This is a genomic window from Bacillus sp. SG20033 (assembly GCF_044570195.1).
GTDB lineage: Bacteria > Bacillota > Bacilli > Bacillales > Bacillaceae > Bacillus > Bacillus subtilis.
This window is the reverse complement of record NZ_CP172606.1, coordinates 4,201,863-4,257,075: the sequence shown is the minus strand read 5'-3', so window position 1 is coordinate 4,257,075 and position 55,213 is coordinate 4,201,863. Positions and strand designations below refer to the sequence as shown.

The window sequence follows — 55,213 nt, the reverse complement described above, 5'->3', positions numbered from 1 at the left end:
TTTGGCGGCTGTTTTGGTCTGTAAATGTTTAGCGGCGTTCTCCGCAATATCCTCGACATGCTCACGGTCGTTCGCAAACGTCTCAGACAGATGCTCAAGCACATCAACAAAACCAGGACGATTGAATTTGCTCGTCTTTGGAAAATATGTACCCGCGTAAAACGGCTTCTGATCAGGCGTGATAAACACATTCAGCGGCCAGCCGCCCTGCCCGGTCATCAGCTGGCAGATTCTCATATAAACAGAATCCACATCCGGCCGCTCTTCCCGGTCGACTTTAATCGCCACAAACCGTTCATTGAGAAGACGCGCGATTTCTTCATCTTCAAAGCTTTCGTGGGCCATCACGTGGCACCAATGACAACAGCTGTATCCAATACTTACCAATATTGGTTTGTTTTCTTTTTTTGCTTTGTTGAAGGCTTCTTCTCCCCACGGGTGCCAGTCAACAGGATTGTGAGCGTGTTGAAGTAAGTAAGGAGACTTCTCAGCGATTAGTCTATTGGGTTTGTTGTTAGTTGGCATGGAATCACCTTCTTTCTATACAAATTTTTATTCAGTATTGTCTATACATTATTTAATATACCAAAAAACAAGAAGAAGAGACCTTTTGAGGTAATCTCTTCTTTTTTTATGGATCTTCGGAATATACAGTGGCTAATGGCTTAATTAAACTATATTATAATCAGAATATTTTTAAAAAATAACTTGAAAAACATTTTAAATCGAATTACCTTATCTAAGAAAGGAGGACTAAAATTTGAAAATAACTATTGAAGAATTACCTGAATCAAGGATTGCTTATTTCAGAAATGTTGGGGAGTACGGTGAAAAGCAAAACAAAGAATTAATGGAGACTTTTAAAAAGTGGGCAAAATTGAATGATGTATTTGATAATTCTACAATTTTAGGCATACCGCAAGATAACCCAGAGATTACTCCTAAAGAGGAATGTCGTTATGATGTTTGTGTTGTTATAAATAAAGATTTGAATGTGAAAAAACCAGCTCATGTTGGAGAATTTTCTGGTGGGAAATATGCTGTTTTCTTGCTTGACCATACAAAAGAGGCAGTCAGAGACTTTTGGGGCAATATTTCTTCTGAGATAGAAAGAAATAATCTATCAATAAGAGAACAACCAATTATAGAAAGATATACTCCACAAATGATTGATAATCATTTGTGTGAAATATTAATTCCTATACAGTAAGGAAGCAGGGACATTTCTTTCCCACCTTCTATTTAAAGCGGACAACATTAGACCTACTATGTATTTCAGATCTAACCGCAATTGAAACACCACAAGTGAATGACACATATATGATGTTTGAAGTTTAAGCAGTGGTCCCACTTGAACGTTATCCTGAGCGTGGGTTTCGACATGTCTGAGGAAGATATTAAGGGTCATAGGTTAGAGAAAAGTTTTCAAACTAAGGTTTCTAAAAATTTGCATTAAATTTATTAAAAGGCAGCCGAAACTGGTTGCTTTTTGTGGGTATTTTAAGAGACATGGCACCAAACGCAGGTATAATTTACTTCTTTTTTTGAGGATTCCTTATTTTGAAACCCTTTTTCGGTCGATAACGTAGACTTTTAATAACATAAGGTTTTGTTATTGATTCTGGAAGGAGAATTAAAATGGATTACATCTATAAGGAAAAGAAAAATGGCAATCGTATAATATCAATCAGAGATAAATGGGAGAATGCTCTTATTGAATTTGAGGAAAAAGGTAATCAAATTGATATAGTAATCAATTATCGTAACGAGAAAACAACTAAGTTTTCGCTACCAATTGAGACTTTTGAGAAAGTGTATCAGGATATTAAAAAATAAATAGGAGAGACAGATAATGATAATAATTCGGTTTGAAAATTTTACTCGCACATCATAAGAATATAATTGCGTTGCAAATGAATTTTTTTATTTTTAACGACTTTCCTCATCTTTGTTCTGTAGTTAATTTTAAGGTGAGTGTTGTCAATAGAACAATAATGAAAAGGAAGGTAATATAAATTATGAAGTTAAGAATAAACTATGTAGTATTATTCATTATGTAATCTGAAGGGTTCTTTATAGCAGGTTTTGCATTAGAGAATGTCCTTGATTATTCATTGGTGATTGGAATCATCTTACAGATCATATTTGTTATTTTTTCCTCAATTTTAGCAATAAAAAAACAAAAGAATACAAACAGGACAAAGTAAGTAATTGCCGTGTTATTTAGTTAAGAGATGAATTAAGTTACGCGACATCTATTGCAATCGAGTTAGGTTTTTATGGGTGGCAATGTCGAAGGTAAATGGTAAGGGGGTAAGAATGTCTTTTATTACAATAATTGAAATTATCTTAGTGTGATAACAGTATTGGGGTTATTTTCATGTACTTTTAAAAGGCAAAAAAGTGTTAATGATGATGTTGTTTTTAGTTATGCTAGATATATGATTTATTTGCTTGTAGCTGAAGTTGCAATATATGTCATATTTCAATTGTTTTAGTAAAGTTAGACCTTTTAAGGACTAACTTTTAAACCTTTTCAACTAACCTGTATCTTTTGCAATTTACACGCTTATAATAGATGAATACCTATATCATCGGGGGGAGAACCATTGAACGTACAAGCGTTTTCTGTGTTTAGTCGAAGAGTCCTAATTGTTCAGCAAACGGGTCTTTTAAGAAATGTTATCTAACGACGCTTGTGCAAAAATAATATTGTTGTTTAATTTACAATAAAGTCATTTAAAAAATAATATTAGTTGTTTAAAAATCCTTATTCCACGAACGGAGCAGGTTAGTGGAAGCAATAGTAATTTAGGTTTGACTGGGAAAATTGTCGATGATATTAAAAAAGACACCGAAGTGTCTTATGTTTTTCAAATTAAGCATACCGATAAATTGAAATTTAATTACTTAACATTATGCTTATCATGGGAGCGAGGTATTTTATCGGTGAGTGTATACAAACCATGTAATGCTTGCTGTTAATAATGCTGACGAAATCAAAGCTGTAAGAACACTATATGTTTGCCAAATAAGTATCGTTGACCAATCGAAAGCACAGCACAGTATACCTAGGGCAATCGTAGCGATCAGGAAAATAACTGTTACGATTATTCTCTTTTTTGTCATTGGCTGCCGCTCATTCGTTTTCCTTCTGTGTAATCCTAAGAGAAATAGGAGAACGGCCAATAGGCAAAGAATAATAGTGATAGACGACAAAATAATATCCAAAAGCTGTGTGCCGCTTATTTCATATGACTGAGTTAGATTACCGTCTAATATATCTTTAATTTTTAGTACCAGGTTTATATTGGTATTTGCGCCGTTGCTCAGCAAGCAGACGGCTGTTTGTTCATTTAGCAGTATGACTACTTCGGTTCTGAAATTTGGATTGCCCCCAGTGTGTTCTATAATCGTTTGGTCGGCGTTTACCGACCAGCCTGCCGCATAATACATATCGTTGACAGCCGAAACAGACCTATCACCCCTATGTGATTTTTCGATAACCGTGTGAAATATTTCGGGTATGTCCTGCACAATACCCATCTGTATGCCCATCCAACGCGCCATATCTTTTGTATTAGAAATGATGTAGCCTGCGGGCTTATTCCCAGCATAATCCGGAGCTTTAAATGGAGTTGTCATAAAAAAGGAAGAACGGTAGCCCTGTGCCAACTGTCCAGTGGCTTGAGCATCTTCTTTATAAACATACGTCTGGTGAAGACCTAACCGCTGAAATACCTGTTCCCTCATAAAGTCTTCATAGCTTTGTCGCGACACAATCTCAATAACCAAGCCCAATACGTCATAATTAACGGTTCCATAGTTATACTGTTCACCGGGAGGGAACGCCAATTCAGCATCTACGAGCATTTCCACAGTCTTTTGCAACATATCCGGTGTATTGCCTTGTGGAATACTTTGAGTATGCCTAATATTTGTTAGACCACTGGTATGGTGAAGAAAGTTATTTAGTGTAAGGCTTTGCATATCAACAGGTTTCCCTTGATACTTTAACGTAAACCAAGGTAAATATTTTTGGACAGGGTCAGTCATTGAGAGCAGCCCTTGCTCTTCCAACAGCATAATACCCATACCGGTAAAAGCTTTACTGACCGAGGCTAACTCATAGAGTGTATTTTCACTTGCAGACAACCCCTTTTCACGGTCAGCATACCCTGAAGAAAAGTAGAACACTTCATCATCAGCAAGTATTGAGATTGACATTCCCGGCACACCTGATATACGAGAGGCATCATCTAGCAACGCTTGTATTGCCGCAGATTTCGAATCAGACAACGCATAACTTTGTGTTGCGAATCCTGAGAATAATATAAATATCGTTAATACAAAAACAATAATCTTTTTCATAAACTCTCCTTTCCGAAAAATTATAATAGAATAATATAAATAACCTACTTTTACAAATACTAAACTAAATTTGTTTTATATTTCTATTAACCTATATAATATCAATTAATTGGGAAGAGTTACACTTAACGAACAGATGCGTTAGTTCAATAAGAAAAACGATCTTCAACAATCGGGCGCGATTGTTGAAAAGAATTACAAGGGTGATACATATTACACATGACTAATATGTATCACCCTTTATTTTTTATGACTTTTTGCGTTTTAGGTATTGATAATGTAAATCAGGGGATATAATTTTTTAGTTTGCTATGATATGTAAGATTAAAATGAAATGATTTAACATGAATTGTTTATTGGTTATTTTAAGAGTCATGGCACCAATGACAAGTCGAATAACCGATGCTGACCAGAACCGGCTTGTTTTCGCGTGTTGCTTTTTCAAATGCTTCTTCTCCCCAAGGGTACCAGTCCACAGGGTTGTGGGCGTGTTGGAGTAAATAAGGAGACTTTTCAGCGATTAATCTATTGGGTTTATTGTTAGTGGACATGGGATCACCTTCTTTCGTCACATTCTATTCCTTCTTAATGTACCACAAGTATTGAATTACATACCTCTATTTGAAGAGAGCCTTAATTAAAACAATAACATTGATAATTCAAACAATATCGCTGTATATAGTAAGAAGAAAAAAAGTCTAGGCTTTTCCTAAACTTTTTAGAACTCAATTGTGACTGAATTTTTTAATGTTTGTTCTGCTTCGGCAATTTTCTTTAATGCAATTTCACTTTGCTTTTTTAGTTTCCAAGAAGCGTATAAGTTCACAGTGTTTATATAATAAGTTTCATCTAAGAGAACTGGTAATACTTTTTCTGCAACATTACAGTATGAAGTTCCAACAGTTGAATACCCAACTTTGTTTTGTGCTACTCCGGATGTGAAAAAACTGAAAAAGCTTCTAATGAATTAGCAACCTCCGTAATCTTACCTACTAATTCTAAATCTTTCAGGAGAATTTCTAAGTTCTCTTTTGAAACACTCGATTGAACTCTAATTGATTTATTATTCTAATGAATAATTTTTAACTCTCCAAATTTCTCTAGTGAATTTTTTTCCATCATATCATTCAGTACATCCACTAACGGTAAGATATTTTTTAAGTAAAATGTACATTGTTCAGCAGTGGGTTTGGGCAAAGCCCAAGAGAGGAGAGGTTTTTGAATGGCGATTGGACCTATTGATTTTACTACTTCTACTGGAGGAAAATATGATGACCCAATGAGGGTTTTTTTAATTGTACTTGATGAACATGTTTTTATTCTTAATGCCTGTTCTTTAGAGGATGTTAACAATTTCTTGAAAAAAGAGTTAGAGTTTCCCGAAAATATTAAAAAGCCATTTGCAATTATCGAGTTAACCAATTATCAGCTTAAAATATTGGATAAACCTTTTATCGAGAAACTCGTTGATGATTGTAGAGAACTTTTTAATATTCGATAAACAGATTGTTGTAAAAGTATGGTATGAATCTTATAAACCGATCTAGTTTTGGAAATCCAAAATAATAGCAAGTAAAAGTTTTATCGGTATTTAGATAACTCACTAATTCTTTGAGGTGTTTAAATTTATTGAGATTAGAAGAGAAAACTCCCTACCTTTGGTAGGAGAGTTAAGAGTTAGTTGCCGATTGTTTTTTGAGATTTATGAGACTACCAATTGATGTTGATGCTATAAATGCACCAGCAAAACTAATGCATTGAGGATAATCAAATTTTGCTTCTGGCAAAAGAATCCCAGTAATAAATAAAATGACGCCCACTAAAATCCCGATAACTCTAATTTTCATGATGCAATTCCCTCCTGTAAGTGACAGGAAGAATTATACATTATTTTAAAGGATAGTGCATCCTAAAAGGAGATTTTAAGATGTTTGATATTAATCTGTTGAATAAGGCCCGACTGGAAAGTGATTTGGAGTCTCTTGGCTGTTTGGAAATTGCTGAGGAATTGATCGAAAGAATGATGGAAGATGTCTTTTACAGTGATGTTGCTCAAAGAGTCATAGTTCAAACTCTTGCGGTTATAGATAATGTGAATGCCAAAATTCAAGCCACATTCAGCATACTGGAGGATGAAGACGCTGAGACAGATGAAAGAATTGTGGAGTTTGAAGGAATTAGCTACTATATGTAGATGAAAAACAAGCATACTGTCATATGCTTGTTTTTATTTGAGACATCATGAGTCACTACTTAATTTTTTCTTTTTTAATTGCATTGTGTTTGCCACAAGACAAACTGCACTATAAAATGTCATAGCAACACCTAGTAATAACACTATCCAATTCAAAGTAACTGGTAATTCAATAGTATTTGCAATAAAACTTAGAATGCTTCCAACTGATAATAATGCTAATAAGATAGGTTGATTTTTAATCAAGTTATCACTCTCCAAACATTGTCAAATTTAATATACCATACTTTTTTCCTTGTTATCCATTATTTATAGAGGGAATCGGGGTGAGAAATGTAATGTCTGCTGTAGACAAACGATTCAGAAGCTTGGGTTTTAATGTGGGTGTCCCCTCTTTAGTTTTTGTGAGGAGTTTAAGCAGAGATTGCATGTTGGTTGTCGAAGGTGAACGTTTAAAAGGATTTGCCGAATATCGTTACACATTCTACAAGACAAGGTATTTGCCGGACGGTCGAATGACTAGTTTAAAAGTTTATATGGAGAATCAAAGCATAAAAAGGGTGTTACATCGTGTAGCATCCTTTTTACTGTTCCTAGAAAAAACGAAACAAGTGTGAAAGTAATGATTTGTATTATAGAATCAGTTAAGAAAGATTTAAGGTTGAATATTGAAAAATTTTATATATTTTCAATAAAATACTGGTACTATTATAAACGTATATAGATTGTCTGGAAATGTAATTAATTTAAAAGGAGTTTTCTAATTGCGTTGGAGTAAATGGTTCAATATTTTTTGCATAGTTGCATTGGGATCAGTATATGGTTATAAATTATTTACTAACCAAGAAGTCAGCACCACTCGTTTAATAATAGCTTCTGTAATTGTCTTGTGGAACATTGTTGGACTTTTTAGCAAAGAACCAGTAAAACAAACACAGCAAGCAAATTAAAAGTCATAAAGATAAAAAACATATTCCAATAATTCAATAAAAGTTGCTAAAGAAGGATGTTACATGTGTAGCATCCTTTTTATTATTCCTTGAAAAAACAAAACAGGTTTGAAGATAGCGAGGTCTTTCATGAAACAGAGTGTTGAGGTCGTTGAAATTAAAGGTAAGCCAGTGGAAGTGATTGTGACGGAGTTAAACGAACCGAACTATGAAAAAATGGCGAGAGCCATTTTGAAAATGACAAGAAACATGAAAGTTAACCAGGAGGAAAGTGCTTAGAAATATATGGAAGGAGAGTGAATCGAATTGCTCCAAAAAGAAATTGACTTGGATAAAAAAGAAGAGTCATTTTTTCGGTCTGCCTTTCAAAAATTGAAAAGAATTGAAAGACCGGAAAAAGACAAACAGAAAGTCCTTCGTGACAGGTCGAAGCTGATCGCAGTTACATTGGAAACGATCAACCCAACCGAGAAAGAACCCGATTTTCGAACCAATATCAGAGTTAACAGCAAACAGACTTTCTGCCACGCCGTGATGTTCATCCATTTCAACACTTCTTCACCTTCGTTTGGTTCATCAAAGGCGAAGGCAACGCCAAAGTTCCCGGAATCCTCTTCTTTCAAAGCGTCTTTTGTAGATTGGAAAATGAAATATTCCGCATTAGGTGTCTCTGCATCATCCCTTGTAACCCGTGCTAAGTTAACTGACAAAACAGCGTCAAATATGCCATCTGTAAGTTTGTTAATCATCCTTTGTATTCAGCGCATTTCATCCATGGAACTCCCAACTTCTTGGAATATTTCATACTGCCAATTGTTTTTCTGAGCAATATCAAGAAGTCTTTTTCGATGTTTTGCCAATGTTTCTTCTGTTTCTTCACCCTCTTTATTACGTGACTTTCTTAGATAAATGGCTACTCGCTTGATTTTGTTTTTTAACTCCAACAGCTCATCACCCTTTATGATTTCCTAAATGTAATATAATTCTAGGTGTTTAGCTATACGAACTTGGCACCAATGACATGTCGAATAACCGATGCTGACCAGAACCGGCTTGTTTTCGCGTTTTGTTTTTTCGAAGGCTTCATCTCCCCAAGGGAACCAATTCACAGGGGTATGAGCATGTTAAGTAAATATGGAGATTTCTCAGCGATTAATCTATTGGGTTTATTGTTAGTGGGCATGGGATCACCTTCTTTCGTTTTTTTATAAATACAAAACTTAGCCGATTTACTTAAAAGAGGGAGAAAATATACTATAATGCTTAATGATGTTAATGGAGGAGACACCGTCCTTTTCAATCCTCTTTTATTACAGAAAATTTGATATTGATAATTCCATAGTATAGTAAGGAGAACCCATTGGATTCCCCCTTTAGTTCAATAAGTAAAATAACTGTCGAGTGTTACCTTACAATGTATATTTTGGAGGGAAAGATTTTTTTAGCCATTCCAATGATAAACGATTTGCACAACGCCAGAGGAAAATGTTCTTGTATTCACCGTTTTTAAATTTATCCTCTGTTTTACATCAATAAACAACGGTTTTCCTTCTCCCAAAACAACAGGGTGAATAGATAATCTAAATTCATCAACAAGCCCCAAATTTATAAAAGTTGTAATGAGACTCGCTCCACCATATAGCCAGATGTCTTTGCCAGGCTTTTTCTTCAATTTATTTACTTCTTCAAGAATATTATCATTTATAAATATGGCTTGATTATCAATCTCATTTTGTGTTCTGGAAAAAACATATTTCTTTTTACTATGAACCAATTTCCAAATTTCCTTTTCTGTATCAGGGTCTTCTTTTTTGGGGATATACTGCCCCCATAAATCGTAGCTTTTTCTACCGTATAAAATAGTATCAATTTGATTTAAGAAATCAGTAAACCCCATATCAGGGTCCATAATGCACCAATCAACTTCTCCATTTTTCCCTTCAATAAAACCATCTAAAGTAACTGCTAAATCTAAAATTACTCTTCTCTGTTTTAAGTTATTTGTCATAACTATTCATCCTTTTCCATAAGAAGTTGGTAGAAATTCTTCTTCCACTCTCGCACCAGATCTACTAAGTTGCGTTTGTGGACAGAGTGAAGAACAATATCCTAAAATGAAAGTGCCCACTGCTGCTCTTCGCAGCTTGATTAGCGGAACACTCTTTATCTTCACTTGGTTAAATGAAAGCTCTGCTCGATTAAGTTATAGATTTCGCCTTCTGGATCTGTCCGTTCTAAAACAATTGAAATCCAATGTTCCTTATCCATATGATATCCGGATAAGATATTTTCCCCGTTTCTTAAGCTATCACTTATTTCAGGGGGGCATTTTAGATTTAGAATATCTATTTCGCCATGACCATCCAAGCCTAATTTTTCTGGGAGAACATTCATGATCAGACCGTACCATTTTTTGTTTGATGTATGTCTCAAAGAAGCATAGTTTGGGTATTTCTCCCACGGGTAATCAGGTGATGTACCGTATTTTTCTTTGACGTGTTTAAAGATATCTTCTCTTGTTAACATACTCAACCACTCCTTTATTCACTCTAATTTCTTCTGGAAAAGTCAAAGAGCGATCCTTGGTTGTCCTTTGGATACTTCAATAGAGATGTCACCAATGGCAGAAGGTGTGTCAAAGCTTCCTCTCTCCACGGGTACTAGTCAACAGGGTTGTGGGCGAGTTGAAGGAAGTATGGTATTTCTCATTGAGTTTATTGTTAGTGGGCATTTTTACTGTACCACAAGCCTCTGTTGAAATGCCTCATTAAGATAGTGAAATATGTATAAGGTAATGGATGTCTTACCTAGTGTTGTTCTCCTAAAAAGTGCACTTTTGGAAGCTGTTATTGAATAGTATCGAAACGAGTTTACTAAATGTTATTTCGATTGGCGGAGATTGATATGATCGTTAAAATGACTCAATTGAATATGAAAGATTTCAATAAACCAAACGAACCTTTCGTTGTTTTTGGGAGACTGATACTTGCTTTTGAAAACGGTGTTTGGACATATACTGAGGAACGATTTTCTAAACCTTATTTTAAACAATATGAAGATGATGAAATAGATGTTAGTTATGTTGAAGAAGAGGGGAAAGCGGCTTTTTTATATTATGTTGAAAACAACTGCGTTTGCCGGATTAAGATTCGTTCTAACTGGAATGGGTATGCACTAATAGAGGACATTGCCGTTGCAAAAGACTATAGAAAAAAAGGCGCTGGAACAGCATTATTACATAAAGCGATTGAGTGGGCAAAGGAGAATCGCTTTTGTGGTCTCATGCTTGAAACACAAGATATTAATGTCTCAGCTTGTCGTTTTTATGCCAAACATCAATTTATAATAGGTGCAGTTGATACGATGCTTTATTCCAACTTTCCAACAGCAAATGAAATTGCGATTTTTTGGTACTATAAATTTTAATTGATTATAAAATCGAACGAAATGGGGTTTGTTTGTGGTTTCGTTTTTTGGATCAGAAGAGGTGTCTTAATAACCTCTTCTATTCTTTAATAAGAAATGTCTTTCCACAATAGGCATAAAAACGTGAAGGATCATTCCTCCTAAACAAACTGTTAAAAGGGTTCCAATGCCGATAGGGCCTCTAAAGACAATTGCTAATACTAAGAAAAGAGCATATACCAATGTTCTTGAAAACAAGATTGTTCTTTTGGAGAGATCTCGGATAATAAGTGTTAAATGATCGATGGGTGTTGATGCGAATTTCGTCTGAAGATAGATGGCTGTTCCAAGACCGATGAGCACCAAACCAATTCCGAAACAAATCAGTTTGCTTAACAACGCGTTTAGATAGAGGGTGTTTTTTACAACAAACAACCATAGGTCAATGCCTATTCCAGTAATGAATGCTGTAATCAAGCCCAGCAAAATAGGTTTTTTTCTCGTTAATATAGCGTTGCAGATTAAGAGGATCACAGAAATAAGGACCTCCCAGCTTCCTACGGTAAGTCCGACTTCTTTTGACAGACCAACCAAAAGAGCATCGAAGGGGGATGTGCCCAGCCCTGATTGTATGGTTAAGGAAATGCCCAAACTTAATATGAGTATGCCTAATCCGTAAAAAATATATTTCATGTTAAATCCGCGATATGTCTTTTGTCATCAGGACGTGAGGGATGCCGTCTTCCATAAATTCCTGTGAAGAAATCTGGTAGCCCAGTTTTTGATAAAAGCCTGCTGCTTGTGTTTGACCATGCAGCTTACATGCAGTCAGTCCTTTTTCTTTTATGATTTCTTCTAACCCGCTTACGATGACTTTCCCCAATCCATACTTACGGTAAGGTTTTAGGATGCAGATTCTTTCCAGCTTTGCTGTATGGTCAACGATGCGCACACGGCCCGTGCCGACAGGCTGATTCTCATGATATACCAAGACATGCTGGCATTGTTCCTTGAGCGTATCAAATTCATCGAACTCTTCGGATTCAGATACATGTTGTTCCTCAATGAAAACCGTCTTTCTAATATTCAAAGCTTCATGTAAATCATCTTCAGTTGTTATTCTTTTTATATTCATTATGAATCAATCCTTTTCTGATATTAGTCTGGACTGTACAGCATGCATGTGGTCTTATAATAGTAAGGTTAAAACATTTTTGTTGTAATTGCAACAAAAATACGTGAGGGGTTTTAGGAATGAATGATATTTTGCGTGAGATCGGCATGATAGCAAGAGCGTTGGATTCCATAAGCAACATCGAATTTAAAGATTTGGACTTAACAAGAGGGCAGTATCTCTATCTCGTACGTATATACGAAAATCCGGGAATTATTCAAGAAAAATTGGCGGAAATGATAAAAGTGGACCGGACAACGGCCGCGCGGGCCATTAAGAAGCTGGAAATGCAGGGATTTATTCAAAAACTGCCGGATGAGCAAAATAAAAAAATAAAAAAACTGTTCCCGACTGAGAAAGGGAAAAAGGTATATCCATTGTTAAGAAGAGAAGGAGAACATTCCACGGAAGTGGCCTTGTCCGGTTTTACTTCAGAGGAAAAGGAAACCATTTCTGCACTCCTTCATAGAGTAAGGAAGAATATAGAACGTGATTGGGAATATGTGAAGAAGGGGAACAAAAGGGATTATTAATGGACAATGTTAACAAGTCGAGCTGATGCTGGCGAAAATCGGCGTCTCCTCCTCAAGAATTCCAGTCCGTTGGCCGTTCACTTCTGTTTTCTTTTGAACTATCAAAAATCTCCAAAGGGAGTGGTTTGCGTGAACTTGAGACAACTATCAGAACATGTCTATCAATGTGAATTTGAGCTTGATGTGCCTCTTCGTATTCCGGTTCATACCTGGTTTATCAAAGATGGTGATGATGTTTATATTGTTGATACGGGGATAGAACGTTTTGCTGATGTACAAATTAGGGCAGCGTTAGCGATCGGCAATCCAAAAGCCATTTTGCTTACCCATGGCCACAGTGATCATATCGGGGGTGCATCAAAATGGTTAGAGAGATTTGATATTCCGATTTTTGCGCACCAGAAAGAACTAAAGTACATCAATGGGGAAGAGCCATATCCGAACAAAAATGAAGTGGAGAACACAGGGGTAGCCCATATTGTCCAGCCGCTGACGGAGCAAACGCTTGCTCACCTGCCTCTGAAATACTATTTAACACCTGGCCATTCGCCGGGGCATGTCGTGTATGATCATAAAATCGATCGTACGCTATTAACGGGCGACCTTTTTATCACAAGTAAGGAGGATTTACACCCACCTATAAGAAGATTCAGTGTTGATATAAATGAGAACATCGATAGCGGATCAATCATAGATCAAATCAAACCAACGCTCATTTGCTCTTCACATGGCGAAGAAATACTTTATAACGAAGAATTGTATAAAAACTATGTGGTAAGGTATAGGGATTAATGGAAGTGAAAAACATAAGCTGAAAATTCTTCAGCATGGTGCAGCTCTCGATCCGATTTACTCACACCCAAAAAGAAAAAATGGCAGCTGCCTGCCGCAGAGGCTTTTGCGGAGCTTGTTTTACATTCGATTCATGAGCAATAGGAGTGAGTGTCAGGCTCACTCCTATTCTATTTAAACTGCGGCTGTGAGCTTTGGTTTTACAAATTTCATGAAAATCCCTCTGACTAATGGGCCTATAATCAGTAATTGCAATGGATAGGCCAGGATGAAATTTTTCAACACAATCATAAGATAAGCACTAAAGAGGCTGTCCCCGTTCAGCCCATTTGCTAGAACCGCTGTCACTAAACCGAACACAGACATACAAAGTACCATGCCAATCACCATACAAGTTGACATGGCAAGGATGACATAAATTTTTTTAGTCTTGTCGAACGGCATGCGGAATGCAATCTTCTTGGCGAGGGGGCCCACTAACAGTAAATCTAACAGGAGGGCGACCATAAAACCGATGACCATTTCAAAAACGGTCACCAGTGAAAAATCCTGAATGGCTCCGTTGATGATGGCATTGTAAATCGACATGACGCAGACCATTCCAAAGCACATCATCACGCCAAATATAAGGCCTTCTTTTTTATTTGCTGGCATACAATCATTCCTTCTCTCCATAATCGGTGATTAGTATACCAATGAACTGTTCATGCTCATAAGTGACAAATTTGTGAACAATTTATAGCGCAGAATCGTCTTGTTTTGTCATCAGCACATGTGGAATGCCGTCCAGCATAAATTCTTCTGATGCAGTCTGATAGCCGAGCTTTTCATAAAAGCCTGCCGCCTGTGTCTGGCCGTGCAGTTTGAAGGCAGAAATGCCTTGTTCTTTCACAATACGTTCTAATGCATCGACGATCACTTTTCCCAAACCGAATTTGCGGTAAGACTTCAGAATGCAGATTCGTTCCAGTTTCCCCGTGTGGCCAACGATACGGACACGTGCAGTGCCAACAGGTACATTCTGATGATAAGCCAGGATGTGCTGGCAATCACCGTGGAGTGTATCGAACTCATCGAATTCATCCGAAATGGGACAGCCTTGTTCCTCTACAAATACTGCCTTTCTGATTTCAAACGCTGTATGTAAATCCTGTTCTGACGTGATTTTTTTGACATTCATGCTTGAATCCTCCCTACTCAGAAAAATGGCTGATCACATATTGTTTAAAGGTCTCAGCAACCGGTGATAAAAACCTGCCTTTTATCCAGGCAATTCCTATGACACGCTGACATTCCGGCCAGCTGACGCGGATTTTGGTGATTTTGCTTTGGTCTAAGCCTTTCAGGTCTGGGAGAATAGATATGCCCAGTCCGGCTGCCACAAAACCTGCGGCAGTAGCTGCTTCTTCTCCTTCAAACATAATGTTCGGCTGTATATCAGCCTTCTCAAACAGCTCATCGACCGTCATCCGAAGCGCATAGCCCTTTTTCAATAAAATAAAACGCTCCCCGGCAATCTCATTCAGGGTAATGCTTTCGCGACTGGCTAATGGATGATCATTTGGCACAAAAACAAAGAGTTCTTCACTCCACAGCTTGATCCATTGGATCGGATTTTCAGGCTTAATCGAAGCGAGGAGACAGAGGTCCAGATCCCCGGATTTTAATCGTTCAAGCAGCCAATAAGAGTGGTTTTGCTTCAGCTGGAAGGAAATGTTGGAGTATTCCTGCTGAAAGGAGCCGATGAGATCGGGCACGAGCGTGGTGCCTAATGTATGTAAAAAACCGAGAGAGACTACGCCTTGGTCCGGCTTTAATAAAGCTTGGATTTCTTCTTTTCCTTCGGTGTACTCCTTCATCATCGCCTGAACCCGCCGCAAAAAAATGTGTCCGTATTGATTTAAGCTGATGGATCGTCCTTGCCTGTCAAATAGCGGCACGCCCAAATGATTTTCCAGCCTGGCGATAGAGCGTGAAAGCGCAGGTTGTGTGATGGAGAGGCTTTTTGCGGCTTTCGTGACGTGCTGCATCCGGGCCAGTGTTTGAAAATATTCAAGTTGTTCCCATTCCAATTATCATCCCTCCTTTATTACATATAAGCATGAAAAGAATATTTTATATGCATTATACAACATATATCAACGGTGCTAAGATAATAGTATAAACAGACTCGAGGATGTTTGAAATCGGAAGAAATAAAGGATGGTTGTTTATGAATGGCAGTGCTCCACAACATGATGAGGGACCGATAAAGTCCCGATGACATACATTCAAAAAGGCACACCGGTTTTTCGGAAAATTACGTTTGCTTTCTTCGCTGCGGGTTTCAATACATTTGCGATTCTATATTGCGTACAGCCGCTCATGGAGGAATTCACGCGGGAATTTCATGTAACGCCTACTGCGGCGAGTCTTTCTTTATCTGTTACCACAATGCTGTTAGCTGTGAGCATGCTTGTCTTTGGTTCATTATCCGAGGTGTGGGGACGCAAGCCGATTATGGTTATTTCCATGCTGGCCGCATCGGTTCTCTGTCTGGCATCGGCCTTTAGTCCGAACTTTCATACACTGCTCGTATTGAGAACCGTTCAAGGCGTTGCGCTCGCAGGCCTTCCGTCGATTGCGATGGCTTATCTTGGGGAAGAAATTGAACCCGGAAGTCTTGGATCAGCGATGGGGCTGTATATCAGCGGAAACGCAATCGGCGCCGTTTTCGGAAGGATCGTTTCCGGGCTCCTGAGCGAGTACTTGAATTGGCATATGGCGATGGGGGCAATTGGTGTCATTAGTTTGATTGCTAGTATTATATTTTTTATGAATTTGCCGCCATCCAGGCATTTTACGCCAAGAAAATTGAAGCTCGGGAAATTGGGAATGTCTCTGATCGGCCACTTGAGGGACCGTAAACTATTCAGCTTGTTTCTCATTGGTTTTTTGCTGCTTGGAAGCAATGTTGCATTGTTTAATTACATTGTGTACGTGCTGTTGGGCCCGCCGTATTCGCTTAATAAAGCATTTGCCAGCTGGATATTTATTGTGATGATTGTAGGCATTTTCAGCTCGTCTTTCATTGGAAGAATGGTTGATCGATATGGCTATCCAAAAATACTGGTGATGAATATTTTCATCGTCATTGCAGGTGCTTTATTCACGATAAACAGTATGCTGGCAGTGAAAATTTTGGGGATTGCCCTCTTTACATTCGGTTTTTTCGGAGGACATTCAGTTGCCAGCAGCTGGGTGGGCAGGAGAGCCCTTCACAACAAAGCACAGGCTTCATCGCTGTATTTGTTCTTTTATTACGCCGGTTCAAGTGTTTGCGGAACAGTCGGAGGGCTATTCTGGTCTGCTTTTCACTGGCTGGGCGTCGTCGGTATGATCACCTTCATGCTGCTGATTGCGTTATGGTTGTCGGGATACTTGGCAAGAAGTGCGAAAGTGCCGGATAAAAGCAACGAAAAAGGATTCAATTGATGACAGCAAAAAAGGACCGTAAGCGGGTCCTTTTTTATTTCCAATGGGCAGGGATTCGTAAAGACGGCGGCAGCTTTGTGTTCGAATCGCCGTTGGCGGCGTTCACCTGTGCCTGTGTCAGAAAGATGCTCCCGGTCAGATCGGCGCCGCTGAGATCAGCGTCTCTCATATCTGCACCGATAAAGTCTGTCATTCTCAAATCAGCATTTCTCAGATCGGCGGCTATGAGCAGCGCCCCTCTTAGGTTTGCTCCTCGCAGATCAAGCCCTTTCAGTTTCGCGCCGATTAGGACACTTCCCCGGCTGACCTTTTTCGGGAGTTTTGGATGGCGGGCTTGGGCACGCACCAGTTCACTCGTTTTTAACAGCCATTCATTGACCTCAGCTCGATGCTCGTCCACCTGCAGTGTCAGCAGGCGTTCTTTGCTGAGTCTGGTGAGCCTTTCTATTTTTTCGAAACTGGTTCTCAGTTCAGGATGAATCGGCTTGGCTATATCTATAGAAAGAGCTTCATGTAAATACCAGAGCATTTCGTGCAGCTGCTGCATGATAGGAAAAACGTCAAACATCTGATTGGCCGTTTCGGGGCTGCTTCGCCAATCCTTTCCCTCATAAGTGATTTGGGATACTTTTTGGCCGGCGCCAAAGCATTCATATGCAGAGCAGCCTCGAAATCCTTTTTCTCTGAGATCTTTATGTATAGAACATTGATAGTTTGATTGTAAGTTGCGGCAAGGCGTGCCCCCGTCTTTATCAAAAGCAAAATCTGCCGACTTCGCATAAGGCAAGGCGACACAGCACAGGCCAAAACAGTGCTGGCAATCCGCACTTAAATCATGATGTATATTGTCATGTAACGTTACTTCCGCAGACAATAATGTTCACCCCTTCACTTGGGTACTTTGTTAAATATATCTATTTGATTATATAGGAAAAAAGAATACTTTTCATTTTGTTTTCACGGTTTCAGTGGTCTAGCGGTGTATAATTTATCCAATCATGATGATTGGGGGAATTCATTTGGAACAGCAATTGAAAGACATCATCTCTGCGTGTGATTTGGCAATCCAAAATGAAGATTTTGATACACTGATGAATTATTATTCGGAAGATGCCGTTTTAGTTGTGAAGCCGGGCATGATCGCGCGAGGCAAAGAAGAAATCAAAAAAGCGTTTATCACGATTGCGAACTATTTCAATCATCATATTGTCCCGACACAAGGGGAAATGATCCTGTTGGAAGCAGGTGACACGGTACTCGTCCTTTCTCAGACACTGCTTGATTCGGATAAAAAGGACTCCGAGTATGCGATGGAAAGAAGGGCGACCTATGTATTTAAGAAGAATGCGCTAGGCGAGTGGCTTTGTGTAATCGATAACTCATATGGTACGGATTTAATTGGTGTGTAAGATATGTCTTTGATGTGCCATTCCTGCATATAATGATTCATTCAGCTGATTAGGGAAGGTGACACAATTGAATGTGTATGACATCAGAATGGCTCCTTATTGGTTTTATGAAAGCAGAGGACTTGTTCAACATCCATACGTATTTCGGCAGCCTGTCTCCTCACGTGCAATCATTGCATCTACTCGCGGCGATGTAACGGGAGACGGCGTTATTGACGAGGTCTTTCTAACTGGAAATCAAATGCCCGGCAGCCCGTTGTGGAGAAATATCACATTGGTAATCCGTGATGGCAGAACCCATCAGGAGCAGCGGATTCAGCTTCAAAACAATATGGGATACAATCCGTCACTTTTTCTGGGGGATATGACAGGCGACAAGATTGAGGATGTGGCAGTGGTAATGGACACAGGGGGAAGCGGCGGTGCTATTTATGCATACGTGTTTGCCTATCTAAACAGGCAGTTCCGGCAAATTTTCAATTCAGATGTATTGAATGATGAATTAAAGTACAGTGTGAGGTATCAAAATCAATATAAAGCGAGCGTCATCAGTCATCAGCAAAACGAAACGTATATCCTCGACCTTACTTACAAGGGCAGGGAATATTTGAATGAGATTTATAACAGCCAAGGTGTGTTAAAAATGCCGATAGAAGGATGGGTGAATCCTTTATCGGGCTTGTATCCGGTTGATTTTGACAGAGACGGCGTATACGAATTATTGGCGTACCAGCGGATAGCGGGAAGGTATAACGCCGACTCATTGGGATATGTTCAAACCGTCTTGAAATGGAACGGACGGCGTTTTGCCGTTGACCGGCAGAATGTTTCGATTGTTGGCGGTGCTGTCTCGTAATCCTGATGGCTGTCACCCTTTATAGGGTGACAAAACACTACAGGTGTTCTGCAACGACAACCAAATAATAAGATAAACCGGCTTGCTGCTCTTCTAACATTCCTCTATGGAAATCATCTTGCATAAAAAAACGTGTTTGTTTTACGTAATCTTCTTTACTTGTCGGATGCCCGTTCTGATTTAGGAACTTAAGATGATTCATGACATGCTCTTGCACGGAAGGGTCATGATACGTTACACCATTTCTTAAAAAATCAGCCATCCTATCAAGAAAATGTTTAGCCTCTATTGCCATTTGTTCATTTCATCGACATTGATTGTATGTGTATCCAATTCAAAATCGTAACGCTCTTTTAAATACCCATTTTGTTCTGCTAAAGATTGTTTCCATTCTTCAGCGCTTTCAAATCCTTTAAACATTACCTTATGATCCATGTTTTCGCCTTTTCTCGTGTATTCTAAAGATGTGTTGACTGTTTGAATGAGACGCTGATACTTTTCAATTTTCTTTTCAAACAGCTTTTTTTGTTTTTCTAATGTACTTGTTCTTTCAGCATCCTCTTTTAGTAATGTTTTGATTTCTGACAAAGGAATATCTAATTCTTTGTAAAAAAGGATTTCCTGCAGTCTTTTTAGTTCTTCAGCACCATAGTACCGATATCCGGCTTCGCTTATTTCCTTTGGGGCTAGCAAGCCGATTTTGTGGTAATGATAAAGCGTTTTGATTGTGACATTCGCAATATTGGATAGTTCTTTTACTGTTAATTTCACCATCCGACTCCTCCTTTCTTCTTTCACTATGAGGCCTTACCTTTGGTTGGAGTCAAGGATAAAATGGTGGTGTTTTCGTCCGAAGACAGCCTAGTAAATGTGGGAGAAAGAAAATAACACTTGGCGGATTCAAAGAAAAGAGTGCTTTTCAGCAAGCACTCTTTATTCCAGTTTAATTCGTTTTACATCCCCTAATACAAACACATAAAAAACCAATCCCAGCAACAGCACAAAACCAGCTACCAGAAAGCTGAGCGTAAAGGAGCCTGTCACATCAAACAAATACCCTGTCAGTGACGCAGCAATAATGCCTCCGAACAGGTTGTTTGCGAGATTCACCATGGAGCTCAGCATGGATACGGAACCGATCGGCGCGAGTTCTGCGGAGATGGACCAGCCGACTGGAGCGGTTGCGGAAATTCCGGCGAGTCCGATGGAAATGCAAATAATGGCTACGGTAATATTGTTCGTCAGAATGGAGCCTAAAAAGAAAAAGCCGAAGCTCATTCCGACTATGATGACGGTACGGTACACCTTGGTGTTAGGATAGCCTTTCTTAATAAAATAATCGACGAGCCAGCCGCCGACGGCAATTCCGGAAATGGTTGAGATCAGCCACGGCACTGCCGTAAATAAACCGGACGACATGAGATCCATACCGTATGTATGTTTAAAGAAAGTCGGAAGCCAGGTGAGCAGCAGGTTGAATGTATACCCGTACCCTGTAAATCCGATCATTAAGCCCCATACTTTCCGATTGGTGAAAAGCTTTTTTAAAAGCGGGCCCGTTTTGTAAGGGATTTGCTCTGTTGTAATGGCATTGTGTTTTTGAATATAGTTTAGTTCACTTTTAGAAATGCGTTTGTGCCGTTCAGGCTGTTCATAATACTGCCAGAAAAAGATCGTAAATAGCACATTGATGCATCCAATCGTCAAAAAAGCGACACGCCAGTCAAATGTTGTGACAAGAAAGGCGACCAATGGCGCGCCGATTACATTTGAAAACTTGGCGGCCGAATCGAACAGTGAGTTTGCCAATCCCCGCTCACTTGGAGGAAACCAGAGAGCGGTTGCTTTAGAGGCAGCAGGGAACGCAGAGGCGCTCGTCAGCCCAATGAGAAACCGGAACAGATACAACAGCAATTTTCCTTGCAAAAAAGCAAGAAGGATCGTTAAAAAGCTCCATATTGTCATTCCAACCCTCGTGACCCATGCGACCCCAAAACGGTCCAGCAAACTTCCGACAGGCAGCTGCATCAGTGTATAGGAATAGGTGTAAATGGAAAACACGATGCCGAGTTCAGTTGCAGTAAGGTGAAACGAATCTTGTATCGCAGGAGCCGCTACCGAGATGGCCACTCGGTCAAAATAATTAAGAATAATAATGCCGCTAAGTAACGAAGATATGTACCATCTGGTATGCCCAGGCCGTTTCACGCGCTCTTGACTCATGATGAAAACCTCCTCTGTCATAGCATGATCTCCTGATAGAAAAACCATTCAAATTTTAAATACCACAGCGCGCTTTTATATAAACGGCAGGAATTTGACTGGAACAGATCGGTGCTTTAGAATGAAAGTAATAAAAATGAACACTCCAAAGGGGAGTAGCTTTCACAGTAAAGTCGTCATTACGGGACAAGGTGTCCTCGGCTTTGCTGGCAATCTCATTTGTTAGCGAGACCTTTGCCAAATCTGATTTGGTGAAGGTCTTTTTGTTTCAGGAACTTCACCAAATTGGTGGAGTTTTTTCATTTTTACCAAAAAGGGAGAGGAGCATCAGAATGTCTAAGCTGAAAAAGTGGCTGAAGCGTGAATTGGTGAGGAAAGGGCTGCCGTTAGCGAAAGAGAAATTGATTCCGATCTTAAAAGAAAAAATGAAAAAGAAACGATGAGGGGGCTGAAGATGAAGATCATTTTGACAATACTTGCCGGAGTGGGACTTTTGAGTGCAGGCGGATGCGGCATGCTTGATCAGGTGAACGACGGATTGAACTATACGAGTGAAGCAGCGGGGTATGTGGAGAAGGTGAAGACATTTGCAGAGGAAGCGCCTGAATTGGCTGAGAAAGCTGTAAATGACACCGAGGCGAAAGAAAAACTTGAAGCGCAGCTTGAGTCGATTCAGAAGGCTGCCGCTGATTTTAATGAATTAACGCCGCCTGATGCCGCAGCGGAGATTCATCAAACCATTCAGGAGCATAACGAAACCTTGCAGAAAAGCGCTGAAGAGGTGTTGAAACAAGCCGAGGAAGGCAAGGTATCGCTTAAAGAATTGGAGCAGTCAGACCTGGTCCAAAACGCAAAGCAAATTACTGATGTGATGGGACAAATTGAGAAGCTGGGTGAATAAGAAAAAGCATCCCGATGCGGGATGCTTTTTGCTTATTCAGCCATTGCGTCTGTTAAGACAGGAACGACTTGTTTTTTACGGGAAACAACGCCTTTTAAGAGGGCTGTGTTGTTTTCTAATGTAACGTTGAACGCTTTTTCCACTTTCGCTGCTTCGTTACCGATTGCAAGAGCAAGTGAATCATTTTCTAAGATATCAGTGATAACGAGAAGGAACAGATCAAGATTCTTCTCAGCCACAACTTTTGAGATCACAGCTTCTAATTCAGCTTGGCGTTTTTTTACATCTTCAATGTCCACTGTGTTTACTTGTGCGATTTCGACTTTCTTGCTGCCGAGCGTAAATTCTTTCGCATCAAGAGAAATGAGCTCTTCCACTGTTTTTTTGCTTAGATCAGCGCCTGCTTTCAACATGTTCAAGCCGTATTCTTCAGCATCTACGCCAGCGATCTCCGCAAGCTCTTTTGCTGCTGCTACGTCTTGGTCCGTGCAAGTTGGAGATTTAAATAACAGGGAATCAGAAATGATCGCAGACAGCATAAGGCCGGCAATTTCTTTCTCGATTTTCACGTTATTCTCTTTGTACATTTTGTTTAAGATGGTAGCCGTACAGCCTACAGGCTCAGCACGATAGTAAAGCGGCTCAGCTGTTTCAAAGTTAGCGATGCGGTGATGGTCGATAACCTCTAAAACCTGAACCTCTTCAATGTCTTTGATGCTTTGCTGGCGTTCGTTATGGTCAACCAGGATAACGGCGTTTACTTCGTTTGCAGCTGTTTCAACAAAGCGCGGGCTTTCTTGTTTGAAATAGTCAAGCGCGTATTGTGTTTCGCCGTTGACTTGTCCGAGACGGACAGGCTCAGCATTGAAGCCGAGTTTGTTTTTCAAATCAGCATAAGCAATCGCAGAACAAATCGTATCTGTGTCTGGGTTTTGGTGTCCGAAAATAAGTATCTTTTCCATGATAGCTCCTATCCTTTTTTTAAGTAGTGTAATCTTTATATAGTTTAACACGTCTTGCTGCAGGTGTAATCATGCAAACCCTTAAAAATTGATGTGAATAAGAAGCATTTTCTTTGAGCTAGGGAGAAAAGGTGTGTAAAATACTGGGTAGCTTAGTTGCAAAATGTAATGTAGTATCAAAAAAGGTACTATTGGAGGGTCAAGAATGAGTGGAAAAAAGAATATATACCCGAACAAAGAAGGCTGTCCAGTTGAATTTACTCTAGATGTCATTGGCGGAAAGTGGAAAGGAATTCTTTTTTATCACATGATAGATGGCAAGAAACGATTTAATGAGTTTCGGCGAATCTGCCCGAGTATTACTCAAAGAATGCTTACTCTTCAGCTGAGGGAGCTGGAAGCGGACGGCATCGTGCATCGTGAGGTTTATCAACAGGTGCCGCCCAAGGTTGAGTACTCTCTGACGGAATTCGGGCGAACGCTTGAACCGATTGTTTTGCAAATGAAAGAATGGGGAGAATCCAACAGAGACGTGCTGGAATCTTATCGTTCGAACGGTTTACTGAAGGATCAGCAGAAATAGCAGCAAAGGGAACTCCTTTGCTGCTTGTTTTATTTCATTGAAATGGCTCTGTTGGCGTTTCTGACATCGTTTTTCAACAGTTCAGAAAGGTTGTAAGACGGATAATATCCATGCTGATACATATATCGATAAACTTGGGCGTGCAGCTGGATGGCAGCATTCAGCTGTTTGACCAGTACGTTTCTTAATTGAGGTGTTGCTGTTTCTGTAATTGCGATGGCATAGCTGCGGACAGATGTTTTGGCAAAACCGAGCAGGTCACCGCTGTAAAATGGGTTATCTGCGCGTTCTTCTTCCTCATCTTCTCTGTGCGGAGCCTGTGGAAAGAACGGAAGAAGCTCTCTCAAATTTTGCTCAACACCCTGAATAGACACGTTATAAAGCTGTCTGAGCTGAGGGTCTTTTACTTCTCTTATCATTTTCTTCAGTTTAATGAGTCCGTTTGATTGAAAAGCAACCAGCTCGTGCATTTCTAATGTTTCATGCCAAGCCAATGTTCTGCGTTCATCCATGTGAAAATTCTCCTTTATCGATCAGATTCCATATCAGCATATGCCCAACGCTCAATGTTGTTCATGATGTTTTGAAGTTTTTAAAAAGGGAAATTCACCTTATATAGGATACGGGTTGAGAACATGCACAAAGAGGTGAAACACAATGTGGGACATGATAAAGAACTTTTTCTTGTTTAGCAGCGGCGTTCTGCAAGCAACAACCCTTTTACTGGTGATCTTAATTTTTATGTATGTCAGAAAAACGAAAAAGAAAAACAAGGAATCTTCTGGCTTTATGGATGATAAACATTAATTGTGATGGGCATTCTTTTCAAAGAATGTCTTTTCATTTTTCATGTTTCACATGAAACATTAGCGTCATTTTACTTGCGATTTGGACTTATGTTAAAATATAAAAGTAAAATTTAGAGATGATATAAAAACATTCGGTGCAAAGTATGTTGCAGCGATGAAAAAGAGCAGTCGTTTATGCTGCTCTTTTCTATTCGTATGTTCAGGATGATACGAGGTGACTAAGTGAAACAAACGAGAGCTTTAATGGAAGGTGCTATTTTAATCAGTCTGTTTGCGATCATCACGCTTCTGGTCGTTTATGTTCCTGTGATTGGAATACTGTTTTGGTTGGTTTTACCTCTACCTTTGATTTTATACACATTGAGATACGGGGCAAAATTAGGTTTTTGGATGAGTATTGTAAGTCTTCCCGTTATTTTTATAACTAGTTCAATTACTGGGGTCTTTTTAGCCATTATGTCCGCATTTACAGGTGTTGCTTTAGGTTTTTCTCTTAAGAAGAAGGATCCTGCAATTGCGATTTTATCTAGCTCTGTTGTTTCAGTGCTATGTATTATGATGTTTTTTGTGTTAAGTATTTTATTTATGGATATTAATATCATCGACAGGGCCTTAACACAATCACAGGAAGCGATTGATTCTGCTGAGTATATGATGAGAAATTCAGTTCATTCAGAAGAAATTAATAAAAACTTGGGTATAATGAGAGATCAATTAGACACAGCTCAATACCTATTTCCAACAGCTATTGTGGTGCTGGGGATAATATATGCTTTCCTCAGTTACCTTATCGCTAAGCCGCTCTTAAGGCGATTCTCCCCCGATATTCCTAATCTAAAGCCTTTTAGAGAGTTGAAGTTTCCGCAAAGTGTTGTAGTACTGTATTTGATTATTGTCATGCTTTCATTTTTGCCTTTAGAAAAAGGCCAAATGCTGTACTCTATCGCTTTAAATGGGGAGTTTATACTCGGGTTTCTGATTTTCATCCAAGGGTTATCATTTATCTTTTTCTATTGCCATAAGAAACAATATCCAAAGGCTGCGGCTGTGATTGCTGTCATACTTGGGTTTGTGCATCCGGTCTTCATGGCAGCCATTCGCATTTTAGGCGTTTTAGATATGGGCTTTCATATAAGGAATAAGGTGAAGTGAACATGAGTTTTACTCACATGGTGGGGAGTGATAGAAATGCCAAGCTTTTATGAAAAACCGCTGTTTCGGTATCCCATCTATGCATTGATTGCTCTGTCAATTATTACAATCCTCATCAGCTTTTATTTTAACTGGATATTAGGAACCGTCGAAGTGCTGCTGCTGGCAGTTATTTTGTTTTTTATTAAGCGTGCTGATTCTCTTATTCGACAAGAGATTGATGCTTATATTTCTACGTTGTCCTACAGGTTGAAAAAAGTCGGTGAAGAGGCATTGATGGAAATGCCGATTGGAATCATGCTTTTTAATGACCAATATTATATAGAATGGGCAAATCCGTTTCTTTCCTCTTGTTTTAATGAAAGCACTTTAGTGGGGAGATCACTTTACGATACTTGTGAATCGGTAGTGCCGCTTATCAAACAAGAGGTGGAATCGGAAACGGTTACATTGAATGACCGCAAGTTTAGGGTTGTCATCAAACGGGATGAGCGTCTCTTATATTTCTTTGATGTAACAGAACAAATTCAGATTGAAAAGCTATATGAAAACGAAAGAACCGTCTTGGCATATATTTTCCTTGATAACTATGATGATGTGACACAAGGATTGGATGACCAGACGAGAAGCACGATGAACAGCCAGGTGACATCTTTGCTGAACGCTTGGGCGCAGGAGTACGGGATCTTCTTGAAAAGGACGTCTTCAGAACGCTTTATCGCTGTACTTAATGAACACATCTTAACTGAACTCGAAAATTCGAAGTTTTCGATTCTTGATGAAGTGCGGGAAAAAACCTCATTTGACGGTGTAGCGCTGACGTTAAGCGTCGGTGTCGGGGCTTCAGTCTCTTCCCTGAAAGAACTTGGCGATTTGGCGCAATCCAGCTTGGACTTAGCACTGGGACGCGGCGGAGACCAGGTAGCCATTAAGCTGCCAAACGGCAAGGTGAAGTTTTACGGCGGTAAAACAAACCCAATGGAGAAACGAACAAGGGTGCGGGCCCGCGTGATTTCTCACGCCTTAAAGGAAATCGTCACCGAAAGCAGCAATGTGATTATCATGGGGCATAAATTCCCCGACATGGATTCTATCGGCGCAGCGATCGGGATTTTAAAGGTAGCTCAGGCAAATAACAAAGATGGTTTTATCGTGATTGACCCAAATCAAATCGGATCAAGTGTGCAGCGTTTGATTGGGGAAATCAAAAAATATGAAGAACTGTGGTCAAGATTTATTACGCCTGAAGAAGCAATGGAGATTTCCAATGATGACACACTGCTTGTGATCGTTGATACACATAAGCCGTCACTCGTCATGGAGGAACGGCTGGTCAATAAAATTGAACATATCGTGGTCATCGACCATCACCGAAGAGGTGAGGAGTTTATCAGAGATCCGCTGCTTGTTTATATGGAACCATACGCTTCTTCCACAGCGGAATTGGTGACAGAGCTGCTTGAATATCAGCCGAAGCGTTTAAAAATCAATATGATTGAAGCAACAGCCCTATTAGCTGGTATAATAGTGGATACAAAGAGCTTTTCTCTCCGCACGGGCTCGCGGACTTTTGATGCGGCTTCTTATTTAAGGGCAAAAGGCGCCGACACGGTGCTGGTGCAGAAGTTCCTGAAAGAAACCGTTGATTCCTATATTAAACGGGCGAAGCTGATCCAGCATACGGTCCTCTATAAAGATAACATTGCGATTGCTTCTCTTCCTGAAAATGAAGAGGAATACTTCGATCAAGTGCTGATTGCGCAGGCTGCCGATTCGCTGCTGTCGATGAGTGAGGTTGAGGCTTCATTTGCGGTGGCGAGACGGGATGAACAAACGGTTTGTATCAGTGCACGGTCGCTTGGCGAGGTAAATGTTCAGATCATCATGGAGGCCCTGGAAGGCGGAGGGCATTTAACAAATGCGGCGACTCAGTTGTCCGGCATTTCAGTTTCTGAAGCGCTGGAACGGCTGAAGCACGCCATAGATGAGTATTTTGAGGGAGGCGTACAGAGATGAAGGTTATTTTCTTACAAGATGTAAAAGGAAAAGGAAAAAAAGGCGAAGTCAAAAACGTAGCAGACGGTTATGCGCATAACTTTCTAATTAAAAAAGGCCTCGCGGTTGAAGCGAACGCGTCAAACATCAGCGCGTTAAACGGACAAAAGCAGAAAGAGAAAAAAGAAGCCATTGCTGAGCTTGAGCAGGCTAAGAGCTTGAAAGAGACATTAGAAAAACTGACTGTTGAGCTTAGCGCAAAATCAGGTGAGGGCGGCCGTTTATTTGGTTCAGTGACAAGCAAGCAAATCACTGAACAGCTCCAAAAAGACCATAACATTAAAGTAGATAAGCGGAAGCTTGAACTGCCGGACGGCATTCGTGCATTAGGATATACAAACGTGCCTGTGAAGCTGCATCCTGAAGTGCAGGCTGTGTTAAAGGTACATGTAAAAGAAGAAGCTTAATAGAAAAGAGGCTTGGATTCATCCAAGCCTCTTTTTTTATTCCACGAGATAAAGAGTTTGCTGGCTTTCTCCGCCAGGTCCTCTTCGCATTCCCTGCACGCTGTTTGTGCTGCTGGAGGAACCGCTGTACTCGTCAGATGTTATTTCTTTTCCGTTTTTCTTAATCCAGGAAACAAGTTCGCTGTTGCCTGAGTTGTTTTCTGACAGAAGGAAGTATTTCACTTTGCCTTCTTTGATCAGTTTTTTCAGTTCCGACACAGTCAGAATGGGATCCGTGCCGTTAAATCCGCCCATTGCCATAACAGATTCATTTTCGTAAATGATGTATGGCGCAGCTGTTACGGTTGTCAAAGTAGCAAATAAATATTCTTCGCCGGTATTGTGTTTTCTCAGATAGGACAGGAGCCCGCTGTCGACCTCTGAAGAGAACATGTTCCCGCCGTTTGCTGAGCCTTTGAGCTGCGGGCCGGATTCAGGAAGGACGCTGTTGCCACCGTATAGAAGCGGCGTTGCTGACCAGTAAACTGGTGTGAGAAGCAGAACGCACAAGCTGATGATGGTCAGCAGCTTACTGAACGGATGGCTGCGTTTAAGCATCAGAAGTGCAAGGGTGATGCCCAGTCCTAAGAGCCCCAGGACATACATCCATACACTGCCGATTTGGCTTGTATAAGCGCTCAGAATATACATCTGAAACACGGCTGTGATCAAGACGGCTGCCGGCAGAAGATAGCTGGACCAGTCTTTATTATTTTTGTATAAGCGGTGCATCGTATACCATCCGATACCAGAAAGGGCGGCAATCGGCGGTGCCAGCATAATCAAATAATACTGGTGGAAGAATCCTGCGATGCTGAAGAAACCAGCCACGGGAACAAGCCAAGCAGCCCAGAATAGCGTTTCTTTCATTTCAGCAGCATGTCCGCGGCGATCACGGTACCAGCTGACGATTGCGCCCAGTAATCCGATCAATGAGAATGGAAGCATCCAGCTGATTTGGCCGGAAAGTGCTGATTGGAAAAGACGAAGCGGGCCAGGATCACCGGTGCCGAACATATTCATGCTTTTTCCACCGCCAGGCCCTCCATTTCCAGGCCCGTTGCCGCCTGTGGGAGGTGTGCCTCCGCCTCCATTGAGAGCGCCGGTTTGTCCGTTAGGCGGCTGAGGCGCCTGTGAATGGTTTCCGAATGATTGATTTCCGTTCTGAGAAAAAGATGAACCGTTGCCATTTGGCGCTTGCATGTTGTCTTGATTCTGCATGTTCCCTCCGCCAGCAGCATTCATATCACCCTTTGCAAGGCCCGTAGTTTGCCCAAGCAGACGCTCTGTGCCGTTGTAGCCAAAGGCCAGTTCTAGCACTGAGTTGGTCTGGCTGCTTCCTACATAAGGCCGGCTTGAGGAAGAGGCTGAATCCACTGCAATCGCCCATGAGAGTGAAAGGCCTGTCAGAAGGACAAGAGACAGAAGCAGGGACCCGATTTTTTTCTTCAGAGAAACCCGATATGCAACCAGGTAGAATAACACAAATGCAGGCAATACCATAAACGCTTGCATCATCTTCATATTAAAGGCGAGCCCAATTAGGGCAAATGCCGTCAGCAGCCAAACCAGCTTGCCTTGTTTTACTGCCCGAAGCAGGCAAGCTGAACCGAGCAGTAAGGTAAAGACAAGCATGCTGTCAATATTGTTTGTCCGGCTGACAGCTACTGCGATAGGGGTCAGTGCCATAACAAGTGCGGAAATGCGGGCCGCTCCAATTCCAAAAGTCGGCTTGATCATTCTGTAGAGAAGGAAGACAGATCCAACTCCGGCAAGAGCCTGGGGAATGATGACACTCCACGTGTGAACACCGAAAATCAGTGCGAAAATCGTTTGAATCCATAACACGACAGGAGGCTTATCTACTGTCACAAATCCAGAAGGGTCAAATGACGCATAAAAGAAATTATGGAAGCTTTGCGTCATGCTTTTTACAGCCGCCAAATAGTACTGGTTCGCTGTGTCCTCCTGCCAAACGTGATACGTATTCAAAAAAGCTGCTGCCAGCAGAATAAGAATAAGGGCTGCGTCGAATCGTTTGGTTTTCATCGTTTTTCACCTCTTTATGGTGTCTAATTGTAAAAAACAAATATGAAAAACTTATGAATAAACCATAAAAATTCAAAGAAAAAAGCGGAGATATTTTCCCCGCTTTTATGCTGAATTTCTTTGTTTTTCTGACTGAAAAATGTATCGGTCTCGTCCGGCTCCCTGTCCAGCTGCTCCCATTACGATCAGGGCAGCAATGAGAAGCACAATCGGCATCGTCCAAGAATGTGTCTGGTCAAAGAGATAGCCGACAAAGATTGGCCCGACTGCTGCCAGCAGGTAGCCGAATGACTGAGACATGCCTGACAGCGCAGCGGCCTGTTGGGCATTTTCACTGCGGAGACCAATCAAAGTAAGGGCCAGACTAATGCTGGAGCCTTGCCCGATACCGATAATGATCATCCAGATGGCAAGCAATGTATGGCTTCCGCCCGCTAATAATCCGCAGAGGCCGATCAGATAAACTGAGGCCAGCGCCGCAACGATACCGCGCTGCTGTTTCACACGGTCAGCTAAAACTGGTGTCAGAAAAGTGGAAGGCAGACTCGCAAATTGCATGAGTGATACCATCCATCCGGCTGTTGCCGTGTCAATCCCGTGTGAACGGAGAATTTCAGGAAACCAAGCGATGCTGCTGTAAAATAAAAACGATTGCAGGCCCATAAAGATGGTGACATACCATGCCATTTTGGAAGCCCAAATGGAACTGGATTGCAGCTTCATTGTCTGGTTTGCCGTATCTCGATGGCGCAGCTGAGGTATCCAGATCAGCAATGCAAGCAAAGCCAGCCCGCCCCATAAGAGAAAGGCTTGTTTCCATCCGCCATTCATCTGGGTCGCTAAAGGAACGCTGACACCCGATGCTAAAGCTGCGAATATATTCATTGATGTTGTATACAGGCTGATCATGATCCCTGGCTTTTCAGGGTATTTATGTTTGATTAAGCTTGGCAAAAGTACGTTACCAATCGCAATCCCGACGCCGATAAGTACCGTTCCGAAAAACAAAGCGGCAGTATAGCCGGTAGAACGAGTCAGAACACCGATCAGCAGTATCACGAGACCTAGCCATAAAGTTCGCTCATTTCCGAGGCGCTGTCCAAGCTTAGGTGCAAGCGGAGAAAGAACTGCAAACGAAAGCAGCGGCAGTGCGGTCAAAAAACCGGCTGCCCCATTGGACATGTGCAGCTCTGCCCGGATAGAGCTGATGACCGGACCGACTGAAGTGATCGCGGGCCGTAAGTTAAAGGCGATAAAGATAATGCCGGTGACCAGCCAAAATGATTGGATTTTTTTATTATGTGGATGTGGCAAAGCAGTTACTCCTCTTTTCTAACATATACATGATATTATCCCGAAACAGGTAAGCAAGTATGTGAATGAAGGCTATGATTTGTCCTCTTTTTGCAGTTCAGCCATTTTGGCAAGCAGAATATGCTGAGGCATATGCATGATCTGTTCAAGCGGCAGATTCAAGGACTCTGCAAGCTTTTGTGCAGTTTCAGCAGAAATTTGCAAAGGTCTCACAAAAGATCCCTCCTCTCTTCTGTCCATTGTACAAGAATCAGATGTGAAATGTAAGAAGATGTCACAAAGGAATAGAGCAATCGGAAAATGACCGTTATAAAAGAGGTAAGGAGGGTTCTTATGCACGCACCGTTATCCTTATTAAAACAAATGCTGAAGGAACACCAAATAGACACTGAAAAAGCTGTCACTTTCGAAGAATATATAGCAATGAGGTTAAAGCTTCAGGAGCTGATGGGGAAATTTGCTTCGATCGGGGAGTGGGATCTGTATCAAAAAGCGGCAGATTTGATGATGCACATAGGCATCCAATGGATGAAATAAACCGATAACCGCTAAAAAACCCTCGCTGCAGCGAAGGCTTTCATTCATTAAAATGAGTGTTCTTCTTCCACATTTTTAAACTGGTCATAAATTACAAGCTTAGACGGACTGTTTTCCTTAGCCACCTGTTTGGCCTTTTCAATAGCGGCGTCTTTAGACGTATACAAAGCTGTCGGCGCTACATTCTCCACCTCAATAAACCAGCCGTCCGCATCAACATTAGGCGTAATCGCATATTTCTTTATCATCTTTCATTCCTCCCTCATGTTTTATTGCATTTTTCCCGCCTTGTTACTGTCCGAAACGATCCAATCTGCTAACTGAAAAAAACAGGAAACAGACAATTTTTCTATTTTTTTTCTGTAGAAATGGTAGAATGGAGGTTGGAGATTTTTTAATGAGAGGACGGTGCTTAGCATGACAGACCTTCTGAATGACCGGCTTCCTCCGCAAAATATAGAAGCCGAACAAGCCGTGTTAGGCGCTATTTTTTTACAGCCGTCTGCTTTAACACTGGCTTCAGAAGTATTGATTCCAGATGATTTCTATAGAATGTCCCACCAAAAAATCTATAATGCGATGCTGGTGCTCGGTGACCGAGGTGAACCGGTTGATCTGGTGACAGTCACATCAGAGCTTGCGAACACAGACCTGCTGGAAGAAGTAGGCGGCATTTCATATTTGACAGATATCGCAAACTCGGTGCCGACAGCGGCTAACATAGAATATTACGCGAAAATCGTTGAGGAAAAATCGATTCTTCGCCGATTAATCAGAACTGCAACAACGATTGCTCAAGACGGGTATACCCGTGAGGATGAGGTCGAGGATTTACTCAGTGAAGCGGAAAAAACGATTATGGAAGTGGCACAGCGCAAAAACACGAGTGCCTTCCAAAACATTAAGGACGTCCTTGTCCAAACCTATGATAATATCGAACAGCTTCACAATCGAAAAGGTGATATCACAGGGATTCCAACAGGTTTTACGGAGCTTGACCGGATGACTGCAGGTTTCCAGCGCAACGACTTGATCATTGTGGCTGCCCGTCCGTCAGTGGGGAAAACAGCCTTTGCTTTGAACATCGCACAAAACGTGGCAACAAAGACTGATGAGAGCGTAGCGATTTTCAGTCTTGAGATGGGTGCAGAGCAGCTCGTTATGCGTATGCTCTGTGCCGAGGGAAATATCAATGCCCAGAATCTCCGTACAGGTAACCTGACCGAAGAGGATTGGGGCAAGCTGACGATGGCAATGGGAAGCCTATCGAACAGCGGGATTTATATCGATGATACACCGGGTATTCGAGTGAGTGAAATCCGTGCCAAGTGCCGCCGCTTGAAGCAGGAAAGCGGGCTGGGCATGATTTTGATCGATTACCTGCAATTGATTCAGGGAAGCGGTCGTTCAAAGGACAACCGTCAGCAGGAAGTATCTGAAATTTCCCGTGAACTGAAGTCGATTGCCAGGGAGCTGCAAGTCCCTGTTATCGCGCTTTCTCAGCTTTCCAGGGGTGTTGAGCAGCGTCAGGATAAACGTCCGATGATGTCTGATATCCGGGAATCAGGAAGTATTGAGCAGGACGCGGATATTGTCGCGTTCCTTTATCGTGATGACTACTATGACAAAGAAACCGAGAATAAAAATATTATCGAAATTATTATCGCCAAACAGCGTAACGGCCCGGTAGGAACCGTGTCTCTTGCGTTCGTAAAAGAATACAACAAATTCGTCAACCTGGAACGGCGTTTTGATGACGCAGGCGTTCCGCCCGGCGCATAAGCCCCAAGAGCTGCTCTTGGGGTTTTTTCATTCGAAAGATGGAAGAAATACCGTTCGCTCAGCGGATGAGAAATTGAAAGCGTTTTAATAAAATGGTGCAAAAAGGAGATGGTAACAATATGGGAAAACGTTTTTCGTCTTTTCAAGCAGCACAAATCCGAATTGCGCGTCCTACGGGCCAGCTGGATGAGATTATTCGTTTTTACGAAGAGGGACTGTGTTTGAAACGAATAGGAGAATTTTCAAAGCATAACGGGTATGACGGTGTCATGTTCGGCCTTCCTCATGCCGATTATCATTTGGAATTCACCCAGTATGAAGGGGGAAGCACTGCTCCCGTTCCCCATCCCGACAGCCTTCTTGTTTTTTATGTGCCGAATGCAGATGAACTGGCAGCGATCACTTCAAAGCTAAAGCACATGGGCTATCAAGAGGTCGAATCAGAGAACCCGTACTGGAGCAATGGGGGCGTGACGATAGAGGACCCGGACGGCTGGCGGATCATTTTTATGAATTCAAAAGGGATATCAGGCAAGTGATTCTTTCTTATGCTAAAGGATGAAAGTTTCGCAAGCTTTTTATGACAAAACAGTGAGAAAACGCTTATAAAACGAATGGAAGCGAACGAATATAGATTTTGAATAATTTAATGTTCGGATTTACAATTGACTTTCTGTTTCTTCACTGATAAACTTGATTTGTTTGAATAGAATCGTTTTGAAAGGTTAACGGAGGTGCACGGACATGTCTTCAGTAGTTGTAGTAGGTACGCAATGGGGCGATGAAGGAAAAGGTAAAATTACAGATTTCCTATCAGAAAATGCAGAAGTGATCGCCCGTTATCAAGGCGGAAATAACGCAGGGCATACAATCAAGTTTGACGGAATCACATATAAGCTTCACTTAATCCCGTCTGGAATTTTCTATAAGGATAAAACGTGTGTAATCGGAAACGGAATGGTTGTAGATCCGAAAGCATTAGTCACAGAGCTTGCGTATCTTCATGAGCGCAACGTGAGTACAGATAACCTGAGAATCAGCAACAGAGCTCACGTCATTCTGCCGTATCATTTGAAATTGGATGAAGTGGAAGAAGAGCGTAAAGGGGCTAACAAGATCGGCACAACGAAAAAAGGAATCGGCCCTGCTTACATGGATAAAGCAGCCCGCATCGGAATTCGCATCGCGGATCTGTTAGACCGTGACGCGTTTGCGGAAAAGCTTGAGCGCAATCTTGAAGAAAAAAACCGTCTTCTTGAGAAAATGTACGAGACAGAAGGGTTTAAACTTGAGGATATTTTAGACGAATATTATGAGTACGGCCAGCAGATTAAAAAATATGTTTGCGATACATCTGTTGTCTTAAATGATGCTCTTGATGAAGGGCGCCGTGTATTATTTGAAGGCGCACAAGGGGTTATGCTCGATATCGACCAAGGAACATACCCGTTTGTTACGTCATCTAACCCGGTTGCCGGCGGTGTCACGATCGGTTCTGGTGTCGGCCCGACCAAAATCAAGCACGTTGTCGGTGTATCAAAAGCATATACGACTCGTGTCGGCGACGGTCCTTTCCCGACTGAGCTGAAAGATGAAATCGGCGATCAAATCCGTGAAGTCGGACGCGAATATGGAACAACAACAGGCCGCCCGCGCCGTGTCGGCTGGTTTGACAGCGTTGTTGTCCGCCACGCCCGCCGTGTGAGCGGAATTACAGATCTTTCTCTGAACTCAATTGACGTCCTAACAGGAATTGAAACGTTGAAAATCTGTGTGGCGTACCGCTACAAAGGCGAAATCATTGAAGAATTCCCAGCAAGTCTTAAGGCACTTGCTGAATGTGAGCCGGTATATGAAGAAATGCCAGGCTGGACTGAGGATATTACAGGTGCGAAGAGCTTGAGCGAGCTTCCGGAAAATGCGCGCCATTATCTTGAGCGTGTGTCTCAGCTGACAGGCATTCCGCTTTCTATTTTCTCTGTCGGTCCAGACCGCTCACAAACAAATGTCCTTCGCAGTGTGTACCGTGCGAACTAAATAGAATATGTCTGCAAGCCCCTATGTAAGGGGCTTGTTTTTTGTTTGAAAGCCGCATATAAGTTGGTCTGAGAAAAAAATATGAAAAAAAACCAAAAAAGTTATTGCCACTTCTATTTGTTCGTGATATTATAAATCTCGTTGTTACGGAAACTGCTTCAATAGAGTACAAGATGAGAACTAGATCTAAGTCGTTTGCTCTATAGAAATTCCGACATCTTTAAGAGCCATTAGCTCAGTTGGTAGAGCATCTGACTTTTAATCAGAGGGTCGAAGGTTCGAGTCCTTCATGGCTCACCATTTCGTGAAGGCCCGTTGGTCAAGCGGTTAAGACACCGCCCTTTCACGGCGGTAACACGGGTTCGAATCCCGTACGGGTCATTGATTTACTTTAGCGTTATTGCTAAATTCCTTATTTGTCTGTGAGAGCTGACACGACAGCTCTCCGGGCAATTACTGTAAGGTCCGGTAGTTCAGTTGGTTAGAATGCCTGCCTGTCACGCAGGAGGTCGCGGGTTCGAGTCCCGTCCGGACCGCCATTTTACTTTACTTAGTAGAGAAAAATAAAACATTTGGCTCGGTAGCTCAGTTGGTAGAGCAACGGACTGAAAATCCGTGTGTCGGCGGTTCGATTCCGTCCCGAGCCACTTACCAAACGCATCTGCAATCGTAGGTGCGTTTTTTCTTTTAGGAAAAAGGCAAACATGAGGAGTGTTATAATAGAAGAAAAAGGGAGAACCGGCCCTGCGGCCGGTTCAAAGAAGAAGACGTCATTGATAAAGACGCACTCCGGTGAGGGGAGGTTTCAATAAAGTTATCTTTTTTAAAAAAAGTTGACCAGCATGACAATAGATAAACAACTGGCGATAAAGGTGAAACATGTGTTTTTTTTCTAAACCTTTATTTTTTTTATCTTTTGACCTTAAACCGTTATAATAGACAAGGACCCATTCTTTACATGGGCCATAAGTGATGAAACGAATGTTATATAGATGAAATGAAGTCATTCGGCAGGAGGAAAATCAAAATGATGGATAAAAAGATCCTTGTAGTAGATGATGAAAAACCGATTGCAGATATATTGGAATTTAACTTAAGAAAAGAAGGCTATGAAGTGCACTGTGCCCACGACGGAAACGAAGCCGTTGAAATGGTAGAAGAGCTTCAGCCTGATTTAATTCTTTTAGATATTATGCTCCCGAATAAAGACGGCGTTGAAGTATGTCGCGAAGTCAGAAAGAAATACGATATGCCAATCATTATGCTGACGGCTAAGGATTCAGAAATTGACAAGGTTATCGGGCTTGAAATCGGTGCTGATGACTATGTCACAAAACCATTCAGCACACGCGAGCTCTTGGCGCGTGTAAAAGCGAACCTGCGCCGCCAACTGACAACAGCGCCTGCGGAGGAAGAGCCTTCCTCTAACGAGATTCATATCGGCTCTCTCGTCATCTTCCCTGACGCGTACGTTGTATCAAAACGAGACGAAACAATCGAATTGACTCATCGTGAGTTCGAATTGCTTCATTATTTAGCAAAACATATCGGACAAGTGATGACCCGTGAACATTTGCTTCAAACCGTTTGGGGCTATGATTACTTCGGCGATGTCAGAACGGTTGACGTAACAGTCCGCCGGCTTCGTGAAAAAATCGAGGACAACCCGAGCCATCCAAATTGGATCGTCACACGCCGCGGTGTAGGTTATTACTTGAGAAACCCAGAACAGGACTAATGCCCATATGAATAAGGTTGGTTTTTTTCGGTCGATCCAATTTAAGATTACCTTGATTTATGTGCTTTTGATTATCATTGCCATGCAAATCATTGGTGTGTATTTTGTCAATCAGGTAGAGAAGTCGCTGATCAGCTCTTATGAACAATCGCTGAATCAGCGAATCGACAACCTTTCTTATTATATCGAACAAGAATATAAGAGCGATAACGACAGCACCGTCATAAAGGATGACGTCAGCCGTATCTTGAATGACTTTACGAAAAGTGATGAGGTTCGGGAAATTAGTTTTGTAGATAAAAGCTATGAAGTGGTCGGTTCTTCAAAGCCGTATGGTGAGGAAGTGGCAGGGAAACAAACGACCGATCTGATTTTCAAAAGAATTTTTTCTACCAAACAGTCGTATTTAAGAAAATATTATGACCCGAAAAGCAAAATCAGAGTTCTTATTTCCGCGAAGCCCGTCATGACTGAAAATCAAGAGGTTGTGGGCGCGATCTACGTTGTCGCGAGTATGGAAGATGTCTTTAATCAAATGAAGACGATCAACACGATACTGGCGTCCGGCACAGGTTTGGCACTTGTTTTGACGGCTCTTCTCGGTATTTTTCTGGCAAGAACCATTACCCACCCGCTTTCAGATATGCGAAAGCAGGCGATGGAGCTTGCGAAAGGGAATTTCTCGAGGAAGGTTAAAAAGTACGGGCATGATGAAATTGGGCAGCTGGCCACAACGTTTAACCACTTAACGAGAGAGCTTGAAGATGCCCAGGCGATGACTGAAGGAGAACGCAGAAAGCTAGCCTCTGTCATTGCCTATATGACAGACGGCGTAATCGCCACAAACCGAAACGGAGCGATTATTCTCTTAAACAGCCCGGCGCTGGAGCTGTTGAACGTTTCACGTGAAACAGCCTTAGAAATGCCGATTACGAGTTTGCTGGGGCTTCAAGAGAATTATACTTTTGAAGATTTAGTGGAGCAGCAGGATTCTATGCTGCTTGAAATTGAGCGCGATGATGAATTAACGGTGCTTCGCGTGAATTTCTCTGTGATTCAAAGGGAACACGGCAAAATTGATGGTTTAATCGCTGTCATTTACGATGTAACCGAACAAGAGAAAATGGATCAGGAACGCAGAGAATTCGTTGCGAATGTATCACATGAGCTGCGGACGCCGCTTACGACAATGCGCAGCTATTTAGAAGCGTTAGCCGAAGGCGCGTGGGAAAATAAAGACATTGCTCCGCGCTTCTTAATGGTGACGCAAAATGAAACAGAGCGTATGATCCGGCTTGTCAATGATCTGCTTCAGCTGTCGAAATTTGACAGCAAGGATTATCAATTTAACCGGGAATGGATTCAGATTGTCCGGTTTATGTCGCTTATTATTGACCGTTTTGAAATGACAAAAGAGCAGCATGTGGAGTTTATCCGCAATCTGCCGGACAGAGATCTGTACGTCGAGATTGACCAGGATAAAATAACGCAGGTGCTCGATAATATTATTTCTAACGCTTTAAAATATTCACCGGAAGGCGGACATGTCACGTTCTCGATTGATGTCAATGAAGAGGAAGAACTTCTCTATATCAGCGTGAAGGATGAAGGGATCGGCATTCCGAAAAAAGATGTCGAAAAAGTCTTTGACCGCTTCTACAGGGTGGATAAAGCGAGAACGAGAAAGCTTGGCGGCACCGGTCTGGGATTGGCGATTGCCAAGGAAATGGTACAGGCGCACGGCGGAGATATTTGGGCGGACAGCATAGAAGGAAAAGGCACGACGATTACATTTACTCTTCCATATAAAGAGGAACAAGAGGATGATTGGGATGAAGCGTGAAAATATAAAAACGATATTACTTACGGTACTCGTCGTCATCAGTCTTGTTTTTACATGGGGGATATGGACGTTCCAGCCAAACTTTTCTGAAGGCTCATCCTCAACAGAGTCTACTGTTCGTGTGAAACATAAAATCGAAAAAACCACCCAAAAGCTGTCTGAAACGGTAAGGCCGAGGGACATGTTTATCCATGATGACGGCGCTCATTACAAAGTGGATGACAATGCCCTCTATGAAGAAATTTGGTCTGACTTGCCGCATTGGGATGTGAAAGGAATTAAAGATATTTCGGATCAGTATGACAAGGCTGGATTCAAAAGCTGGTTTTATGGAATAGGCGGTTCTGAAGCCAAGCTTGACTTGCAATTCAGCGATACGATTCCGATTGATATTTTCCAAACGCTGTTTAAATGGTCTAATCAGTCGTTTGAATACAGTTCGTTTGACCATATTCTGATCCCGTTCAATGAAACAAAAGCGAACAAGAAAATCTATTTGGTGTCATACAGCAAGCAGCTTATCCTTGAAGTGACGGTTGAATCAGCAAACTACCGGAACATTATGAACGACTTGAAAAACAGGCAATCAAATATGCCGGCGTTCAGTTTGTTCTCCATTGGCTCAAAGAAAGAGTTCTTGCTGCCGAACAAACCGCTTACGATGGACAAAAAAGAATTTGTCACAGAATCGATTAAAACAAATACCTTTAAGCAGGCTTTGTTTAGTGATCCGAGCATTGTAAGAGAAGATTCGAATTACAACAACAGAAATGTGCTGACAGATGGGATCAGCCGTTTAGATGTGAATCTAAGCCAGCGACAGGTGCAATTCCAGCAGCGCAATTTGGTGCAGAGCACATCCTATCAAACAGGTGAATTAATCAAAAAGAGCCAAAAATACCTTGAGGATACCGGAAGCTGGACGGATCACTATCAATTTTTCAATATTAATGACAGCCAGCAGCTGAGCTTCTATATCTTTATGGATCAGATCCCGGTCATTAACAGCACCGCCAAACCTTTCGGGGCGACATCGGCGATTACGGTGCAATGGGCGAATGATGATATTCTCAGCTATAAGCGGCCGAATTACAGTCTCGGAACGAATCCGATTAAAACAAGTGAAACAGAGCTCATGAGCGGCAGCGAAGTGAGGATGCTGCTTTCGAAACAAACCGCTTATGATACGGACAAAATTGATCAGATCTTCCTTGCTTATCAATTGGTATCAACATCAACCAACGATGATCCTCTCGTTGAACTGGAACCGGTTTGGGCGATGAAAGTAAATGGAAAAATTGTGCCGATTACAAAGGATTTATTGAGGAAGGAGGGGGCTAACAGTGGAGTGGAATAAGACAAAATCAATCTTCATCGTTGCCTTCCTCATTTTAGATATTTTCTTAGGCTATCAGTTTTTTCAAAAATGGCAGGCTACCGGCAAAGAATATGAAGTCATTAAAAATGATGTCGAGCATGACATGAAGGCCGATCATATCACGTATGAAGGCTTGAATAAGGAAGCGACAGAAGGCTATCGGATCACGGCAAATCAAAAGTCTTTCTCCAAGGAGGAAATTGAGGCGCTGAAGGATCAAAAGCCTTTGATGGACATGCCTAGTGATGATCATAAAGTAACGAGCCTGAAAATGAAGTTTGCAAATCCAATCGCACTATCAAAGAAGGATATCGAGGACGATGCTCAGGCACTTGTTTCTTCGAAAATTCAAGATGGCGAAAAATATAAGCTTTGGAAGGTTGATAAATCGAAGAAAGAAATTATTTTCTTCCAAACGTACGAAGGTCATTATATTTACCAAAAGACCGACAATCCCTCTAATATGATCGGGCAAGTGGTGCTGCACTTAAACGGTAAAAACGAGGTTGTGTCATACGACCAGACTACGCTTGAGACCTTCAAGCAAATCCAGAAAGAAAGCTTAATTACTGAAATGGATGCGGTTGAGCTATTGTACTATCAAAATCAATTAAAAGAATACAGCACTGTGAAGAGCTGTAAATTCGGCTATGTAGCACAATATCCGCTGACAAGTACGCAGGTGCTGGCGCCGGTATGGAGAATTACGGTCGAGTACGAGAAAAAAGTGAACGGTGAGAAAAAGACAGTACAAGAGTATTTTACTGTGAATGCTTTGGAGAGTACGATTTTAGATACAGATCAATGAAAATAATGGAGTGAGACAAACATGAGCTTGCAATTTAGCGTACTTGCGAGCGGGAGTACGGGAAATGCGTTTTACCTCGAAACAGAGGATCACGCATTTTTAGTGGACGCCGGTTTGAGCGGAAAAGCCATGGATGGGCTGATGGCGCAGATCGGGCGTAAGCTGGATGATGTAGACGGCATTTTTGTGACGCATGAGCATAGTGACCATATTAAGGGCCTTGGTGTCGTCGCCAGAAAGTACAAGCTTCCGATCTATGCGAATGAGAAGACTTGGAAAGCGATGGAGAATCAAATCGGCAAAATTGACACCGATCAAAAGTTTGTATTTCCAATGGAGACGGTGAAGTCGTTTGGCGGACTTGATGTTGAATCGTTTGGCGTCTCCCACGATGCGGCGGAACCGATGTTTTATGTGTTCCATTATAACGGCCGAAAGCTCGCATTAATGACAGATACGGGATATGTCAGCGACCGAATGAAAGGCATTATCCGTTCAGCGAATGTGTTTGTGTTTGAAAGCAATCACGATGTCGGTATGCTGCAAATGGGGAGATACCCATGGAGCATTAAGCGGCGGATTTTAAGTGACGTCGGGCACGTGTCAAATGAAGATGCTGCCTTGGCGATGACGGATGTCATTGGCGATGAGACGTCTCGTATTTACCTGGCGCATTTGAGCCAGGACAACAACATGAAGGAGCTGGCAAGAATGTCTGTGCAGCAGACATTGGCTTCTAAAGGATTTGTGACGGGTAAGACATTTGACTTATACGACACCGATCCGAAGAAGGCCACTCCGCTTTGCGCTGTATAATTTTTCTATGTAAATCATGACTATTCTAGGAGCTTCTAACCCACAATATAACCATATTAATGTTCTTGGAAAGGATGGAATATGGTGGATTACGAACGTGAGGAAGAACATACTACTCCTGAACAGCCAAAGAGAAGCAAAAAAGGATATTTTCTTTCGAGTCTGATTGGCGTGATTGTCGGTGCCGTATTAATGGCGTTTATCATGCCGTACCTTTCAAATGAAGGGCTGGATACAGGCGCCTTAGATCAGCAGCAAAACAACAATGGCCGGGAATCAATCAGGACGGTAAATGTCAGTGTCAACAATGCCGTCACCAAGATTGTCAGCAATGTGTCGCCCGCCGTTGTCGGTGTTGTGAACATCCAAAAATCAGATATTTGGGGAGAGAGCGGCGAGGCTGGAAGCGGCTCTGGCGTCATCTATAAGAAAAATGACCATTCCGCTTATGTCGTGACCAACCATCATGTCATCGAAGGCGCTTCCCAAATTGAAATCAGCTTGAAAGACGGCTCACGTGTATCAGCTGATCTTGTCGGCAGCGACCAGCTGATGGACCTTGCCGTTTTACGGGTGAAAAGCGATAAGATTAAAGCAGTCGCTGATTTCGGAAATTCAGATAAAGTGAAGTCTGGGGAGCCGGTTATTGCGATCGGGAACCCGTTAGGCCTTGAGTTTGCAGGCTCTGTCACACAAGGCGTCATCTCGGGTACGGAGAGGGCGATCCCAGTAGATTCAAACGGTGATGGACAGCCTGACTGGAACGCTGAAGTCCTGCAAACAGATGCGGCCATTAACCCTGGGAACAGCGGCGGCGCTTTGTTAAATATGGATGGGAAGGTCATTGGCATCAATTCAATGAAAATTGCCGAGTCAGCGGTTGAAGGGATTGGCCTGTCCATTCCGTCTAAGCTCGTGATCCCTGTGATAGAGGATTTAGAGAGATACGGAAAGGTCAAACGCCCGTTCCTTGGCATTGAGATGAAATCGCTAAGTGACATCGCAAGCTATCATTGGGATGAAACATTAAAGCTTCCTAAGAACGTCACCAATGGAGCGGTTGTGATGGGTGTAGACGCCTTTTCACCTGCCGGAAAAGCGGGGCTGAAGGAACTGGATGTCATCACGGAATTTGACGGATACAAAGTAAATGATATTGTTGACCTGCGAAAACGGCTTTATCAGAAAAAAGTCGGTGACCGGGTGAAGGTGAAGTTTTACCGCGGCGGAAAAGAAAAATCTGTAGACATCAAGCTGTCCTCCGCAGACCAATTAGGCAGTTAATAAAAACAGTCTGGCATCGTTGCCAGGCTGTTTTGATATGCAAAAAAACTGAACGAGGGTTACACCCGTTCAGTTGAAAAGGATATATCGAATATGAAGAAAAATACAAGATGGATGTTACACGTGAAACAGCAAATGACAGTTAGCTGCAAATACCTCCATTTTCAGCATTCTCCCGGAAATATGGAGGTTCGGGATTAGGCCTTGCCATAACGAAATCGATTATCGACAATCACAATGGGACGATTGAAGTGAAAAGTGAAATCGGCAGAGGCACTGTTTTTCTGATCAGGCTTCCTGCTCCGGATTATTCGTTAGACGAGTGAGAAAATTTCTTCAGCCGATATTGGAGGCTTTGTCTGCTGATGCCAAGCTCCTGAGCAGCTTTCGAGATGTTATGGCCGTGTTTTCTTAACACGTTCTCTATCACATATTTTTCGAAGCTTTCCATTTTTTCTTTTAAGTCCGCGGCTGGCTGGTGTCTTGGTGTTTCCGGCTCTGGGATGTCAGCCGGCTTGATTTTCATGCGGTATTGATAGGGCAGATGGGAAGCCGTAATCGTTTGCTCGTCCGTCATGAAATTCATTGCGCCTTCGATCATATGCTCAAGCTCGCGAATATTTCCCGGCCAGTCATAAGAAAGGAAAAATTGCTTCACGTCATCGCTGATGTGTTCAACATTCATTTGGAACAGATGGTTGTTTTTCTGGATGAACTCCGACGCGAGAAGCAAGATGTCTTCTTTTCGTTCCCGAAGCGGCGGGATGATCAGTGTGACGACACTCAGCCTATAATACAAGTCCTTCCGCATTCGTTCGCCTGCAATTGCATCAATTGGGTCTTCATTCATCGTGGCAATAATACGTACGTCAATCGGTGTATCCTTTGTTGAACCGATGCGCCTGATTTTCCGTTCTTGAAGGGCGCGCAGCAGCTTCGCCTGAAGGCTGAGATTCAGCGAGTTGATTTCATCTAACAGCAGCGTCCCGCCGTGGGCTTGTTCAAACAGGCCGGGCTGGTCGACAGCGCCGGTAAACGCGCCTTTTTTCGTCCCAAACAAAATGCTTTCCACAAGGCTGTCTGGCAATGCCGCACAGTTTTGCGAAATAAACGGGCCGCCAGAACGATCGCTTCCATTATGGATACTTTGCGCGAACAGTTCTTTTCCTGTGCCGGTTTCGCCTGCGAGAAGGACAGATGATGACGTACGGGTTGCCCGCTTGGCGTTTTCGATGACGTCTTGAATGGCCGGACTGGTGCCGAGAATACTGTCAAACGTATAGGTTGTGCTGCCTTTTTTGTTCATATTCTCCCTGATCAGCCGTTCAAGCTTTGTCACATCCTTGGCAATTTCAACGGCGCCCCTGATTTTGCCGTCTTGGACGATGGGATATGTATGATTGATCGTCGTAATTTCCTGGCCTTTATTATTGAAATAGCTCTGTTTGACGTTTTTAATCGTCTTTCCTTCCTGAAGAGCCTGTACCAGTGTGCTGTCCTGCTGCTTTGAAAACATAAACACATCCATCAGGTTTTTATTCAAGACGTCATGCTTCTCCATATCTTCAATCTGCATCATTTTATTGTTATATACGATTGTGTTTCCATGCTCGTCTACCACGTGCAGGCCAACATCGATTTCATCTAAAATGCTCTGAAAAACCAATGTGAGGAATTCGCTGTCTTTGACCACTGTATGAACCTCCCTCAATTATTTTCTTAATATTGCTTCTATTTTATAAAAAAATGGAGAGGATATGCAAAAGAATTTTGCACTTAGGATTTGTATTACAGTTAATCCTAATATCGTTTTATCGTAAAGGAAGGAAATACTGGTGTTGTATATTGACTGGAAAAATAAAATGTTTTATTATTTAGGTAAATATCTAAATCCTAATGTTTACCAAAGGGGGGAGAATTATTTGAATAAGGCTTTTAAAGCTCTGGCCGATCCTACAAGGAGAAGGATTTTGGATTTGTTAAAACAACAAGATTTAACAGCCGGGCAAATTGCTGACCAATTTGATATGTCAAAACCTAGTATTTCTCATCACTTAAATATTTTAAAGAACACTGATTTAGTACGAGACCAAAAAAAGGGACAATTTATTATTTATTCTTTAAATACGACTGTACTTCAAGATCTTATTGGCTGGTTTTTTTCCCTTACAGATACAGACCATGACAAGAAGGAAGGTGGAGAATGATGAAAAAATATTTCTTTGCACTAATTATGATAGCCTTAACAATTTTAGCTTGGGTTATAACATATTCACACTTACCTAATGAATTGGCAACACACTGGGGTATAAGTGGTGAAGCAGATGACTTTTCAAAGAAACCTACGGCCATAGCAACGTTGGTAGGTATAATGATAGTACAATATATTCTTATGGTGCTTATTCCTAAAATTGATCCCCGACGAAACTATCCGACCTTTACTCGTGCATACTTATCTATTTTTAATACCATGTTTCTCGTCTTATTTCTCATTAATTTGATTACAATATTGACGGGGCTGGGTATTAAACTTCCTATTCCATATTTAGGTTCATTTATTCTTGGAGCTATATTTATGGTTTTTGGTAATTTTATTCAGCAGGTTAGACCGAATTTTTTCTTGGGAATTAGAACTCCTTGGACATTAAGCAGTGAAAATGTATGGAGGCTTACACATAGATTGAGTTCAAGAATATTTGTTCTAGCCGGAATCATTATTGTTTTAACTGCATTTATTCCTGAGTCTTTTACCGAGCCGATTATTTTTATAGCGGCAATAGGTAGTATACTCTTATCCGTATTCGCATCTTATTTCATATATCAAAAAGAGCTGCACTAAGGATTAAAAGGCGTAATCACCATTCAGATTATGCTTTTTTATTTTAAAACTTTTTTATTCGATTTATGCTGACCTTCTTTGTTCATATATGCTTTTGAATCGCAAAAGAATTTTGCACTCACTGAATTTTTTGCTCGAAATATCAGAATGTTTTTGCACCTTGTCCTCGAAAATTGTAGAAAACACACGAATTCTTGATTTGGCACAGAACTTGCATTTATATAAAGGGAAAGCAGGATAACATGTGGAAACAGAAAACAAGGGGGAATTCAAATATGCCAGCTTTATCTAAATCCAAAGAAATTATTGATCAGACGTCTCATTACGGAGCCAACAATTATCATCCGCTCCCGATTGTTATTTCTGAAGCGCTGGGTTCTTGGGTAAAGGACCCGGAAGGCAATGAATATATGGATATGCTGAGTGCTTATTCTGCGGTAAACCAGGGGCACAGACACCCGAAAATCATTCAGGCATTAAAGGATCAGGCTGATAAAATCACCCTCACGTCACGCGCGTTTCATAACGATCAGCTTGGGCCGTTTTACGAAAAAACAGCTAAACTGACAGGCAAAGAGATGATTCTGCCGATGAATACAGGAGCCGAAGCGGTTGAATCCGCGGTGAAAGCGGCGAGACGCTGGGCGTATGAAGTGAAGGGCGTAGCTGACAATCAAGCGGAAATTATCGCATGTGTCGGGAACTTCCACGGCCGCACGATGCTGGCGGTATCTCTCTCTTCTGAAGAGGAATATAAACGAGGATTCGGCCCGATGCTTCCGGGAATCAAACTCATTCCTTACGGCGATGTGGAAGCGCTTCGACAGGCCATTACGCCGAATACAGCGGCATTCTTGTTTGAACCGATTCAAGGCGAAGCGGGCATTGTAATTCCGCCGGAAGGATTTTTACAGGAAGCGGCGGCGATTTGTAAGGAAGAGAATGTCTTGTTTATTGCGGATGAAATTCAAACGGGTCTCGGACGTACAGGCAAGACGTTTGCCTGTGACTGGGACGGCATTGTTCCGGATATGTATATCTTGGGCAAAGCGCTTGGCGGCGGTGTGTTCCCGATCTCATGCATTGCGGCGGACCGCGAGATCCTAGGCGTGTTTAACCCGGGCTCACACGGCTCAACATTTGGCGGAAACCCGCTTGCATGTGCAGTGTCTATCGCTTCATTAGAAGTGCTGGAGGATGAAAAGCTGGCGGATCGTTCTCTTGAGCTTGGCGAATACTTTAAAAGCGAGCTTGAGAGCATTGACAACCCGGTTATTAAAGAAGTCCGCGGCAGAGGGCTGTTTATCGGTGTGGAATTGACGGAAGCCGCACGTCCGTATTGTGAGCGTTTGAAGGAAGAAGGGCTTTTATGCAAGGAAACGCATGATACAGTCATTCGTTTTGCACCGCCATTAATCATTTCCAAAGAGGATTTGGATTGGGCAATAGAGAAAATTAAGCACGTGCTGCAAAACGCATAAATCTGCACCATGGCGGGATATTCACTTCGTTTGTATAAATTTACAACAGAAAAATCAGCACTCCCTATTTGCTCAGCTACAGTATTTTAGTATAATGTATCTTTATGAGAAGAAGTGAATTTTATATTAAATAGATAGAGACTCTTTGGACAGCAAACTGGGATAGCACCATGCAGATGTTCCAGCTTAGATCCAATACAAGTTGCTGAAGGGGTGCAGAATGTGAATACAAACCAAGATAACGGAAATCAGCTCCAGCGGACAATGAAATCACGCCATTTGTTCATGATTTCATTGGGCGGAGTGATCGGAACCGGTTTCTTCCTTGGAACCGGGTTTACCATTAACCAAGCGGGACCGCTCGGCGCGGTTCTGTCCTATTTAGTGGGCGGCTTTATCATGTTTTTGACCATGCTCTGCTTAGGAGAGCTGGCAGTCGCCTTTCCTGTGTCGGGGTCCTTCCAGACCTATGCCACGAAATTTATCAGCCCGGCTTTCGGGTTTGCGTTCGGCTGGCTGTACTGGCTCGGCTGGGCGGTTACATGCGCCATTGAATTTTTATCAGCGGGGCAGCTGATGCAACGCTGGTTTCCGCATATAGACGTGTGGATTTGGTGTCTGGTCTTTGCAGCACTGATGTTTATTTTAAATGCAATCACCACAAAAGCCTTTGCAGAATCTGAATTCTGGTTCTCAGGCATTAAAATTTTGATTATCCTTTTATTTATTATTCTCGGCGGAGCTGCCATGTTTGGCCTGATTGATCTGAAGGGCGGAGAGCAGGCGCCGTTTTTGACACATTTTTATGAAGACGGGTTATTTCCGAACGGCATAAAGGCAATGCTGATTACGATGATTACCGTGAACTTTGCGTTTCAGGGGACTGAGCTGATCGGGGTTGCAGCCGGAGAAAGTGAAGACCCTGAAAAAACGATTCCACGGTCAATCAAACAGACAGTATGGAGAACGCTTGTCTTCTTTGTGCTTTCAATCATTGTCATTGCCGGCATGATTCCGTGGAAACAGGCGGGTGTCGTGGAAAGTCCATTTGTTGCCGTATTTGAGCAAATCGGAATCCCATATGCAGCTGATATCATGAACTTTGTTATTTTAATCGCTCTGTTATCTGTTGCGAATTCAGGTTTATACGCATCGACACGTATTCTGTACGCGATGGCGAATGAAGGACAGGCCTTCAAAGCGCTCGGCAAAACAAATCAGCGCGGTGTGCCGATGTACTCGTTAATCGTAACGATGGCTGTGGCCTGCCTATCACTTCTGACAAAGTTTGCGCAGGCTGAAACTGTATATATGGTACTGTTATCTTTGGCGGGCATGAGCGCGCAGGTCGGCTGGATTACGATTTCGCTTTCCCAAATCATGTTCAGACGCAAATATATCCGTGAGGGCGGGAAGATAGAAGATTTGAAATTTAAAACACCGCTGTACCCGGTGCTTCCGCTGATCGGCCTAACGTTAAATACGGTCGTGCTCATCAGTCTTGCATTTGATCCGGAGCAGCGTATCGCGCTGTATTGCGGCGTACCGTTTATGGTCATTTGCTACATCATTTATCATGTCGTCATTAAAAAACGCCAGCAGGCGAATCGTCAGCTAGAGCTTTAAAACGTTGTCCGCAAGTCATCTTTGTTAGAACCCGCATAGGACATTATCTTAAATGTTGAGGTGGAATCACAGATGGATAAAACGATTTCGGTTATTGGAATGCCAATGGATTTAGGACAAGCACGACGCGGAGTGGATATGGGCCCGAGTGCCATCCGGTACGCTCATCTGATCGAGCGGCTCTCAGACATGGGGTATACGGTTGAAGATCTCGGTGACATTCCGATCAACCGCGAAAAAATCAAAAATGACGAGGAACTGAAAAACCTGAATTCCGTTTTGGCGGGAAATGAAAAACTCGCGCAAAAGGTCAACAAAGTCATTGAAGAGAAAAAATTCCCGCTTGTCCTGGGCGGTGACCACAGTATTGCGATCGGCACGCTTGCAGGCACAGCGAAGCATTACGATAATCTCGGCGTCATCTGGTATGACGCGCACGGAGATTTGAATACACTTGAAACTTCACCATCGGGCAATATTCACGGCATGCCGCTCGCGGTCAGCCTTGGCATTGGCCACGAGTCACTGGTTAACCTTGAAGGCTACGCGCCTAAAATCAAACCGGAAAACGTCGTCATCATTGGCGCCCGGTCACTTGATGAAGGGGAGCGCAAGTACATTAAGGAAAGCGGCATGAAGGTGTACACAATGCACGAAATCGACCGTCTTGGCATGACAAAGGTCATTGAAGAAACCCTTGATTATTTATCAGCATGTGACGGAGTCCATCTGAGCCTTGATCTGGACGGACTTGATCCGAACGACGCACCGGGTGTCGGAACCCCTGTCGTCGGCGGCATCAGCTACCGGGAGAGCCATTTGGCTATGGAAATGCTGTATGACGCAGGCATCATTACCTCAGCCGAATTCGTTGAGGTTAACCCGATCCTTGATCACAAAAACAAAACGGGCAAAACAGCAGTAGAGCTCGTAGAATCTCTGCTAGGGAAGAAGCTGCTGTAATAAGAAAACCCCCGCACCCGCGGGGGTTTCAGCGTGTCTACAAACCCTCGCATTCGTTGTCAGGCCTGCGCTTCGGTGCTCACGAATTCCAAACATTCGCTGCGCTCCAATGCTCGTTCTTCCTAGACTTCAAGGGTTTTCAATCACGCTGAAAAGATGAAAGAATCCTAAAACTACAAACCGTTTTAGGATTCTTTCGTTAAATTGAACCCCCGCATCCCGTGGGGGTTTTTCATTTATCCAATCATTTTCTCAGCGACTTTCATTTCCTGTGAGTGGGTTTGATGGTCTGCAATAAACCAACCTGATAAAATCACCGCTGCGACGCCTGCGCCAATCAGAAATCTTTTCATTTATATAACCTCCGTTCGTTTAATCAGTTCTTCAATCTGTAATGCTTCATAAAAAAAGTGGGCAGCTTCTTTGTAAAGCTCCAGTTCCCTGTACCGTTCGCCAGCCAAAATGGAAAGTTCTCTTACACTGTCATACTCTTTCTCGGACAACAAGTCATCCATATGTTGTTTGCATAAGTGAAACGTTTCCGCATGACCCCCTTCTGCATAAATGGCATATAAAATGTCTATTTTTGCCTCACATATTCTATTCGGCTCAGCAGTCAATTTTTCCTTCACGTCTTGGTAATAAGATAAGGCCTGTTCTTTCTTTTTGATCTTAAACAGTTCTCGTATCAGCAAGTAGGCAGAATGATAATAATAGGCGGAGCGGGCATACTCATCGTTCCGTAGAGCCTCCTCTAATTTCGAAACCGCTTCTTCTGATTTGCCGCTTTGCGCATGAAGAAGGCCGAAGTTATGCAAAAGCTGGGCTTCAAAAAAATGATCCTCTAATTCACTCGTGATCCGAATTGCTTCGTCCAAATAAGCCTCAGCTTCTTCAAACTGGCTCATCTCTGTAAAATTGCCTGACATGGTAATCAGCGCTGAAGCCAGCTTCTTTTTATAATCTGTCTCTTCTCTGAATGTTTTGACTGCTTGCCGTGTATGATTGAGGGATACAATATTTTGTCCCAGCTTATAATAGAGCTTTCCGACCTTCAGGTGAAATTCGGCTTTTTCAATCGGATCGGGAATGTTGTCGAGATACTGCTCTGCATCTTTATACAGCCCAATGGCAATGTCATAATTATTTTTATAGGCCTCATACATGCCTTCAAACAGAAAAAAGTAATATTTCAGCATGTCAGACGTAGCATTCATATGAGAAGGCTCCTCATGCTGAAAGCCCTGTCCTCTCGCCTCGTGAAGCAAAACCTTGTGGCGCAGTTCCAATAAGGAGAAGTAGGCCAGCACCTCCTGATCCTCTTCCATGTCATCCAATAAAGGCTTTACTTCTTCAAATAAACGGGAGGATTCTTCAACTTCATGTTTCTTGATGGCAAGGTACCAATCATTGAGCATGCTAGCGATTTCTGCGGGTGCGATCTTATTCATGTGAAACTCCTTTCTCTAGTGACTTATCAATCTCAGTTGCTTATTCTGATAGTAACACCTCTTTCTATTTTATGTAAAATCCTCTAGTCAATATATGAAGGAGAGATGATATGACAATTATGCTGAGCCCTATGCAGACAGAAGAATTTCGGTCTTATCTCACATACACAACAAAGCATTACGCGAAAGAAAAGGTAAAAGCGGGAACATGGCTGCCTGAAGATGCACAGCTTTTGTCTAAGCAGGCGTTTACTGATCTGCTCCCGAAAGGGCTGGAAACACCCCATCACCATTTGTGGAGCCTCAAGCTGAATGAAAAGGATATCGTTGGCTGGCTCTGGATACATGCTGAACCGGAACATCCGCAACAGGAAGCGTTTATTTATGATTTTGGGTTATATGAACCGTATCGGGGAAAGGGCTACGCAAAGCAAGCATTGACGGCATTAGATCAAACGGCACGCAGCATGGGAATCCGCAAGCTGTCCCTTCATGTCTTTGCCCATAATCAGACGGCGCGAAAGCTATATGAGCAAACCGGATTTCAAGAAACAGACGTAGTGATGAGCAAGAAGCTTTAACGAAAAGGGCCTGATAAAGGCCTTTTTCTGTAAACGATTTCTAAAAATTCTGTAAATAACCTAGTTACTTTCCTTATTTTCCTAATATAATGTGGGTGAGGAAATTACCTTTCCTACACTCACAAGAAAAGAGGAGATGTAATGAAGTTGAAGAAACGAGTGTCGATATTTTTGGTAGCGCTTACAATGTGTGGCGGCCTGTTTGTTTCTCCCGCCAAAGCCGTAAAGACCACAAATTATGCTGAAGAAATCGCCGCACTGCAGCCAGGCACGACACCGGAAGAAATCATGAGATCTGCCAGCCAGATTGCCAAACAGCAGCACGTAAAGCAGGACGTTATCCTAAAACAGTTCTATAAGGAAATCACGGCTGATAAAGCAGAAGGAGACCGGCTCGCCAAGGAAAGCGGCATGTCTATCATGGGCGGGTCGTCCGGCACGAAAAAACTCCCGACAAGCGCGAAAGGCAATATCTATTACACGAACTCCTACACAGCCTACTACAATCACGGCCACGTCGGCATGTACTCCGCTGCTGACAAAATTGTTGAATCTGTCCCGAGCGACGGCGTCAGGCAGATCGCTTATAATGCCAGAGACGTGGAAGACAACTCCATTGTGCAAACCGTCAGCGTATCCTCATCTCAAAAAACAGCTGCTGCCGACTGGGCGGTATCAAAAGTGGGCGACCCATACTCATTTAACTTCGTCAATAACAGAAATACCGGCCATGACGGCGCCAAAAACTGTTCAAAGCTCCTATGGTCTGCCTTTTTGCTAAAAGCAGGGATTGATATAGACAGCAACGGAGGCTTAGGCGTGTATCCGCGCGACATCACAAGTTCTTCGTATACGACAACCATCATGACCATTTACTAAGGAGAAGGCTATGAAAAAGTGGATGATTACCATCGCCATGCTGATTCTCGCAGGAATCGCACTATTTGTCTTCATTTCTCCTCTCAAAAGCCATAAAACCGTGAGTCAGCAGGATCTCAGAAATCCCGATTTCCTGGATGACAAAGAAGTCCTGCTGTATTTCTCATCCTCTGCGGATCAAGATGCATTTGGCGGCGGGAAAAGCTACGCCCTGTTTATCAGCCATGACGGGACGCTGTCTCCCTTTCAGATGAAGGGCCTTGAGCTGGGCTCAGCAAAGGTTCACGGTGACAGCGTGATGCTGGAGGACAAAAACACGATTTATACGATCAAAAACGGCCTGCGCTCCCATAAAAGAACCTATCAGCACACAGGCGACAGCGCGGGCTTTCTGCAAAACACGGACGGCTTTTACACCTTATACAACTCCGGCTACGACAAAAAGGGAGACGGATACCGCTCAGAGCTGTACCGCCAAATGGACGGAGAGTGGAAAAAAGACGTCATCCCCTACTACATCCGAGCCTCCGGTTTCCATGATGGCGCCATTTACGCACTCGTCCCGACAGATGACGGAAAAGGCTATCAGCTCCTTCAGATTCAAGCAGATCAGAAGAAGCTTACCTATCTCAGCATAACGGAATGGCAGTACCGGGAAGGAGCCTCAGTCGAATCCCAACTTGCCGTGGACGACCAAGCTGTGTATGTTATGGTTCGCGGCCAAAAAGCCCACAATCTCTATCAAATGGTCAAGATCAACAAAAAAAGCGGCGAAGTAGAGCTGCACGATATCGCCGAATACAAAAACGACGAACAAACGATATACAGCTCCATGCCCTTCAGCTTTAAAAACAGCTTTTTCCCTTATGACGGGAACCTGTATTTCATTGACGGCTTCGGAAAGGTACACAAAATCGATGCCAAGACAGGAAAAACAAGCATCGTCTTCACCCTTTCCCCGGACAAAATGAAAGCCGAATTCAAAGAAATCACCCAAAAAGGCAGCAGCCTCTATTTCTTCACATACACGTACAACAAGCCTGCCTACATTGAACAGTACAATCTGAAAACCGGAAAGAAAATGAAAGAAAAAGTGATTGGGAAGGTAAAGGACGTCGTGACGCCGAAGAGTCATTTGAAGCTGTATGATGTTGAGGTGATGAAGGGGTTTTAGGGCAAGGAGGTTAGTATGGGAGCTATCGCCGTTTTATTTATCGTTTTTGGTTTTCCGATTTTTGCAGGTGTATTTGGTATAGCGGGTCATTTTTTATTTAAGAGGTTTTGGGTGGCACCACTCATCGTCCTTATCGCGAGCTTGATATTGTTATTTACGTTAGCTTCGGGCAATAGCTCATTCATGTTTTGGGTTGTTATGTATACGGCGATTTCGTTAGTAACCAGTATTGTCACATTATTTCTCAGGAAATTTTTTAATTGATCTCTAATTATGAAGAGACTGGTGTGAAGTCTCTTTTTTTGTTGAACCGAAATTTGCAGAGGATTTTGGGTATGGTTTAG

61 protein-coding genes, 4 tRNA genes and 8 pseudogenes (1 of these 73 running past the window's edge) are annotated in these 55,213 nt (G+C 42.2%); 46 read left to right on the top strand and 27 right to left on the bottom strand.

Annotation, left to right across the window (positions count from 1 at the left end; all coding sequences use genetic code 11):
* Positions 1–525, bottom strand: the 5' portion of a protein-coding gene (locus ACFVP7_RS22410) for a thioredoxin domain-containing protein (RefSeq protein WP_338731865.1). The gene continues 1,545 nt to the left of window position 1, outside the view; the window shows 525 of its 2,070 coding nt (coding positions 1–525); the start codon lies at positions 523–525; the stop codon falls past the left edge of the window.
* A 235-nt stretch (positions 526–760) separates the two neighbouring features.
* Between ACFVP7_RS22410 and ACFVP7_RS22405 the strand changes: the two genes are divergently transcribed.
* Positions 761–1,210 carry a GyrI-like domain-containing protein gene (locus tag ACFVP7_RS22405; protein WP_006640009.1) on the top strand — a complete coding sequence of 150 codons (450 nt, stop codon included), beginning with the start codon at positions 761–763 and terminating at the stop codon, positions 1,208–1,210.
* Positions 1,211–1,638: 428 nt separating this feature from the next.
* Positions 1,639–1,836: a hypothetical protein gene (locus tag ACFVP7_RS22400; RefSeq protein WP_006640006.1), complete on the top strand. Its 198-nt coding sequence runs from the start codon at positions 1,639–1,641 to the stop codon at positions 1,834–1,836.
* Positions 1,837–2,943: 1,107 nt separating this feature from the next.
* Here the strand turns inward: ACFVP7_RS22400 and ACFVP7_RS22395 are convergent.
* The gene (locus ACFVP7_RS22395) at positions 2,944–4,371 is read right to left on the bottom strand and encodes a serine hydrolase (protein WP_006640007.1); all 1,428 of its coding nucleotides are present in this window, start codon (positions 4,369–4,371) and stop codon (positions 2,944–2,946) included.
* Between the two features lie 374 nt (positions 4,372–4,745).
* Positions 4,746–4,922, bottom strand: a pseudogene (locus tag ACFVP7_RS22390) (DUF255 domain-containing protein); the annotation flags it as partial.
* 671 nt (positions 4,923–5,593) lie between these two features.
* Here ACFVP7_RS22390 and ACFVP7_RS22385 point away from each other — a divergent pair.
* Complete coding sequence (locus ACFVP7_RS22385; protein ID WP_338731862.1) at positions 5,594–5,872, top strand: hypothetical protein; 279 nt, start codon at positions 5,594–5,596, stop codon at positions 5,870–5,872.
* 169 nt (positions 5,873–6,041) lie between these two features.
* Here ACFVP7_RS22385 and ACFVP7_RS22380 read toward each other — a convergent pair whose 3' ends face one another.
* A complete protein-coding gene (locus ACFVP7_RS22380; protein WP_174243305.1) occupies positions 6,042–6,218 on the bottom strand; it encodes a hypothetical protein in 177 nt (58 codons plus the stop codon).
* 80 nt (positions 6,219–6,298) lie between these two features.
* Between ACFVP7_RS22380 and ACFVP7_RS22375 the strand changes: the two genes are divergently transcribed.
* Positions 6,299–6,565: a hypothetical protein gene (locus ACFVP7_RS22375; RefSeq protein WP_338731860.1), complete on the top strand. Its 267-nt coding sequence runs from the start codon at positions 6,299–6,301 to the stop codon at positions 6,563–6,565.
* Between the two features lie 45 nt (positions 6,566–6,610).
* Here ACFVP7_RS22375 and ACFVP7_RS22370 read toward each other — a convergent pair whose 3' ends face one another.
* Positions 6,611–6,811 carry a hypothetical protein gene (locus tag ACFVP7_RS22370; protein ID WP_338731858.1) on the bottom strand — a complete coding sequence of 67 codons (201 nt, stop codon included), beginning with the start codon at positions 6,809–6,811 and terminating at the stop codon, positions 6,611–6,613.
* 92 nt (positions 6,812–6,903) lie between these two features.
* Here ACFVP7_RS22370 and ACFVP7_RS22365 point away from each other — a divergent pair, with 92 nt between their 5' ends.
* From ACFVP7_RS22365 to ACFVP7_RS22350, 4 genes and pseudogenes are all read left to right on the top strand, one after another.
* Positions 6,904–7,182, top strand: coding sequence for a hypothetical protein (locus ACFVP7_RS22365; protein ID WP_338731856.1), 279 nt, complete (start codon positions 6,904–6,906; stop codon positions 7,180–7,182).
* Positions 7,183–7,329: 147 nt separating this feature from the next.
* Complete coding sequence (locus ACFVP7_RS22360) at positions 7,330–7,515, top strand: hypothetical protein (RefSeq protein ID WP_076457331.1); 186 nt, start codon at positions 7,330–7,332, stop codon at positions 7,513–7,515.
* A 129-nt stretch (positions 7,516–7,644) separates the two neighbouring features.
* Positions 7,645–7,794: a hypothetical protein gene (locus ACFVP7_RS22355; RefSeq protein ID WP_003328171.1), complete on the top strand. Its 150-nt coding sequence runs from the start codon at positions 7,645–7,647 to the stop codon at positions 7,792–7,794.
* Positions 7,795–7,821: 27 nt separating this feature from the next.
* Positions 7,822–7,965, top strand: a pseudogene (locus ACFVP7_RS22350) (conjugal transfer protein); the annotation flags it as partial.
* An 83-nt stretch (positions 7,966–8,048) separates the two neighbouring features.
* On the opposite strand, the pseudogene ACFVP7_RS22345 reads toward ACFVP7_RS22350, so the two are convergent.
* The 5 genes and pseudogenes from ACFVP7_RS22345 to ACFVP7_RS22325 form a co-directional block, all read right to left on the bottom strand.
* Positions 8,049–8,264: pseudogene (locus tag ACFVP7_RS22345) on the bottom strand (ATP-binding protein); the annotation flags it as partial.
* A gap of 9 nt (positions 8,265–8,273) precedes the next feature.
* On the bottom strand, positions 8,274–8,459 hold the full coding sequence (locus tag ACFVP7_RS22340) for a hypothetical protein (RefSeq protein ID WP_249847847.1): 186 nt from the start codon (positions 8,457–8,459) through the stop codon (positions 8,274–8,276).
* 69 nt (positions 8,460–8,528) lie between these two features.
* Positions 8,529–8,698 (bottom strand): annotated as a pseudogene (locus ACFVP7_RS22335) (DUF255 domain-containing protein); the annotation flags it as partial.
* Positions 8,699–8,956: 258 nt separating this feature from the next.
* Positions 8,957–9,523 carry a dihydrofolate reductase family protein gene (locus ACFVP7_RS22330; protein WP_338731851.1) on the bottom strand — a complete coding sequence of 189 codons (567 nt, stop codon included), beginning with the start codon at positions 9,521–9,523 and terminating at the stop codon, positions 8,957–8,959.
* A 161-nt stretch (positions 9,524–9,684) separates the two neighbouring features.
* Positions 9,685–10,041, bottom strand: coding sequence for an MmcQ/YjbR family DNA-binding protein (locus tag ACFVP7_RS22325; RefSeq protein WP_338731849.1), 357 nt, complete (start codon positions 10,039–10,041; stop codon positions 9,685–9,687).
* A gap of 378 nt (positions 10,042–10,419) precedes the next feature.
* Between ACFVP7_RS22325 and satA the strand changes: the two genes are divergently transcribed.
* Positions 10,420–10,941, top strand: coding sequence for a streptothricin N-acetyltransferase SatA (gene satA, locus ACFVP7_RS22320; RefSeq protein ID WP_338731847.1), 522 nt, complete (start codon positions 10,420–10,422; stop codon positions 10,939–10,941).
* Between the two features lie 66 nt (positions 10,942–11,007).
* Here the strand turns inward: satA and ACFVP7_RS22315 are convergent, their stop codons facing one another.
* Both ACFVP7_RS22315 and ACFVP7_RS22310 read right to left on the bottom strand, forming a co-directional pair.
* The gene (locus ACFVP7_RS22315; protein ID WP_338731845.1) at positions 11,008–11,613 is read right to left on the bottom strand and encodes a YitT family protein; all 606 of its coding nucleotides are present in this window, start codon (positions 11,611–11,613) and stop codon (positions 11,008–11,010) included.
* Position 11,614: 1 nt separating this feature from the next.
* Positions 11,615–12,055 carry a GNAT family N-acetyltransferase gene (locus ACFVP7_RS22310; protein ID WP_338731843.1) on the bottom strand — a complete coding sequence of 147 codons (441 nt, stop codon included), beginning with the start codon at positions 12,053–12,055 and terminating at the stop codon, positions 11,615–11,617.
* Positions 12,056–12,174: 119 nt separating this feature from the next.
* Here ACFVP7_RS22310 and ACFVP7_RS22305 point away from each other — a divergent pair, with 119 nt between their 5' ends.
* The 3 genes and pseudogenes from ACFVP7_RS22305 to ACFVP7_RS22295 all read left to right on the top strand — a co-directional run.
* Entirely contained in the window at positions 12,175–12,627 is a 453-nt protein-coding gene (locus ACFVP7_RS22305; RefSeq protein ID WP_003226875.1) for a MarR family transcriptional regulator, read from the top strand.
* Positions 12,628–12,756: 129 nt separating this feature from the next.
* Positions 12,757–13,419 carry an MBL fold metallo-hydrolase gene (locus ACFVP7_RS22300; RefSeq protein WP_338731841.1) on the top strand — a complete coding sequence of 221 codons (663 nt, stop codon included), beginning with the start codon at positions 12,757–12,759 and terminating at the stop codon, positions 13,417–13,419.
* A gap of 7 nt (positions 13,420–13,426) precedes the next feature.
* Positions 13,427–13,563, top strand: a pseudogene (locus tag ACFVP7_RS22295) (LysR family transcriptional regulator); the annotation flags it as partial.
* A 30-nt stretch (positions 13,564–13,593) separates the two neighbouring features.
* Here ACFVP7_RS22295 and ACFVP7_RS22290 read toward each other — a convergent pair.
* From ACFVP7_RS22290 to ACFVP7_RS22280, 3 genes are all read right to left on the bottom strand, one after another.
* A complete protein-coding gene (locus ACFVP7_RS22290) occupies positions 13,594–14,073 on the bottom strand; it encodes a DUF2798 domain-containing protein (protein WP_338731838.1) in 480 nt (159 codons plus the stop codon).
* An 82-nt stretch (positions 14,074–14,155) separates the two neighbouring features.
* A complete protein-coding gene (locus tag ACFVP7_RS22285; RefSeq protein WP_029726103.1) occupies positions 14,156–14,599 on the bottom strand; it encodes a GNAT family N-acetyltransferase in 444 nt (147 codons plus the stop codon).
* A 13-nt stretch (positions 14,600–14,612) separates the two neighbouring features.
* The gene (locus ACFVP7_RS22280; RefSeq protein ID WP_038429957.1) at positions 14,613–15,491 is read right to left on the bottom strand and encodes a LysR family transcriptional regulator; all 879 of its coding nucleotides are present in this window, start codon (positions 15,489–15,491) and stop codon (positions 14,613–14,615) included.
* A 187-nt stretch (positions 15,492–15,678) separates the two neighbouring features.
* On the opposite strand from ACFVP7_RS22280, the gene ACFVP7_RS22275 reads away from it, so the two are divergent.
* Entirely contained in the window at positions 15,679–16,893 is a 1,215-nt protein-coding gene (locus ACFVP7_RS22275; RefSeq protein ID WP_338731833.1) for an MFS transporter, read from the top strand.
* Between the two features lie 34 nt (positions 16,894–16,927).
* Here the strand turns inward: ACFVP7_RS22275 and ACFVP7_RS22270 are convergent, their stop codons facing one another.
* A complete protein-coding gene (locus ACFVP7_RS22270) occupies positions 16,928–17,767 on the bottom strand; it encodes a pentapeptide repeat-containing protein (protein ID WP_095844111.1) in 840 nt (279 codons plus the stop codon).
* A 145-nt stretch (positions 17,768–17,912) separates the two neighbouring features.
* Here ACFVP7_RS22270 and ACFVP7_RS22265 point away from each other — a divergent pair, with 145 nt between their 5' ends.
* Together ACFVP7_RS22265 and ACFVP7_RS22260 are read left to right on the top strand one after the other, a co-directional pair.
* Positions 17,913–18,302: a nuclear transport factor 2 family protein gene (locus tag ACFVP7_RS22265; protein ID WP_338731831.1), complete on the top strand. Its 390-nt coding sequence runs from the start codon at positions 17,913–17,915 to the stop codon at positions 18,300–18,302.
* Positions 18,303–18,369: 67 nt separating this feature from the next.
* A complete protein-coding gene (locus tag ACFVP7_RS22260) occupies positions 18,370–19,158 on the top strand; it encodes a hypothetical protein (RefSeq protein ID WP_128473462.1) in 789 nt (262 codons plus the stop codon).
* Between the two features lie 37 nt (positions 19,159–19,195).
* On the opposite strand, the pseudogene ACFVP7_RS22255 reads toward ACFVP7_RS22260, so the two are convergent.
* Together ACFVP7_RS22255 and ACFVP7_RS22250 are read right to left on the bottom strand one after the other, a co-directional pair.
* Positions 19,196–19,932, bottom strand: a pseudogene (locus tag ACFVP7_RS22255) (MerR family transcriptional regulator).
* Between the two features lie 159 nt (positions 19,933–20,091).
* Complete coding sequence (locus ACFVP7_RS22250) at positions 20,092–21,402, bottom strand: MFS transporter (RefSeq protein WP_014478548.1); 1,311 nt, start codon at positions 21,400–21,402, stop codon at positions 20,092–20,094.
* A gap of 433 nt (positions 21,403–21,835) precedes the next feature.
* Here ACFVP7_RS22250 and ACFVP7_RS22245 point away from each other — a divergent pair, with 433 nt between their 5' ends.
* A complete protein-coding gene (locus ACFVP7_RS22245) occupies positions 21,836–22,282 on the top strand; it encodes a DUF6376 family protein (RefSeq protein WP_076457341.1) in 447 nt (148 codons plus the stop codon).
* A gap of 32 nt (positions 22,283–22,314) precedes the next feature.
* Here ACFVP7_RS22245 and ACFVP7_RS22240 read toward each other — a convergent pair whose 3' ends face one another.
* On the bottom strand, positions 22,315–23,244 hold the full coding sequence (locus ACFVP7_RS22240; RefSeq protein WP_167560862.1) for a manganese-dependent inorganic pyrophosphatase: 930 nt from the start codon (positions 23,242–23,244) through the stop codon (positions 22,315–22,317).
* Between the two features lie 205 nt (positions 23,245–23,449).
* On the opposite strand from ACFVP7_RS22240, the gene hypR reads away from it, so the two are divergent.
* Positions 23,450–23,827: a transcriptional regulator HypR gene (gene hypR / locus ACFVP7_RS22235; protein ID WP_014478546.1), complete on the top strand. Its 378-nt coding sequence runs from the start codon at positions 23,450–23,452 to the stop codon at positions 23,825–23,827.
* Positions 23,828–23,856: 29 nt separating this feature from the next.
* On the opposite strand, the gene cotF is transcribed toward hypR, so the two are convergent.
* The gene (gene cotF, locus ACFVP7_RS22230) at positions 23,857–24,339 is read right to left on the bottom strand and encodes a spore coat protein CotF (protein ID WP_003243364.1); all 483 of its coding nucleotides are present in this window, start codon (positions 24,337–24,339) and stop codon (positions 23,857–23,859) included.
* Between the two features lie 145 nt (positions 24,340–24,484).
* Between cotF and ACFVP7_RS22225 the strand changes: the two genes are divergently transcribed.
* The 4 genes from ACFVP7_RS22225 to rplI all read left to right on the top strand — a co-directional run bounded on the left by ACFVP7_RS22225 (position 24,485) and on the right by rplI (position 28,250).
* Positions 24,485–24,634, top strand: coding sequence for a hypothetical protein (locus tag ACFVP7_RS22225; protein ID WP_003226909.1), 150 nt, complete (start codon positions 24,485–24,487; stop codon positions 24,632–24,634).
* A gap of 224 nt (positions 24,635–24,858) precedes the next feature.
* Entirely contained in the window at positions 24,859–25,788 is a 930-nt protein-coding gene (locus tag ACFVP7_RS22220) for a YybS family protein (protein ID WP_257435376.1), read from the top strand.
* Positions 25,789–25,824: 36 nt separating this feature from the next.
* Entirely contained in the window at positions 25,825–27,804 is a 1,980-nt protein-coding gene (gene gdpP, locus ACFVP7_RS22215) for a cyclic-di-AMP phosphodiesterase GdpP (protein WP_003242517.1), read from the top strand.
* On the top strand, positions 27,801–28,250 hold the full coding sequence (gene rplI, locus ACFVP7_RS22210) for a 50S ribosomal protein L9 (protein ID WP_003226915.1): 450 nt from the start codon (positions 27,801–27,803) through the stop codon (positions 28,248–28,250). The genes gdpP and rplI overlap by 4 nt, the downstream gene beginning before the upstream one ends.
* 36 nt (positions 28,251–28,286) lie before the next feature.
* Here the strand turns inward: rplI and ACFVP7_RS22205 are convergent, their stop codons facing one another.
* From ACFVP7_RS22205 to ACFVP7_RS22195, 3 genes are all read right to left on the bottom strand, one after another.
* A complete protein-coding gene (locus ACFVP7_RS22205) occupies positions 28,287–30,338 on the bottom strand; it encodes a glycosyltransferase family 39 protein (RefSeq protein WP_396582889.1) in 2,052 nt (683 codons plus the stop codon).
* A 105-nt stretch (positions 30,339–30,443) separates the two neighbouring features.
* Entirely contained in the window at positions 30,444–31,652 is a 1,209-nt protein-coding gene (locus ACFVP7_RS22200) for a CynX/NimT family MFS transporter (protein WP_396582888.1), read from the bottom strand.
* Between the two features lie 72 nt (positions 31,653–31,724).
* Positions 31,725–31,865: a YycC family protein gene (locus ACFVP7_RS22195; protein WP_003242786.1), complete on the bottom strand. Its 141-nt coding sequence runs from the start codon at positions 31,863–31,865 to the stop codon at positions 31,725–31,727.
* Positions 31,866–31,985: 120 nt separating this feature from the next.
* On the opposite strand from ACFVP7_RS22195, the gene ACFVP7_RS22190 reads away from it, so the two are divergent.
* Entirely contained in the window at positions 31,986–32,189 is a 204-nt protein-coding gene (locus ACFVP7_RS22190) for a hypothetical protein (protein WP_003244312.1), read from the top strand.
* A 47-nt stretch (positions 32,190–32,236) separates the two neighbouring features.
* On the opposite strand, the gene ACFVP7_RS22185 is transcribed toward ACFVP7_RS22190, so the two are convergent.
* Positions 32,237–32,437 (bottom strand): DUF2188 domain-containing protein, encoded by a 201-nt coding sequence (locus tag ACFVP7_RS22185; RefSeq protein WP_003226922.1) that lies wholly within the window; start codon positions 32,435–32,437, stop codon positions 32,237–32,239.
* Positions 32,438–32,606: 169 nt separating this feature from the next.
* Between ACFVP7_RS22185 and dnaB the strand changes: the two genes are divergently transcribed.
* The 15 genes and pseudogenes from dnaB to ACFVP7_RS22110 all read left to right on the top strand — a co-directional run.
* The gene (dnaB, locus tag ACFVP7_RS22180) at positions 32,607–33,971 is read left to right on the top strand and encodes a replicative DNA helicase (protein ID WP_003226923.1); all 1,365 of its coding nucleotides are present in this window, start codon (positions 32,607–32,609) and stop codon (positions 33,969–33,971) included.
* Between the two features lie 119 nt (positions 33,972–34,090).
* Entirely contained in the window at positions 34,091–34,510 is a 420-nt protein-coding gene (locus ACFVP7_RS22175) for a VOC family protein (RefSeq protein WP_396582887.1), read from the top strand.
* A 205-nt stretch (positions 34,511–34,715) separates the two neighbouring features.
* The gene (purA, locus tag ACFVP7_RS22170) at positions 34,716–36,008 is read left to right on the top strand and encodes an adenylosuccinate synthase (RefSeq protein WP_003226929.1); all 1,293 of its coding nucleotides are present in this window, start codon (positions 34,716–34,718) and stop codon (positions 36,006–36,008) included.
* Positions 36,009–36,232: 224 nt separating this feature from the next.
* Positions 36,233–36,308 (top strand) — tRNA-Lys (locus tag ACFVP7_RS22165).
* Between the two features lie 9 nt (positions 36,309–36,317).
* A tRNA-Glu gene (locus ACFVP7_RS22160) sits at positions 36,318–36,389 on the top strand.
* Positions 36,390–36,470: 81 nt separating this feature from the next.
* Positions 36,471–36,547: transfer RNA gene (locus tag ACFVP7_RS22155), tRNA-Asp, on the top strand.
* 35 nt (positions 36,548–36,582) lie between these two features.
* A tRNA-Phe gene (locus ACFVP7_RS22150) sits at positions 36,583–36,655 on the top strand.
* Between the two features lie 383 nt (positions 36,656–37,038).
* Positions 37,039–37,746, top strand: a complete 708-nt coding sequence (gene walR / locus ACFVP7_RS22145) for a cell wall metabolism DNA-binding response regulator WalR (protein WP_003244363.1) — start codon at positions 37,039–37,041, stop codon at positions 37,744–37,746.
* Between the two features lie 7 nt (positions 37,747–37,753).
* Entirely contained in the window at positions 37,754–39,589 is a 1,836-nt protein-coding gene (gene walK / locus ACFVP7_RS22140; protein ID WP_009968432.1) for a cell wall metabolism sensor histidine kinase WalK, read from the top strand.
* Entirely contained in the window at positions 39,579–40,946 is a 1,368-nt protein-coding gene (gene walH / locus ACFVP7_RS22135; protein ID WP_032722849.1) for a WalRK two-component regulatory system regulator WalH, read from the top strand. The genes walK and walH overlap by 11 nt, the downstream gene beginning before the upstream one ends.
* On the top strand, positions 40,933–41,775 hold the full coding sequence (walI, locus tag ACFVP7_RS22130) for a WalRK two-component regulatory system regulator WalI (RefSeq protein WP_003244037.1): 843 nt from the start codon (positions 40,933–40,935) through the stop codon (positions 41,773–41,775). Before walH ends, walI begins: the two co-directional genes overlap by 14 nt.
* A gap of 21 nt (positions 41,776–41,796) precedes the next feature.
* Positions 41,797–42,591, top strand: coding sequence for an MBL fold metallo-hydrolase (locus ACFVP7_RS22125; protein ID WP_021481078.1), 795 nt, complete (start codon positions 41,797–41,799; stop codon positions 42,589–42,591).
* An 81-nt stretch (positions 42,592–42,672) separates the two neighbouring features.
* On the top strand, positions 42,673–43,875 hold the full coding sequence (gene htrC, locus ACFVP7_RS22120; RefSeq protein WP_021481077.1) for a serine protease HtrC: 1,203 nt from the start codon (positions 42,673–42,675) through the stop codon (positions 43,873–43,875).
* Between the two features lie 19 nt (positions 43,876–43,894).
* Positions 43,895–44,021, top strand: a pseudogene (locus ACFVP7_RS22115) (hypothetical protein).
* A gap of 27 nt (positions 44,022–44,048) precedes the next feature.
* Positions 44,049–44,201, top strand: a pseudogene (locus ACFVP7_RS22110) (ATP-binding protein); the annotation flags it as partial.
* Here ACFVP7_RS22110 and rocR read toward each other — a convergent pair.
* Positions 44,183–45,568, bottom strand: a complete 1,386-nt coding sequence (gene rocR, locus ACFVP7_RS22105; protein ID WP_003244510.1) for an arginine utilization regulatory protein RocR — start codon at positions 45,566–45,568, stop codon at positions 44,183–44,185. The pseudogene ACFVP7_RS22110 and the gene rocR sit on opposite strands and share 19 nt — an antisense overlap.
* Positions 45,569–45,797: 229 nt before the next feature.
* Here rocR and ACFVP7_RS22100 point away from each other — a divergent pair, with 229 nt between their 5' ends.
* From ACFVP7_RS22100 to rocF, 5 genes are all read left to right on the top strand, one after another.
* Complete coding sequence (locus ACFVP7_RS22100) at positions 45,798–46,082, top strand: autorepressor SdpR family transcription factor (RefSeq protein ID WP_015715052.1); 285 nt, start codon at positions 45,798–45,800, stop codon at positions 46,080–46,082.
* On the top strand, positions 46,082–46,714 hold the full coding sequence (locus tag ACFVP7_RS22095; RefSeq protein WP_085185985.1) for an SdpI family protein: 633 nt from the start codon (positions 46,082–46,084) through the stop codon (positions 46,712–46,714). The genes ACFVP7_RS22100 and ACFVP7_RS22095 overlap by 1 nt, the downstream gene beginning before the upstream one ends.
* A gap of 275 nt (positions 46,715–46,989) precedes the next feature.
* Positions 46,990–48,195: an ornithine aminotransferase gene (gene rocD, locus ACFVP7_RS22090; RefSeq protein WP_024571526.1), complete on the top strand. Its 1,206-nt coding sequence runs from the start codon at positions 46,990–46,992 to the stop codon at positions 48,193–48,195.
* Positions 48,196–48,417: 222 nt separating this feature from the next.
* The gene (locus tag ACFVP7_RS22085) at positions 48,418–49,821 is read left to right on the top strand and encodes an amino acid permease (RefSeq protein WP_014481465.1); all 1,404 of its coding nucleotides are present in this window, start codon (positions 48,418–48,420) and stop codon (positions 49,819–49,821) included.
* A gap of 72 nt (positions 49,822–49,893) precedes the next feature.
* Positions 49,894–50,784: an arginase gene (gene rocF / locus ACFVP7_RS22080; protein ID WP_003226959.1), complete on the top strand. Its 891-nt coding sequence runs from the start codon at positions 49,894–49,896 to the stop codon at positions 50,782–50,784.
* A gap of 236 nt (positions 50,785–51,020) precedes the next feature.
* Here rocF and ACFVP7_RS22075 read toward each other — a convergent pair whose 3' ends face one another.
* Together ACFVP7_RS22075 and rapG are read right to left on the bottom strand one after the other, a co-directional pair.
* The gene (locus tag ACFVP7_RS22075; protein WP_003226961.1) at positions 51,021–51,137 is read right to left on the bottom strand and encodes a Phr family secreted Rap phosphatase inhibitor; all 117 of its coding nucleotides are present in this window, start codon (positions 51,135–51,137) and stop codon (positions 51,021–51,023) included.
* The gene (rapG, locus tag ACFVP7_RS22070) at positions 51,138–52,235 is read right to left on the bottom strand and encodes a response regulator aspartate phosphatase RapG (protein WP_017695778.1); all 1,098 of its coding nucleotides are present in this window, start codon (positions 52,233–52,235) and stop codon (positions 51,138–51,140) included. It lies immediately after the preceding gene.
* A gap of 110 nt (positions 52,236–52,345) precedes the next feature.
* On the opposite strand from rapG, the gene ACFVP7_RS22065 reads away from it, so the two are divergent.
* The 4 genes from ACFVP7_RS22065 to ACFVP7_RS22050 all read left to right on the top strand — a co-directional run bounded on the left by ACFVP7_RS22065 (position 52,346) and on the right by ACFVP7_RS22050 (position 55,133).
* Positions 52,346–52,816: a GNAT family N-acetyltransferase gene (locus ACFVP7_RS22065; protein ID WP_249850730.1), complete on the top strand. Its 471-nt coding sequence runs from the start codon at positions 52,346–52,348 to the stop codon at positions 52,814–52,816.
* Between the two features lie 141 nt (positions 52,817–52,957).
* Positions 52,958–53,695, top strand: coding sequence for a YiiX/YebB-like N1pC/P60 family cysteine hydrolase (locus ACFVP7_RS22060; protein WP_249850731.1), 738 nt, complete (start codon positions 52,958–52,960; stop codon positions 53,693–53,695).
* A 10-nt stretch (positions 53,696–53,705) separates the two neighbouring features.
* Positions 53,706–54,869: a hypothetical protein gene (locus ACFVP7_RS22055; protein WP_396582886.1), complete on the top strand. Its 1,164-nt coding sequence runs from the start codon at positions 53,706–53,708 to the stop codon at positions 54,867–54,869.
* A 15-nt stretch (positions 54,870–54,884) separates the two neighbouring features.
* A complete protein-coding gene (locus ACFVP7_RS22050; RefSeq protein ID WP_213419473.1) occupies positions 54,885–55,133 on the top strand; it encodes a DUF2651 family protein in 249 nt (82 codons plus the stop codon).
* Positions 55,134–55,213 lie beyond the last annotated feature (80 nt).

What these genes read in the sequence shown, in the direction of transcription:
- ACFVP7_RS22400 (WP_006640006.1), top strand. Translation starts at nt 1,639, where the DNA reads ATGGATTACATCTATAAGGAAAAGAAAAATGGCAATCGTATAATATCA.
- ACFVP7_RS22395 (WP_006640007.1), bottom strand. Translation starts at nt 4,371, where the DNA reads ATGAAAAAGATTATTGTTTTTGTATTAACGATATTTATATTATTCTCA.
- ACFVP7_RS22385 (WP_338731862.1), top strand. Translation starts at nt 5,594, where the DNA reads ATGGCGATTGGACCTATTGATTTTACTACTTCTACTGGAGGAAAATAT.
- ACFVP7_RS22380 (WP_174243305.1), bottom strand. Translation starts at nt 6,218, where the DNA reads ATGAAAATTAGAGTTATCGGGATTTTAGTGGGCGTCATTTTATTTATT.
- ACFVP7_RS22375 (WP_338731860.1), top strand. Translation starts at nt 6,299, where the DNA reads ATGTTTGATATTAATCTGTTGAATAAGGCCCGACTGGAAAGTGATTTG.
- ACFVP7_RS22365 (WP_338731856.1), top strand. Translation starts at nt 6,904, where the DNA reads ATGTCTGCTGTAGACAAACGATTCAGAAGCTTGGGTTTTAATGTGGGT.
- ACFVP7_RS22355 (WP_003328171.1), top strand. Translation starts at nt 7,645, where the DNA reads ATGAAACAGAGTGTTGAGGTCGTTGAAATTAAAGGTAAGCCAGTGGAA.
- ACFVP7_RS22330 (WP_338731851.1), bottom strand. Translation starts at nt 9,523, where the DNA reads ATGACAAATAACTTAAAACAGAGAAGAGTAATTTTAGATTTAGCAGTT.
- ACFVP7_RS22325 (WP_338731849.1), bottom strand. Translation starts at nt 10,041, where the DNA reads ATGTTAACAAGAGAAGATATCTTTAAACACGTCAAAGAAAAATACGGT.
- satA (WP_338731847.1), top strand. Translation starts at nt 10,420, where the DNA reads ATGATCGTTAAAATGACTCAATTGAATATGAAAGATTTCAATAAACCA.
- ACFVP7_RS22315 (WP_338731845.1), bottom strand. Translation starts at nt 11,613, where the DNA reads ATGAAATATATTTTTTACGGATTAGGCATACTCATATTAAGTTTGGGC.
- ACFVP7_RS22310 (WP_338731843.1), bottom strand. Translation starts at nt 12,055, where the DNA reads ATGAATATAAAAAGAATAACAACTGAAGATGATTTACATGAAGCTTTG.
- ACFVP7_RS22305 (WP_003226875.1), top strand. Translation starts at nt 12,175, where the DNA reads ATGAATGATATTTTGCGTGAGATCGGCATGATAGCAAGAGCGTTGGAT.
- ACFVP7_RS22290 (WP_338731838.1), bottom strand. Translation starts at nt 14,073, where the DNA reads ATGCCAGCAAATAAAAAAGAAGGCCTTATATTTGGCGTGATGATGTGC.
- ACFVP7_RS22285 (WP_029726103.1), bottom strand. Translation starts at nt 14,599, where the DNA reads ATGAATGTCAAAAAAATCACGTCAGAACAGGATTTACATACAGCGTTT.
- ACFVP7_RS22275 (WP_338731833.1), top strand. Translation starts at nt 15,679, where the DNA reads ATGACATACATTCAAAAAGGCACACCGGTTTTTCGGAAAATTACGTTT.
- ACFVP7_RS22250 (WP_014478548.1), bottom strand. Translation starts at nt 21,402, where the DNA reads ATGACAGAGGAGGTTTTCATCATGAGTCAAGAGCGCGTGAAACGGCCT.
- ACFVP7_RS22245 (WP_076457341.1), top strand. Translation starts at nt 21,836, where the DNA reads ATGAAGATCATTTTGACAATACTTGCCGGAGTGGGACTTTTGAGTGCA.
- ACFVP7_RS22240 (WP_167560862.1), bottom strand. Translation starts at nt 23,244, where the DNA reads ATGGAAAAGATACTTATTTTCGGACACCAAAACCCAGACACAGATACG.
- hypR (WP_014478546.1), top strand. Translation starts at nt 23,450, where the DNA reads ATGAGTGGAAAAAAGAATATATACCCGAACAAAGAAGGCTGTCCAGTT.
- cotF (WP_003243364.1), bottom strand. Translation starts at nt 24,339, where the DNA reads ATGGATGAACGCAGAACATTGGCTTGGCATGAAACATTAGAAATGCAC.
- ACFVP7_RS22225 (WP_003226909.1), top strand. Translation starts at nt 24,485, where the DNA reads ATGTGGGACATGATAAAGAACTTTTTCTTGTTTAGCAGCGGCGTTCTG.
- gdpP (WP_003242517.1), top strand. Translation starts at nt 25,825, where the DNA reads ATGCCAAGCTTTTATGAAAAACCGCTGTTTCGGTATCCCATCTATGCA.
- rplI (WP_003226915.1), top strand. Translation starts at nt 27,801, where the DNA reads ATGAAGGTTATTTTCTTACAAGATGTAAAAGGAAAAGGAAAAAAAGGC.
- ACFVP7_RS22205 (WP_396582889.1), bottom strand. Translation starts at nt 30,338, where the DNA reads ATGAAAACCAAACGATTCGACGCAGCCCTTATTCTTATTCTGCTGGCA.
- ACFVP7_RS22190 (WP_003244312.1), top strand. Translation starts at nt 31,986, where the DNA reads ATGCACGCACCGTTATCCTTATTAAAACAAATGCTGAAGGAACACCAA.
- ACFVP7_RS22185 (WP_003226922.1), bottom strand. Translation starts at nt 32,437, where the DNA reads ATGATAAAGAAATATGCGATTACGCCTAATGTTGATGCGGACGGCTGG.
- dnaB (WP_003226923.1), top strand. Translation starts at nt 32,607, where the DNA reads ATGACAGACCTTCTGAATGACCGGCTTCCTCCGCAAAATATAGAAGCC.
- ACFVP7_RS22175 (WP_396582887.1), top strand. Translation starts at nt 34,091, where the DNA reads ATGGGAAAACGTTTTTCGTCTTTTCAAGCAGCACAAATCCGAATTGCG.
- purA (WP_003226929.1), top strand. Translation starts at nt 34,716, where the DNA reads ATGTCTTCAGTAGTTGTAGTAGGTACGCAATGGGGCGATGAAGGAAAA.
- walR (WP_003244363.1), top strand. Translation starts at nt 37,039, where the DNA reads ATGGATAAAAAGATCCTTGTAGTAGATGATGAAAAACCGATTGCAGAT.
- walK (WP_009968432.1), top strand. Translation starts at nt 37,754, where the DNA reads ATGAATAAGGTTGGTTTTTTTCGGTCGATCCAATTTAAGATTACCTTG.
- walH (WP_032722849.1), top strand. Translation starts at nt 39,579, where the DNA reads ATGAAGCGTGAAAATATAAAAACGATATTACTTACGGTACTCGTCGTC.
- ACFVP7_RS22125 (WP_021481078.1), top strand. Translation starts at nt 41,797, where the DNA reads ATGAGCTTGCAATTTAGCGTACTTGCGAGCGGGAGTACGGGAAATGCG.
- htrC (WP_021481077.1), top strand. Translation starts at nt 42,673, where the DNA reads ATGGTGGATTACGAACGTGAGGAAGAACATACTACTCCTGAACAGCCA.
- ACFVP7_RS22095 (WP_085185985.1), top strand. Translation starts at nt 46,082, where the DNA reads ATGAAAAAATATTTCTTTGCACTAATTATGATAGCCTTAACAATTTTA.
- rocD (WP_024571526.1), top strand. Translation starts at nt 46,990, where the DNA reads ATGCCAGCTTTATCTAAATCCAAAGAAATTATTGATCAGACGTCTCAT.
- rocF (WP_003226959.1), top strand. Translation starts at nt 49,894, where the DNA reads ATGGATAAAACGATTTCGGTTATTGGAATGCCAATGGATTTAGGACAA.
- ACFVP7_RS22075 (WP_003226961.1), bottom strand. Translation starts at nt 51,137, where the DNA reads ATGAAAAGATTTCTGATTGGCGCAGGCGTCGCAGCGGTGATTTTATCA.
- rapG (WP_017695778.1), bottom strand. Translation starts at nt 52,235, where the DNA reads ATGAATAAGATCGCACCCGCAGAAATCGCTAGCATGCTCAATGATTGG.
- ACFVP7_RS22065 (WP_249850730.1), top strand. Translation starts at nt 52,346, where the DNA reads ATGACAATTATGCTGAGCCCTATGCAGACAGAAGAATTTCGGTCTTAT.
- ACFVP7_RS22060 (WP_249850731.1), top strand. Translation starts at nt 52,958, where the DNA reads ATGAAGTTGAAGAAACGAGTGTCGATATTTTTGGTAGCGCTTACAATG.
- ACFVP7_RS22055 (WP_396582886.1), top strand. Translation starts at nt 53,706, where the DNA reads ATGAAAAAGTGGATGATTACCATCGCCATGCTGATTCTCGCAGGAATC.
- ACFVP7_RS22050 (WP_213419473.1), top strand. Translation starts at nt 54,885, where the DNA reads ATGGGAGCTATCGCCGTTTTATTTATCGTTTTTGGTTTTCCGATTTTT.